This is a genomic window from Denitromonas halophila (genome assembly GCF_007625155.1).
Taxonomy (GTDB): domain Bacteria; phylum Pseudomonadota; class Gammaproteobacteria; order Burkholderiales; family Rhodocyclaceae; genus Nitrogeniibacter; species Nitrogeniibacter halophilus.
In genome coordinates, this window is sequence record NZ_VMNK01000001.1 from 112,972 (window position 1) to 169,212 (window position 56,241).

At 62.9% G+C, this 56,241-nt stretch carries 53 protein-coding genes and 1 pseudogene (1 of these 54 only partly in view); 36 read left to right on the forward strand and 18 right to left on the reverse strand.

Annotated features, from left to right (window positions below; translation table 11 throughout):
• On the forward strand, positions 1–1,198 hold the end of the coding sequence (locus FHP91_RS00525) for an efflux RND transporter permease subunit (protein ID WP_144307748.1). Its footprint begins 1,880 nt before the window's first position; the window shows 1,198 of its 3,078 coding nt (coding positions 1,881–3,078); its start codon lies off the left edge, out of view; it ends in the stop codon at positions 1,196–1,198.
• Positions 1,199–1,969: 771 nt separating this feature from the next.
• Here FHP91_RS00525 and FHP91_RS21215 read toward each other — a convergent pair.
• The 3 genes from FHP91_RS21215 to FHP91_RS00540 form a co-directional block, all read right to left on the reverse strand.
• Positions 1,970–2,662, reverse strand: a complete 693-nt coding sequence (locus FHP91_RS21215; RefSeq protein ID WP_222105066.1) for an HNH endonuclease — start codon at positions 2,660–2,662, stop codon at positions 1,970–1,972.
• A 424-nt stretch (positions 2,663–3,086) separates the two neighbouring features.
• Positions 3,087–3,908 (reverse strand): metallophosphoesterase family protein, encoded by an 822-nt coding sequence (locus FHP91_RS00535; RefSeq protein ID WP_186301397.1) that lies wholly within the window; start codon positions 3,906–3,908, stop codon positions 3,087–3,089.
• Entirely contained in the window at positions 3,905–4,822 is a 918-nt protein-coding gene (locus FHP91_RS00540; RefSeq protein WP_144307750.1) for a diacylglycerol/lipid kinase family protein, read from the reverse strand. Before FHP91_RS00540 ends, FHP91_RS00535 begins: the two co-directional genes overlap by 4 nt.
• A gap of 82 nt (positions 4,823–4,904) precedes the next feature.
• On the opposite strand from FHP91_RS00540, the gene FHP91_RS00545 reads away from it, so the two are divergent.
• Complete coding sequence (locus FHP91_RS00545) at positions 4,905–6,218, forward strand: hypothetical protein (RefSeq protein WP_246116177.1); 1,314 nt, start codon at positions 4,905–4,907, stop codon at positions 6,216–6,218.
• 7 nt (positions 6,219–6,225) lie between these two features.
• Here the strand turns inward: FHP91_RS00545 and FHP91_RS00550 are convergent, their stop codons facing one another.
• Both FHP91_RS00550 and miaA read right to left on the reverse strand, forming a co-directional pair.
• Positions 6,226–6,603, reverse strand: a complete 378-nt coding sequence (locus tag FHP91_RS00550; protein WP_144307751.1) for a hypothetical protein — start codon at positions 6,601–6,603, stop codon at positions 6,226–6,228.
• A 192-nt stretch (positions 6,604–6,795) separates the two neighbouring features.
• Complete coding sequence (gene miaA / locus FHP91_RS00555) at positions 6,796–7,749, reverse strand: tRNA (adenosine(37)-N6)-dimethylallyltransferase MiaA (RefSeq protein WP_144307752.1); 954 nt, start codon at positions 7,747–7,749, stop codon at positions 6,796–6,798.
• Between the two features lie 86 nt (positions 7,750–7,835).
• Here miaA and FHP91_RS00560 point away from each other — a divergent pair, with 86 nt between their 5' ends.
• Positions 7,836–8,726 carry a TraB/GumN family protein gene (locus FHP91_RS00560; RefSeq protein ID WP_144307753.1) on the forward strand — a complete coding sequence of 297 codons (891 nt, stop codon included), beginning with the start codon at positions 7,836–7,838 and terminating at the stop codon, positions 8,724–8,726.
• A gap of 370 nt (positions 8,727–9,096) precedes the next feature.
• On the opposite strand, the gene mutL is transcribed toward FHP91_RS00560, so the two are convergent.
• Positions 9,097–10,887, reverse strand: a complete 1,791-nt coding sequence (mutL, locus tag FHP91_RS00565) for a DNA mismatch repair endonuclease MutL (RefSeq protein ID WP_144307754.1) — start codon at positions 10,885–10,887, stop codon at positions 9,097–9,099.
• A 107-nt stretch (positions 10,888–10,994) separates the two neighbouring features.
• Between mutL and FHP91_RS00570 the strand changes: the two genes are divergently transcribed.
• From FHP91_RS00570 to FHP91_RS00610, 9 genes are all read left to right on the forward strand, one after another.
• Positions 10,995–11,645 carry a DedA family protein gene (locus FHP91_RS00570; protein ID WP_144307755.1) on the forward strand — a complete coding sequence of 217 codons (651 nt, stop codon included), beginning with the start codon at positions 10,995–10,997 and terminating at the stop codon, positions 11,643–11,645.
• 4 nt (positions 11,646–11,649) lie between these two features.
• The gene (locus FHP91_RS00575; protein WP_186301398.1) at positions 11,650–12,348 is read left to right on the forward strand and encodes a hypothetical protein; all 699 of its coding nucleotides are present in this window, start codon (positions 11,650–11,652) and stop codon (positions 12,346–12,348) included.
• 56 nt (positions 12,349–12,404) lie between these two features.
• Positions 12,405–13,046: a phosphoribosylglycinamide formyltransferase gene (purN, locus tag FHP91_RS00580; protein ID WP_144307756.1), complete on the forward strand. Its 642-nt coding sequence runs from the start codon at positions 12,405–12,407 to the stop codon at positions 13,044–13,046.
• Positions 13,046–13,816, forward strand: coding sequence for a DUF3108 domain-containing protein (locus FHP91_RS00585; protein ID WP_144307757.1), 771 nt, complete (start codon positions 13,046–13,048; stop codon positions 13,814–13,816). Before purN ends, FHP91_RS00585 begins: the two co-directional genes overlap by 1 nt.
• A complete protein-coding gene (locus FHP91_RS00590; RefSeq protein ID WP_144307758.1) occupies positions 13,813–15,015 on the forward strand; it encodes an RsmB/NOP family class I SAM-dependent RNA methyltransferase in 1,203 nt (400 codons plus the stop codon). Before FHP91_RS00585 ends, FHP91_RS00590 begins: the two co-directional genes overlap by 4 nt.
• Entirely contained in the window at positions 15,006–15,572 is a 567-nt protein-coding gene (locus FHP91_RS00595; protein WP_144307759.1) for a phospholipase D family nuclease, read from the forward strand. The genes FHP91_RS00590 and FHP91_RS00595 overlap by 10 nt, the downstream gene beginning before the upstream one ends.
• Positions 15,573–15,677: 105 nt before the next feature.
• Positions 15,678–16,850 (forward strand): DesA family fatty acid desaturase, encoded by a 1,173-nt coding sequence (locus FHP91_RS00600; protein ID WP_144307760.1) that lies wholly within the window; start codon positions 15,678–15,680, stop codon positions 16,848–16,850.
• Positions 16,851–16,914: 64 nt separating this feature from the next.
• Positions 16,915–17,502: an rRNA large subunit pseudouridine synthase E gene (locus FHP91_RS00605; protein WP_144307761.1), complete on the forward strand. Its 588-nt coding sequence runs from the start codon at positions 16,915–16,917 to the stop codon at positions 17,500–17,502.
• A gap of 124 nt (positions 17,503–17,626) precedes the next feature.
• A complete protein-coding gene (locus FHP91_RS00610; RefSeq protein WP_222105067.1) occupies positions 17,627–19,486 on the forward strand; it encodes a cation:proton antiporter in 1,860 nt (619 codons plus the stop codon).
• A gap of 6 nt (positions 19,487–19,492) precedes the next feature.
• Here the strand turns inward: FHP91_RS00610 and FHP91_RS00615 are convergent, their stop codons facing one another.
• Positions 19,493–20,107 (reverse strand): HNH endonuclease, encoded by a 615-nt coding sequence (locus FHP91_RS00615; protein WP_144307762.1) that lies wholly within the window; start codon positions 20,105–20,107, stop codon positions 19,493–19,495.
• Between the two features lie 82 nt (positions 20,108–20,189).
• Complete coding sequence (locus FHP91_RS00620; protein WP_144172609.1) at positions 20,190–20,747, reverse strand: NUDIX hydrolase; 558 nt, start codon at positions 20,745–20,747, stop codon at positions 20,190–20,192.
• A 199-nt stretch (positions 20,748–20,946) separates the two neighbouring features.
• On the opposite strand from FHP91_RS00620, the gene FHP91_RS00625 reads away from it, so the two are divergent.
• The 23 genes from FHP91_RS00625 to FHP91_RS00735 all read left to right on the forward strand — a co-directional run bounded on the left by FHP91_RS00625 (position 20,947) and on the right by FHP91_RS00735 (position 46,725).
• The gene (locus FHP91_RS00625) at positions 20,947–23,016 is read left to right on the forward strand and encodes a GGDEF domain-containing response regulator (protein ID WP_144307763.1); all 2,070 of its coding nucleotides are present in this window, start codon (positions 20,947–20,949) and stop codon (positions 23,014–23,016) included.
• Between the two features lie 12 nt (positions 23,017–23,028).
• Complete coding sequence (locus tag FHP91_RS00630) at positions 23,029–24,774, forward strand: putative bifunctional diguanylate cyclase/phosphodiesterase (protein ID WP_222105068.1); 1,746 nt, start codon at positions 23,029–23,031, stop codon at positions 24,772–24,774.
• A gap of 189 nt (positions 24,775–24,963) precedes the next feature.
• A complete protein-coding gene (gene flhD, locus FHP91_RS00635; RefSeq protein WP_144172614.1) occupies positions 24,964–25,281 on the forward strand; it encodes a flagellar transcriptional regulator FlhD in 318 nt (105 codons plus the stop codon).
• A gap of 15 nt (positions 25,282–25,296) precedes the next feature.
• Positions 25,297–25,848 carry a flagellar transcriptional regulator FlhC gene (gene flhC / locus FHP91_RS00640; RefSeq protein ID WP_144307764.1) on the forward strand — a complete coding sequence of 184 codons (552 nt, stop codon included), beginning with the start codon at positions 25,297–25,299 and terminating at the stop codon, positions 25,846–25,848.
• 196 nt (positions 25,849–26,044) lie between these two features.
• Positions 26,045–26,899: a flagellar motor stator protein MotA gene (motA, locus tag FHP91_RS00645; protein WP_144307765.1), complete on the forward strand. Its 855-nt coding sequence runs from the start codon at positions 26,045–26,047 to the stop codon at positions 26,897–26,899.
• 35 nt (positions 26,900–26,934) lie between these two features.
• The gene (motB, locus tag FHP91_RS00650) at positions 26,935–27,999 is read left to right on the forward strand and encodes a flagellar motor protein MotB (protein ID WP_144307766.1); all 1,065 of its coding nucleotides are present in this window, start codon (positions 26,935–26,937) and stop codon (positions 27,997–27,999) included.
• Positions 28,000–28,332: 333 nt separating this feature from the next.
• Entirely contained in the window at positions 28,333–29,277 is a 945-nt protein-coding gene (locus FHP91_RS00655; protein WP_186301399.1) for a methyl-accepting chemotaxis protein, read from the forward strand.
• 18 nt (positions 29,278–29,295) lie between these two features.
• Positions 29,296–29,670, forward strand: a complete 375-nt coding sequence (locus FHP91_RS00660; protein ID WP_246116178.1) for a response regulator — start codon at positions 29,296–29,298, stop codon at positions 29,668–29,670.
• A gap of 11 nt (positions 29,671–29,681) precedes the next feature.
• Positions 29,682–31,829 carry a chemotaxis protein CheW gene (locus FHP91_RS00665; RefSeq protein ID WP_144307769.1) on the forward strand — a complete coding sequence of 716 codons (2,148 nt, stop codon included), beginning with the start codon at positions 29,682–29,684 and terminating at the stop codon, positions 31,827–31,829.
• Between the two features lie 270 nt (positions 31,830–32,099).
• Positions 32,100–32,603 (forward strand): chemotaxis protein CheW, encoded by a 504-nt coding sequence (locus FHP91_RS00670; protein WP_144307770.1) that lies wholly within the window; start codon positions 32,100–32,102, stop codon positions 32,601–32,603.
• A 111-nt stretch (positions 32,604–32,714) separates the two neighbouring features.
• Positions 32,715–35,579 carry a methyl-accepting chemotaxis protein gene (locus FHP91_RS00675; protein ID WP_144307771.1) on the forward strand — a complete coding sequence of 955 codons (2,865 nt, stop codon included), beginning with the start codon at positions 32,715–32,717 and terminating at the stop codon, positions 35,577–35,579.
• A gap of 2 nt (positions 35,580–35,581) precedes the next feature.
• Positions 35,582–36,505 (forward strand): CheR family methyltransferase, encoded by a 924-nt coding sequence (locus tag FHP91_RS00680; RefSeq protein WP_144172660.1) that lies wholly within the window; start codon positions 35,582–35,584, stop codon positions 36,503–36,505.
• Complete coding sequence (gene cheD / locus FHP91_RS00685) at positions 36,483–37,127, forward strand: chemoreceptor glutamine deamidase CheD (RefSeq protein WP_144172669.1); 645 nt, start codon at positions 36,483–36,485, stop codon at positions 37,125–37,127. The genes FHP91_RS00680 and cheD overlap by 23 nt, the downstream gene beginning before the upstream one ends.
• Entirely contained in the window at positions 37,124–38,197 is a 1,074-nt protein-coding gene (locus FHP91_RS00690) for a protein-glutamate methylesterase/protein-glutamine glutaminase (protein ID WP_144307772.1), read from the forward strand. Before cheD ends, FHP91_RS00690 begins: the two co-directional genes overlap by 4 nt.
• A 28-nt stretch (positions 38,198–38,225) precedes the next feature.
• Positions 38,226–38,525, forward strand: a complete 300-nt coding sequence (locus FHP91_RS00695; protein ID WP_144172685.1) for an STAS domain-containing protein — start codon at positions 38,226–38,228, stop codon at positions 38,523–38,525.
• Positions 38,526–38,773: 248 nt separating this feature from the next.
• Positions 38,774–40,453 (forward strand): methyl-accepting chemotaxis protein, encoded by a 1,680-nt coding sequence (locus tag FHP91_RS00700; protein ID WP_144307773.1) that lies wholly within the window; start codon positions 38,774–38,776, stop codon positions 40,451–40,453.
• A gap of 91 nt (positions 40,454–40,544) precedes the next feature.
• Positions 40,545–41,513: a chemotaxis protein gene (locus tag FHP91_RS00705; RefSeq protein ID WP_144307774.1), complete on the forward strand. Its 969-nt coding sequence runs from the start codon at positions 40,545–40,547 to the stop codon at positions 41,511–41,513.
• Positions 41,514–41,528: 15 nt separating this feature from the next.
• Positions 41,529–42,506 carry a chemotaxis protein gene (locus FHP91_RS00710; RefSeq protein WP_144307775.1) on the forward strand — a complete coding sequence of 326 codons (978 nt, stop codon included), beginning with the start codon at positions 41,529–41,531 and terminating at the stop codon, positions 42,504–42,506.
• 36 nt (positions 42,507–42,542) lie between these two features.
• A complete protein-coding gene (gene cheY, locus FHP91_RS00715; protein ID WP_144172695.1) occupies positions 42,543–42,944 on the forward strand; it encodes a chemotaxis response regulator CheY in 402 nt (133 codons plus the stop codon).
• A 28-nt stretch (positions 42,945–42,972) separates the two neighbouring features.
• Positions 42,973–43,866: a protein phosphatase CheZ gene (gene cheZ / locus FHP91_RS00720; protein ID WP_144307776.1), complete on the forward strand. Its 894-nt coding sequence runs from the start codon at positions 42,973–42,975 to the stop codon at positions 43,864–43,866.
• Positions 43,867–43,930: 64 nt separating this feature from the next.
• Positions 43,931–45,814 carry a chemotaxis protein CheA gene (locus FHP91_RS00725; protein WP_186301400.1) on the forward strand — a complete coding sequence of 628 codons (1,884 nt, stop codon included), beginning with the start codon at positions 43,931–43,933 and terminating at the stop codon, positions 45,812–45,814.
• A gap of 136 nt (positions 45,815–45,950) precedes the next feature.
• Complete coding sequence (locus tag FHP91_RS00730; protein ID WP_144307777.1) at positions 45,951–46,292, forward strand: DUF3135 domain-containing protein; 342 nt, start codon at positions 45,951–45,953, stop codon at positions 46,290–46,292.
• Positions 46,293–46,368: 76 nt separating this feature from the next.
• Positions 46,369–46,725: a RidA family protein gene (locus FHP91_RS00735; protein WP_144307778.1), complete on the forward strand. Its 357-nt coding sequence runs from the start codon at positions 46,369–46,371 to the stop codon at positions 46,723–46,725.
• 45 nt (positions 46,726–46,770) lie between these two features.
• Here the strand turns inward: FHP91_RS00735 and tal are convergent, their stop codons facing one another.
• The 8 genes from tal to FHP91_RS00775 all read right to left on the reverse strand — a co-directional run bounded on the left by tal (position 46,771) and on the right by FHP91_RS00775 (position 54,827).
• Entirely contained in the window at positions 46,771–47,847 is a 1,077-nt protein-coding gene (tal, locus tag FHP91_RS00740; protein ID WP_144307779.1) for a transaldolase, read from the reverse strand.
• A 68-nt stretch (positions 47,848–47,915) separates the two neighbouring features.
• Positions 47,916–49,016, reverse strand: coding sequence for an FAD-dependent oxidoreductase (locus FHP91_RS00745; protein ID WP_144307780.1), 1,101 nt, complete (start codon positions 49,014–49,016; stop codon positions 47,916–47,918).
• Positions 49,013–49,747, reverse strand: coding sequence for a DUF3047 domain-containing protein (locus FHP91_RS00750; RefSeq protein WP_186301401.1), 735 nt, complete (start codon positions 49,745–49,747; stop codon positions 49,013–49,015). Before FHP91_RS00750 ends, FHP91_RS00745 begins: the two co-directional genes overlap by 4 nt.
• 65 nt (positions 49,748–49,812) lie before the next feature.
• Positions 49,813–50,454, reverse strand: a complete 642-nt coding sequence (locus FHP91_RS00755; protein WP_246116179.1) for a TIGR04282 family arsenosugar biosynthesis glycosyltransferase — start codon at positions 50,452–50,454, stop codon at positions 49,813–49,815.
• A complete protein-coding gene (locus tag FHP91_RS00760; protein WP_144307782.1) occupies positions 50,429–51,124 on the reverse strand; it encodes a TIGR04283 family arsenosugar biosynthesis glycosyltransferase in 696 nt (231 codons plus the stop codon). Before FHP91_RS00760 ends, FHP91_RS00755 begins: the two co-directional genes overlap by 26 nt.
• Positions 51,125–51,132: 8 nt before the next feature.
• Positions 51,133–51,867: a DUF1223 domain-containing protein gene (locus FHP91_RS00765; RefSeq protein WP_144307783.1), complete on the reverse strand. Its 735-nt coding sequence runs from the start codon at positions 51,865–51,867 to the stop codon at positions 51,133–51,135.
• Complete coding sequence (locus tag FHP91_RS00770) at positions 51,854–52,663, reverse strand: DUF547 domain-containing protein (RefSeq protein WP_144307784.1); 810 nt, start codon at positions 52,661–52,663, stop codon at positions 51,854–51,856. Before FHP91_RS00770 ends, FHP91_RS00765 begins: the two co-directional genes overlap by 14 nt.
• 13 nt (positions 52,664–52,676) lie before the next feature.
• Positions 52,677–54,827, reverse strand: a complete 2,151-nt coding sequence (locus FHP91_RS00775; RefSeq protein ID WP_144307785.1) for an FAD-dependent oxidoreductase — start codon at positions 54,825–54,827, stop codon at positions 52,677–52,679.
• Positions 54,828–55,289: 462 nt separating this feature from the next.
• On the opposite strand from FHP91_RS00775, the gene infA reads away from it, so the two are divergent.
• Positions 55,290–55,532, forward strand: a complete 243-nt coding sequence (gene infA / locus FHP91_RS00780; RefSeq protein WP_144172732.1) for a translation initiation factor IF-1 — start codon at positions 55,290–55,292, stop codon at positions 55,530–55,532.
• Between the two features lie 67 nt (positions 55,533–55,599).
• Here infA and FHP91_RS00785 read toward each other — a convergent pair.
• Both FHP91_RS00785 and FHP91_RS00790 read right to left on the reverse strand, forming a co-directional pair.
• Positions 55,600–56,088, reverse strand: a pseudogene (locus tag FHP91_RS00785) (HD-GYP domain-containing protein); the annotation flags it as partial.
• Positions 56,089–56,133: 45 nt separating this feature from the next.
• Complete coding sequence (locus FHP91_RS00790) at positions 56,134–56,232, reverse strand: helix-turn-helix domain-containing protein (protein WP_449240235.1); 99 nt, start codon at positions 56,230–56,232, stop codon at positions 56,134–56,136.
• Positions 56,233–56,241: the final 9 nt, after the last annotated feature.

The window sequence follows — 56,241 nt, forward strand, 5'->3', positions numbered from 1 at the left end:
TGCCCGCAGCCTCTTGCCCGGCTTCCTCAGTGTGCCGGGTATTCGCGCCTTTCCGGTGACGCCACCCTCGCTCGGCCAGAGCGCGCGTTCGCAGCCCATCAACCTGGTCATCGTCACCTCTGCCAGCTACACCGAGCTGGCCGACGTGGCCGACACCATGTTGCAGGAAATGGCCAAGAACCCGCGCTTCATCGCCGCCGACATCGACCTCAAACTCACCAAGCCCGAGGTCACCGTCAAGGTCGACCGCGACAAGGCGGCTGATCTGGGCGTGTCGGTCGAGCAGATCGGCCGTACGCTGGAGACCCTGCTCGGCGGTCGGCAAGTGACGCGCTTCAAGCGCGACGCCGAGCAATACGACGTCATCGTCCAGCTCGATGCCGCCGATCGCAGTGTGCCCAACGACATCAGCGACATCTATGTGCGCGGCAGCAGCGGCGAAATGATCCCGCTCGCCAGCCTCATTACCGTTGATGAAGCCGTCGCCCCGCGCGAGCTCAATCACTTCGCCCAGCGCCGTGCCGTCACCATCACCGCCAACCTCGCCAACGACTTCGCCCTCGGCGAAGCGCTCACCGAGCTCGAAGCCATCGCCGCGCGCGTGCTGCCTGCCGACTACGCCATCGACTACAACGGCCAGAGCCGCGAGTTCAAGATCAGCTCTGGCGGCCTGCTACTCACCTTCATTCTCGCCGTCGTGTTCATCTACCTCGTGCTCTCGGCCCAGTTCGAAAGCTTCCGCGACCCCTTCACCATCATGTTCACCGTTCCCCTGTCCATGACCGGCGCGCTCGCCGCGCTGTGGATGACGGGCGGCACGCTCAACGTCTACAGCCAGATTGGCCTGGTCACCCTCATCGGCCTCATCACCCGCCATGGCATCCTCATTGTCGAATTCGCCAACCAACTGCGCGAGCGGGGCGAAACGCTGATTTCTGCCATTACCGATGCCGCCGTGCTGCGCTTGCGGCCGATTCTCATGACTACCGGCGCGACGATTCTGGGCGCGATTCCGCTCGCGCTGGCGACCGGCGCCGGGGCCGAGAGTCGGCAGCAGATTGGGTGGGTGATCGTTGGCGGGCTCGCTTTTGGCACCGTGCTGACGCTGTTTGTGGTCCCGGTTGTCTATACGCTCATTGCGCCGAAGACTCGGGCGGCGGCCGGCGCGTCTGGCTCGGTTGTCGTGGCCGAATCGTAGGGTCGGTTTCAACCGGCCATCGGTTTTCGGTCGGGGTGTCGGCTTTTCGATGGGACGTTGGCCGGGTCTCGCCCCGGCGGGCGACATCCTTTCTTGTAGCGACAAGAAAGGACGCAAAGAAACGCCCCCGCTGTACCGCCGGCTCCGCCGGTTCCCTCACTACGCCCGCACCCGGCGGGTCATGTCGCAAACTCGCCCTGCGGGCTCAAACACGCGACACGACAATTCCCGCCGGTCACGGCCTCCGTTCGGCGGCACAGAAGGGGAAGGGCGCGCGGGCTCGGCTTCGCCATCGCCCGTGCGGAAAAACGCCACCCCGTAGGGTGGGTGGCTTGCCACCCACCATCGTGCCTCACAACTCAGGTCGCTTGATGGGCCGCGTCGTAGGGTGCAATAGGCGCAGCCGTATTGCACCGTTCAACCGTTGGATTGGTGCAATGCCCTTCGGTTATTGCACCCTACGCGCTGACGCCATGCCGGTTACCAAGGAATAGGGGCGGTTTCAACCGACCATCGGTTTCTCGGTTTGTCGTCGGCGTTTCGACGGGTCGTTGGCCGGGTCTCGCCCCGGCGGGCGACATCCTTTCTTGTAGCGACAAGAAAGGATGCAAAGAAACGCCCCCGCTGTACCGCCGGCTTCGCCATCGCCCACTTGGAAAAGCGCCACTCCGTAGGGTGGGCCGCGTCGTAGGGTGCAATAGGCGCAGCCGTATTGCACCAAGCAGCGGTTGAAATGGTGCAATGCCCTTCGGTTATTGCACCTTACGCGGGCTATTTGCCTCCCAAAATATTTTCAATGTCTTGCGTCCCTTTGCCTAGATTGCATTCCTCGCAAAGTGTAGCGAGAAAATCTAGCTTACTACTCCCGCCTTTTGCGACCGGCTTGATATGGTCGACGTGTAAAGACGTTTTTTCACCAGTACATCCACAAAAAACGCATCGAAATCCATCGCGAGATAGAACTTTCATTCGGAGTTTTGGCGGAACTCTTCGTTGTCTGTTAATTGATTTGTTTGCCAGTGTTCTAAATGTGAATATTTTTCTTTTGTAGCTTTGGATGTTGTTCCATAACGTCTCAGCGTCGGACTTGCTCTTCCCGAGCCTTTCGAAAAAAGCGATGAACTCGTCAAGTTCCGCTGGAGGAATCGGAATTCCAAGTCTGCTATCGTAACCTTTGGCTGCTATGTTGTAGTTTTCTTTAAATATAGAAAAGATGGAGCCAATGTTTCCGGTGATACGGCGCTTTACATATATTGCGTAATATTTTTCTTGGTGTTTTTCTGATGCAATAATTGCTGAACCGATGTCGGTTGAGGATATTTTTTGATCTGCTGAGTCAAACCAAGTGATGGTTTCGTTGATTGCTCTTTCAATGACGGGAATGTAGGTATTGATGATGTCTTCTTTCCAGATGTACTGGTGTTCTGCGTTTAGGTAAAGCTTTTTGAAAATTTCATAGTCCATTTTTGTTTACGGTCCATTTAGTGGTATCAGAATGGGATTCTGGGGTCTGCGTTTATAAAGCACTGACGACCGGTATGTGATTAGCTCGTAGCCGGCTCTAGAAGACTGGCACAAAATACAAATCGGGTGAAAAATTCCGCCCTCTGCCGCGCCAACCGGAGGACGTGCCGGGCGGAAAAAGGGGCTTCGCTGTTTGAGCCCGCAGGGCGAGTTTGCGAAGCACCCCGCCCGGTGCGTCCGGAGGGCGGGGACTCCGAAGGGGGGCGAAAGCGGGCCGTGCTTCTTTGCCTAGCTTTCTTGCACGAGCAAGAAAGTAGGTCGCCCGCCGGGGCGAGACCCGGCCAATCCAAGCCGCTCGAAGGCAGTCAAGAATCAGGCTGCCGACGAACAAACCGCAAGCCCCTCAGCGTGGGAAGCGCAAAAATCAAACCACCGCCTGCCACCCCGCCGGGCCAAGAACAAACCGGTGATTCCCCACCGGATAAAACAAACTCTCGGCCATATGCCGTCGCCAGACGACAAGATGCACATGCCCCGGCGTCACATCCAGCTGATGAAAAAACAGCCCCTCTGAAGAATGCCGCCCCGAGGTCGGCGACCCGACCCCGATGCCGATCGCGTTGCGCCCGGCATCGGAGGCCAGCAGCCGCACTTCGCTGCGATGCAGATGTCCCCAAAGCAGCAGGTCGGCACCGCCTTCGTCGATGAGCAGATTGCGCGCGATGTTGGCGCCGGCCATGCCGCCCTTGTTGCCGCGTTCGCGGGTGGCGAAGGGGTGGTGGGCGGCGGCGATGCGTAGTTGGCCGTCGCAGCCGCCGGCCAGCCACTGCGCGGCGTCACGGGCGGCGGCGCTGCGCACGCGACCGGAGCGCCAGGAGAGCGGGTTGGTGCTGTCGATGAGGGCGAGGCGCAGTTGCTGCCAGTCGACATGACTGGTGGTGGCGTCGCCGATGTGGCGGCGGTAGCGGCCGCGTGGGGTGAACAGGCGGTGCCAGGGGCGGAACAGCGGCATGTCGTGGTTGCCGGGGATAGCCAGCCAATCGCCGGGGAGCTGGTCGAAGAATTGCCGCGCGGCAATGAACTGGCTGTTGCGGGCGCGCTGGGTGAGGTCGCCGGTAATCAGTGTGAGCTGTGGCGACAGGCCGATGACGGCCTCGAGCAGCATTTGCGCTGCGCCGGGCGCTTGGGCGCCGAAATGCAGGTCGGAGAGGTGGACCAGCCGCAGGGCCGGCGAGGCGGGGGTCATGCGCTTGATTCTAGCGGATCGGGCCGGACGACTTGCAGCGCTTCGGTTTGATAGTGCACCTGCAGGGGCAGACGGCATTTGATGAGTTCGCCGTCAATCGACACGCGCAGGCGCCGCCGGCGTCGAAGGATGTCGACGGTGGTGTCTTGCAGGGCGGTGAGCTCGAAGGTGGGTGCGTCGGACAGCCGCCCGAACAGCGCCTTGAAGGCGGCGGCGAGCACATGGCGACGCCCCTGGTGGCGCATCAGCACCAGCCCGAGCGCGCGGCCGTCGCATTGCGTGGCGAATTCGGCATCGACGGTGGCCAGCGGCAGTGGGTTGGCGCCGAAGAATATGGCGTTGGCACGGCAGTGTTTTGTTTCGCCGTCGACGTCGAGACGCAGCTTGAGGATGGGGTAGCGGTTGAACAGCGTGGCGATGCCCGAGAGCACGGCGGTGACGCGGCTGCGCCCGAGCACCGCGGTGTGGCGTTCGCGCGCGGCGATGATGCGGGTGTACAGGCCGAAGGCGGCGTGGTTGAAGAACAGCAGGCCGTTGATGTCGCCGCAGGGGGTGGGGCGGGCGCTGCCGGTGATCGCCAGCCGGGCGGCGTCGGCCACGTCGAGCGGGATGCCGAGGTGGCGGGCGACGAGGTTGTAGGTGCCGGTGGGGATGATGGCCAGCGGTTTGCCGCGGGCGCGGGCGTGCTGGGCCACGGTGCGCACCGTGCCGTCGCCGCCGACCGCCACGACCAGATCGGCGACGGTGGCGGCGCGCTGGCAGACACGCTCGAGCCGGCTGGATTTGCGCGGCTGAAACCACAGCAGACGGCCCGCGTCGGTCGGCAGGGCGGCTTCGATGCGGGCGCGCAGGTCGTCGTCGTGGCCGTTGGCCGAGCGGGCATTCACAACGATAGCGATGGTGCGTTGGGTCATGCGGTAGCCGAATCGGTGCGCTCAGGAGACAATATCGTGCTTTGCGGCCGCCCGGCCGCGTGATTGCAGCATCATAAACCGCATGCCTCCCTTTGTTCGCAAGCACGCCGAGCGGTTCTCGGCCTGGCTGATCCTGTTGATGATGGTGTTTGCGCTGAGCACCGGTGCCCGATTGCCGGTGCCCGCGTGGCTTGCGGGGGTGTGCGCGTGGGCGGCGTGCGCGCTGTTGTGGCCGAGTCTGGATACGCGCCAGCGAGGCACGGCGGCGGTGCTGATTGGCATTGGTCTGATCGCCTTGGGCTGGGCCGGTTGGCACAGCGGTCATTGGCCGTGGCAGGGCGTGCTGACGCAGAACATGGCGCTGCTTGGCATGTTGGCGGCGGTGAGTTTTTTGCAGTTGATCGGGCTGGCAGGCGACGATCGGCCGTTGCCGCGTGGCCCCGGCGCCTTGTGGCGCACGCTGGGCGGGGTGCATGTGTTTGGCGCGGTGATCAATCTGTCGGCGGTGTTCATCATGGCCGATCGCATGAGTGGCGCCACCCAACCCTCGCTGACCCAGACCAAAGCGCTGACCCGCGCCTTTCTGTCGGCGGCGCTGTGGTCACCGTTTTTTGCCGCGACGGCGGTGGCGATCACCTATGCGCCCGGCGCCACGCTGGGCGAGATGGCACTGGCTGGGGTGCCGCTGGCGCTGGCGATCAACTACCTGGCCGGACGCGATCTGCTCAAGCATGCGCCCGAGGCGCAAGATTTTGTCGGCTACCCGATGCGCCCGTCGGCGCTGTGGGTGCCGGCGACGCTGGCGCTGATGGTGATCATTGGTCACTACTTCTGGCCGCACTGGACGACGCTGGCCATCGTGTCACTGTGCGCGCCCTTGATGGCGGTGGGCGTGGTGCTGACGCGCTCCGGCGTGGCGGCCGGTGCGACGGCGGTGGCGCGCCATGTGCATCTGCGCTTGCCGGCCATGCGTGGCGAGTTGACGCTGTTTCTGGCGGCCGCGGTGTTTGCGACCGGGCTGGACGCCTTGATCGCCACCCAGGGCGGCAGCCTGACACCGGCGCATTTCGGACCGATTCAGTCGGCGCTGGTGCTGGCGGGCATGATCGGGCTGTGCGTGATTGGTGTGCACGCGGTCATCTCGATCGCCATGGTGTCGGCCTGGCTGGCACCGATCTCGCCCGATCCGATGCTGCTGGCCGCGGTGTTCACCCAGTGCTGGGCGATTGGCCTGGCGGTGAGCCCGATGTCCGGCATCCACCTCGCGCTGCAGGGGCGCTACGGGGTGTCGGCGGGTGCGATGGCGCAGGGCAATGCCCGTTATTGTCTGCAGGCCTATGGCGCAGCCGTGCTGGTGCAGGCGGCGATTGCCGCGTGGCGCGGCGTGCCGTTCTGAGCGCGGCTTATTTGGCGGCGGTATCGGTGACCAGGGTTTGCGTGGAGCTGACGCAGTAGTGCTGGTCGGCGGCTGATTCGGTTTTGACGGTGGTGCAGTCGGCGAGGGCGGTAATCGGCGTGGCGGTCAAAATGCCATCGATGACCGCCAGTTCATAGGCATGGCGCGGCGCGGTCGAGGCGGCCGCGTGCGAGAAGCGCGCGAACTGCTGGCTGCCTTGCAGGCACTGGATCTGCTGCACATTGGCGCCGCCCGACTTGAGAATGGCGCCGATGGCGGTGGCGCGAGTCTCGCATTCGGCCTGATTGGCGGTGCTCACGAAGGCAGCCGAGAGCTGCCCGTCGGCCAGCAGGGTGAGAATGAGCATGATGTGTCCGAGTGCCATGGCGGGTGTCCTGTGAGGTGATTGGGCGGGATTGTCGCTGGTGGGGTAGCGGGGCGTCCAGTCGCGCAAGGCCGGATGAATCCGGTCCTACGGTTCAAGCCACTCCGACATCCATCGTAGGGCCGGATGTATCCGGCCATCGCCGTCCGCTCGCCATACAACGCAACGGTTTGCCAAGCGCATGCCGTGACATCAGCAAAGGGCGAGCAGGCGGCGGGCGGTGTCGACGGTCTTGCTGACAACGGTTTCGTCGTCGCAGGGGACCACGCTCAGCTCGCCCCAGTCTTCAACAAACTTGCGCTGCCAGGTCAGTTGCCGCTTGGCGAGTTGGCGGGTGGCGGCGATGCCCTTGTCGCGAAACGTGGTGGCGTCAGTCAGGCCGTCGAGGTGCTCCCAGGCCTGGCGGTAGCCGACGCAGCGCATGCTGGGCATCTCGAGTGTGAGTGCGTACTTGGCGCGCAGGGTGCGGACCTCATCGAGAAAGCCCGCGGCGAGCATGGCGTCGAAGCGCGCTTCGATGCGCTGGTGCAGCACGCTGCGGTCGGTGGGCGCCAGCGCAATGCCGACAAAGCGGTAGGGCGGGGCGGCCATCTCGCGGCGGGCGTAGCTCTCGGCCAGTGGCCGGCCAGTAAGACGCACGATTTCGAGGGCACGCTGGATGCGTTGGGCGTCGTTGGGGCTCAGGCTGGCGGCGGCGTCGGGGTCGAGCCGGGCCAGCGCGGCGTGCATGGCCGGCCAGCCGAACTGGCGGGCGTCGGCGTCGATGTGGGCGCGCAGCTCGGCGTCGGCCTGTGGCAGCTCGGACAAGCCTTCGCGTAGCGCCTTGAAGTAGAGCATGGTGCCGCCGGCGAGCACCGGCAGGCGGCTGCGGGCGGTGATCTGGGCCATCAGGCGCAGCGCGTCGTCGCGGAATTTTGCCGCCGAGTAGGCCTCTTCAGGCGACAGGATGTCGATCAGGTGGTGCGGGCACACCGCCTGCTCGGCGGCGCTGGGTTTGGCGCTGCCGATGTCCATGTCGCGGAACACCAGCGCGGAATCGACGCTGATGATCTCGATCGGCATATGTTCGGCCAGCGCCAGCGCGCTGGCGGTTTTGCCGCTGGCGGTGGGGCCGAGCAGGAGCAGGGCGGGGGGCAGCGTGTGCATGGGCGCCATTCTACCGGGGGTGGCGATGCGCAGTGGTGGTCGATTCGGGTAGGCTTGCGCTCCTTGTAACTGAGGATGATCAAACGATGAGGAATGGATTCCGGGCGCTCCAGCGAACGGTGCTGTGGCTGCTGTGCTGCGTTGGCGTGTCCGGCACGGCCATGGCGGCGCCCACATTGTGGGAGGTGCGCGATGCCGAGGGCGGTGTGCGCGCCTATCTGTTTGGCGCGATCCATCTGTGCCACGCGGCCTGTTATCCCTTGCCGGCGGCGGTGGAGGCGGCCTTTGCGCGTGCCGAGCGCACCGTGTTCGAGCTGGATGTGAGCGATCCGTCGCTGGCGCGAACGCTGGTCAAGGCGGGTCGCTTGCCCGAGGGGCAGACGCTCAAGACCTTGATGCCGCCCGAGCTCTATGCGCAATTGCACGACGCCTCAAAAACCGTCGGCCTGCCGGTGAGTCAGATGCAAAGCTTGCAGCCGTGGTTTGCGTCGACGCTGTTGATGGCGCTGGCGGCCAATCAAGCGGGGTTTACGACCGAGGCCGGCGTTGACGGCGTGTTGCAGTTGCGTGCGCGTGAATCGGGCAAACCGGTGCTGGCGCTGGAGACCGCAGCGCGCCAGATTGAAGCTTTGTCTGGCGGTGGCGAGCGCGCTCAGGAAGCGGCCTTGCGCCAGACCGTCGGCATGGTGACCCGTGGCGAGATTGGTGATTTTCTTTCTCGCATGGTCGCTGCCTGGCAGGATGGTGATGACGCGGAGCTTGAGGCCCTTATGTTTGAAGGTGCCGACCGTGACGCCGTCGCGCCGCTGTTTGCCGCCCTGATCGATGTACGTAACCGGGAAATGACCGACCGACTGGAGACGCTGATGGCCGAACCCGGCGTGCTCTTCGTGACGGTCGGCGGCGGTCATCTGGTTGGCGAGCAAGGCATTCCGGCCGCCTTGGCGGCGCGGGGGTGGCAGGTGGTTCGGCGATAGCGTGGTCGGTTTCGTAGGGCGGAAGAGCGAAGCGTCATCCGCCATCGGTGTCGCTTTGGGGCCTTGTTTGGCGGATGGCGCTGCGCTTATCCGCCCTACGGGGGCTACAAGGCGTATTTGATGATCATGAGCCCAATGACAGATGCGACAGAAGGAAGGAACGTGGCGTCGCGTGTGCGGATGATCAGGTGGTTTCGTCGGTTTTTCATACCGTCTTGTTGAATCGATCGAAAGAGGATCGAAAGAGGATCGATTCAACCACGATGCTCAGCATGTGAACAGTCACGATTGAAAACAACAAGTAGCTGACGATTTCTTTCATTTCGATCTGGTCGATTGGTTGGGTCTGGTTGAGAGCGTCTCGCGCGCCTCACTGACCCCGCAAGAAAAACCGATCCAGCTCGGCCATGGAGAACTGTGTCCAGGTCGGGCGGCCGTGGTTGCATTGGTCGGCGCGGTCGGTGGCTTCCATCTGGCGCAGCAGGGCGTTCATTTCGGGAATGGTGAGCGTGCGGTTGGCGCGCACGGCGCCGTGGCAGGCCATGGTGGCGAGCAGCTCGTTGCGCCGCGCGGTGATGACCTCGGTGGCGGGCATGTCTTCGAGCTCGGCGAGCACCGAGCGGGTCAGTTCGCCGACGTCGGCGCTCGATAGCAGCGCGGGTACGGTGCGCACCGACAGGGCGGTCGGGCCGGCGGCGGAGATTTCGAAGCCCATGCCGGCGAGCGCGTCGGCGCAGGCTTCGGCAGTGGCCATCTCGCGCGCCGACACCGACAGCACGGCGGGGATCAGCAGGCGCTGGATGGAGGGCGTGCCGTCGAGCACGGTCTTGAGGCGCTCATACAGAATGCGCTCGTGGGCGGCGTGCATGTCCACCAGCACCATGCCTTGCGCGTTCTGCGCGAGGATATACACCCCATGCAACTGGGCCAGCGCGAAGCCGAGTGGCGGGGCTTCGCCGGCCTGTTCGGGCGGCATGGCGGGGGCGTTGAAGCTGCCTTGGGCGCGTGGCTCTGTCGGGCGCGCGCTGCTGGCGAAGTCGTAGTAGTTGCGCGCGGCCGATTCCATGGCCAGCGGGCTCTGGGTTGGCGTGGCGGCGTAATGGCCGAAGGCGGCGGCTGGTGGCGCGCCGGTGGGTGTGACCGGCGCGGTCGGCACAAAGGCGTCACCACGAGCCTCAGCGGCGCCGGAGTGGCCGAGCGCGCGTTCGACCGCGTGGTACACAAACTGATGTACGGCGCGCGATTCGCGGAAGCGGATTTCGATCTTGGCCGGATGCACGTTGACATCGACGGTGCGCGGATCGATCTGCAAGAACAGCACATAGGCCGGATGCCGGCTGCCGTGCAGGATGTCGCGGTAGGCCTGGCGGATGGCGTGGGTGAGGAGCTTGTCGCGCACGAAGCGGCCATTCACAAAAAAGTACTGCGCGTCGCGGCTGGCGCGGGAGTAGGCGGGCAGGGAGGCAAAGCCGGTGAGCTGCAGCGGGCCGGCCTCGACGCTGACCGCGCGGGCGTGCTCGAGGAAGTCATCGCCCATCAGCAGGCCGACGCGGCGGGTCATGTCGCTGGCCGGCAGGCGGTGGCTGACCCGGCCGTTGTGGGTCAGCTGCATGGCGATGTCGGGCCGTGCCAGCGCCACGCGGCGGAAGGCTTCGTCGCAATGGGCGAATTCGGTGCCTTCGGTTTTGAGGAATTTTCGCCGCGCCGGGGTGTTGTAGTAGAGCTCCTGCACATCCACGACGGTGCCGTGGTTGAGCGGGGCGGGTTCGGGCGCGCGGCCGGGGCCTTCGACCCGCCAGGCGTGGCCGGCGCCGCGGGCGCGACTGGTGATGCTGGTGCGCGCGACCGACGCGATGGCGGCCAGCGCCTCGCCACGGAAGCCCATGGTGGCGACCGATTCGAGGTCTTCGAGCGAGGCGATCTTGCTGGTGGCATGGCGTTCGAGGGCGAGGGCGAGGTCGTCCTTGTCGATGCCGCAGCCGTCGTCGCTGATGCGGATGCGCCGCACGCCACCGGCTTCGAGCAGCACTTCGATGGCCTGAGAGTCGGCATCGACGGCGTTTTCGAGCACTTCCTTGAGCACCGAGGCGGGGCGTTCGACGACTTCGCCGGCGGCAATCTGGTTGATGAGCGGGTCGGAGAGGCGGTGAATCGCAGGCATGGGCAGGCAGTGAATCGTGTCAGAGGCAACGGTGCCGGTTGCAGGAGTCGAACCCGGAAGCGGCGGCTTCGGTATGATACGCGCTGCCCACTCTATTGCGCCGCGTCATGGAACTGATTGCCCAATTCATCGATATCGTTTTGCACCTGGACAAATATCTCGCCGTGGTGCTGGCCGACTATGGCAACTGGATCTACGCGATCCTGTTTCTGATCATTTTCTGCGAAACCGGCCTGGTGGTGACGCCCTTCCTGCCGGGCGACTCGCTGTTGTTCGTGGCTGGCGCGCTGGCGGCCACCGGCGGCATGGACATCACGATTCTGATCTCCACGCTGTTTGTGGCGGCAGTGCTGGGTGATAACACCAACTATTGGATCGGCCGCTCGGTCGGGCACCGGGTGTTCCGCTGGGAGCAGTCGCGCTTTTTCAACCGCGCGGCTTTCGACAAGACGCATTCGTATTTTGAGTCCCATGGCGGCAAGACCATCATCATTGCGCGCTTCTTGCCCATCTTCCGCACCTTCACGCCCTTCGTGGCCGGGGTGGCCAAGATGACCTACTCGCGCTTCCTGCCGCTGGATATCGCCGGCGGGGCGATCTGGATCGGGTCGCTGTGCCTGGCTGGGTACTGGTTCGGCAATATCCCGTTCATCAAGAACAATCTGAGCTTCGTCATCCTGGGCATCATCGCGATTTCGCTGGTGCCCATTGCGATTGGCTGGCTGCGCCATCGGCGCACGGCGAGCCAGGCGGGCTGAGCCGATGCGTGCGGTGATTCTGAGCCTGGTGTGCGCCGTCCTGGCGGGCTGCGCGGCACCGGGTTCCGGGCCCTCACCGCGAATGGATCGGGGCTTTACGCTGTCGGGGTTGGCCAAGTCGGATATCGACAAGGTCTCGGAAATTCATCACCACCATCTGTTTCAGTCGCTGCGGCGGCTGACACTCAAGCTCTACCGGCGCAATCCGGCCGAATGGCGCAAGCGGGGCCTGGCCAGCGCCGAGGCGGCGGTGGCCGATCTGTTTGACCGCGACCATCGCTGGCGGCTGGAGGCGCTTAATTACCGCCACGGCGCCGAGGCGATCCAGATTGCGCTCACGCCGGACTATCCGGGCGACCGTGTGCAGGCCTTTGTGACCGGCTTGGTGAGCATGGTGCAGAAGGCGCTCGGCGAGCGCGGCGAGTTCTATATGTTCGATAAGGTGGACCCGCAGCGGGTGTACAATGCGGCCCGAAATGTTGAAGTGGCCGCCTGGAAGCTGGGGCAGGCGCGCGACGCGCTCGGGCAGGTGTTGCTCTTGAGTAACGAAATGGAACCCGTGGCCAATTTGAGCTTCGAACGTGAGTTTGGCCGCCAGATCGGTTTGCTCGATGCGCTGGCCGATGTGCACGCCGAGCGCGACGGGCGCACCCTGACCCGTGTCATCCAGAACGCAGCGACCGCCGTTTTCCTTCCTTTGTAAAGTTCGCCGGCAACGGGGCGCAGCCCCGCGCGACATGGCCGGCCAGAGCGAGTCCCATGAAATCCATCGTCATCCTTATTTCGGGTCGTGGCAGCAATATGGAAGCCATTGTGCAGGCGGCCATTCCCGGTGCACGCATTGCCGCGGTCATCAGCAACCGGCCGAACGCCGGCGGGCTGGCCTTCGCTGCCGCGCAAGGCATTGCTACGGCCGTGGTCGACCACACCGCCTATGCTGAGCGCGCGGCGTTTGATGCCGCGCTGGCCGAGGCGATCGACAGCCACGCGCCCGATCTGGTGGTGCTGGCGGGTTTCATGCGGGTACTGACCCCCGGTTTCGTGCGTCAGTACGAAGGCCGGCTGATCAACATCCACCCCTCGCTGCTGCCTTCATTTACCGGCCTGCATACGCATCAGCGCGCGCTGGAGGCGGGCGTGCGGGTGCACGGCACGACGGTCCATTTTGTGACGGCCGAGCTCGATTGCGGGCCGATCATCATCCAGGCCGTGGTGCCGGTGATGGCCGGGGACGACGAGGCGACGCTGAGTGCACGGGTGCTGGCGCAGGAGCACCGTATCTTTCCGCAGGCGGTGCGCTGGATTGTCGAGGACCGGGTGAGCATCGATGGCAATGTGGCCCGGGTGGCTGGCGTGCGCGAACCCGGCGTGCTGATCAGCCCGCCGCCGGAGAACGTGTGATGTGCCCCGGCGCGCGGTGGTTGGTGCTGTGTGGCCTGGTGCTGAGCGTGTTGGCGGGGGCGGCGCAGGCTAATCCGGCGATGTCCGAAGCGAGCGAAGACGCCGCGCCATGGCCGACCCAGGGGCGCATCATCTACCGTATCTATCATGGTGACAGCGGCATTCAGATCGGCCGCGCGACGCATACCTGGTGGCACGACGATGGCCGCTACTGGATGGAGTCGCTGGTCGAGACCACCGGCCTGGCAGCACTGCTCAAAGACTTCCGTTACCAGCAGCGCAGCGAAGGCGCCGTGACGGCGCAGGGCTTGCGCCCCGAGCGATTCAGCGTCGACCAGCGTGGCAAGCCGCATCAGGAAGCCCGCTTTGACTGGGTCGGCGCGCAGGTGCGCATCAATCGGGGGGACAGCAAACGTCAGGCACCGATCGTGGCCGGCGACCAGGACATTCTCAGCATCGCACACCAGTTGGCCCAGCCGGGCGCGCCAAAAGCGCCGGTGGCGCTGACCGTGGTGAGCAACAAATCTGCCGCCGTGGCCAAGGTGCGCGATCTGGGCGACGCGACGGTGCGTTTGCCGCTCGGTCAGATGCCGACGCGGCATTTTTCGGTGCACTCCGACGACGGCAAAGTCAAGATCGACATCTGGCTGGCCGCCGGTCAGCACTGGCTGCCGGTACGTATCCGGATCGAGAACCGCAAGGGCGAGATTCTCGATCAGCAAGCCGAGCATCTGGTGCTCGGCGAACCCGCACAAGGGAATCCATCATGAGCGCGCCATTGCCCGCTGTGCTGCATCAACACACCGCCCGTTTGCTCGACCAGTTGCTGCAGTTTGCGCACCCGGCCGACGCGACAGTGCAACAGTATTTCCGAAAGAATACGGCCCTCGGCAGCCGTGATCGCGCCCGTGTGGCCGACGCGGTGTTTGGCTGTTTGCGTCATTTGCGTCGGGTGCGTCACGCCGCGGGCGAGGGGGCAAGTGCCGATGCCTTGGTGGCGGCGTGGACCGGCGGCGCCTGGGCGGCGATCGATCCGGCCACGCTGAGCCCCGCCGAGCGTGCCGACTTGCCCGACTGGCTGATGGAACGCTGGCCGTGGCCGGCGGGCGAGGTGGCGTCGGCGGTGGCCGAGGCGTTCAACCAACCCGCGCCGCTCGACTTGCGGGTGAATATCGTCAAAGCCAAACGCGACGCCGTGCAGGCCGCGCTTGCCGCCGCCGGGATCGAAACCGTGGCCGGCCGTTGGGCGCCGCACGCGCTTCGGGTGGTCGGCAAGCCGGCCTTGCAGCGTCATCCGCTGATGGTGGACGGCAGCATCGAAGTGCAGGACGAAGGTAGCCAGTTGCTCGGCCAGTTGCTCGGCGCGCGACGCGGTGAGCAGATCGTCGATTTTTGCGCCGGTGCCGGGGGCAAGAGTCTGCAGATTGGTGCGCAGATGCGCAACACCGGTCGGGTGCACGCCTTTGACGTGTCGGCCGGGCGTTTGTCTGAGCTGGCGCAGCGGGCGAAAAGGGCGGCACTGGGCAACGTGCAGCCGATGGCGATTCGCGACGAAAACGATGTGCGACTGAGCCGGCTCGCCGGCAAGGTTGACCGGGTCCTGGTCGATGCCCCGTGCTCGGGCCTGGGCACGTTGCGGCGCAATCCCGACCTGAAGTGGCGTCAGGGGCCGGAACAGCTGGCCGAAAAAGCCGTCTTGCAGGGCGCGATCCTCACCGCCGCCGCGCGATTGGTGAAGCCGGGCGGCGTGCTGGTGTATGCCACCTGCAGCATGATGGCCGAGGAAAACATGGGGGTGGTCGACGCTTTTCTCTCCGAGCATCCGGACTTCACCATCGAGCCGGCCCTGGCGGCGCTGGCCAAGCAGGGGGTTGAGCTGCCCGACAATGGACGATCCACGCTCCTGCTTGACCCCTTCCATCACGACACCGACGGCTTTTTTGCGGCACGAATGGTGCGATGCGCCTGAGGCTTCGCGCCGCCTTGCTGTGCCTGCTCTGGCCGTTGGCGGCGTCCGCCGCGCTCGGGCCGGTGCACGCCGATGGGCGTATCGAGGTGTTGTTCGCACCGCATGACCCGGTCGAGGCACGGCTGATTGCCCTGATCGGGCAGGCGCGCCGTAGCGTACGGGTGCAAAGCTATATCTTTACCCGCAAGCCGGTGGCCGAGGCGCTGGTGGCTGCGCGGGGTCGGGGTGTGGATGTTCAGGTGCTGGCCGATGCCCGCATGAACCAGCGCGGCAAGAATGCCTTGCCGCTGCTGCTCGCCGCCGGCGTGCCGGTGGCGCTGGAGACGGCGTACAGCGCGGCGCACAACAAGGTGATCCTGATCGACGCGGATGAGACGCAGTCGGTGGTGATTACCGGCTCGTACAACTTCACCTGGTCCGCCGGGCGCAAGAATGCTGAGAATGTGATGGTCGTCTATGGGCATCGCGAGGTGGCGCTGGCCTATCGAGATAATTGGCGGCGCCACTGGCAGGCCGCCACGCCCGTCGGACGCTTGCCCGTCAAGTTGGTCGATTGATCGCACGGGGAGGCGTGGCGGCGTGTTTTTTTGCGCTGGCGCGGGCGCGATCGGGCTTCACGTATAATCGGCAGCTTACCGCCTGATGAAAGGACGCGCGCTCGCATGATTTTCGGTTTGATTGATTTGCCCTGGTGGGGTTATGTGGTGGTCGCGCTCGGCCTGACGCATGTGACGATCGCTTCCGTCACCATTTTCCTGCATCGCCATCAGGCGCATCGCGCGCTGGAGTTGCACGCGATTCCGAGCCATTTCTTCCGCTTCTGGCTGTGGTTGACCACGGGTATGGTGACCAAGGAGTGGGCAGCCATCCACCGCAAGCATCACGCCAAATGCGAAACCGTGGACGATCCCCACAGCCCGCAGACCCGCGGCTTGAAGAAAGTGCTTTGGGAGGGCGCCGAGCTCTACCAGATCGAGGCAAAGAACCAGGAAACGCTCGATCGCTACGGGCACGGCACGCCGGACGACTGGCTCGAGCGCAACATCTACACGCGCAACACGGTTGGCATCAGCCTGATGCTGGTGATCAATCTGGTGCTGTTTGGCGCCCTGGGTCTGACCATCTGGGCGGTGCAGATGATCTGGATCCCGTTTTTTGCGGCGGGTGTCATCAATGGCATTGGCCACTTTTGGGGCTATCGAAATTTCAATTGCGCCGACGCCTCACGCAATCTGGTGCCCTGGGGCATCCTGATTGGCGGCGAGGAGCTGCATAACAACCATCACACCTTTGCCACGTCGGCCAAGCTGTCGGCGCGCTGGTACGAGTTCGATATTGGCTGGATGTATATCCGCCTGCTTCAGTTGGTCGGGCTGGCCAATCCAAAAAAGGTGATTCCGTTGCCCAGGTTCGGCGAGGCGCGTGTGGTGCCCGACGGCGAGATGCTGCGCGTGATCATCACGCACCGCTACGACGTGATGACGCGCTATCTGCAGACGCTGCGTCAGACCTACCAGGACGAGATCGAGACGCTGCGCCAGAAGCATGCGGGCACTTTCCAGTTGCGTACGGGCGAACTGGTTCGACTGCTGCAAAAAGAATCGGACACCTTGCCCGCCGAGCAGGAGGCGCAGCGTGTTGCGGCCCTGGCGCATAGCGAGCGGCTGGCCTTGCTGGAGCGGATGCGCACCGAATTGGCGAGCTTGTGGGCGCGCTCGTCCACCTCGTCAGATCAGCTGCTCGTGCAATTGCGCGACTGGATCGAGCGCGCCGAGCAAAGCGGGATCGCGCAGCTGCAGGAGTTTTCCCATCGGCTGCGGTGTTACGCGGCTTGATCGTATCGTGTGACATGAAGCGCCCCGGCAAGCGCGCCGGGTGGCGCGCTTGAGGAACGGCAGCGTGTCGCGCATCCTGCTGTTCAACAAGCCCTTTGATGTGTTGTGCCAGTTTTCGCCCGAAGGGGCGCGGATGACACTCAAAGACTTTATCGATGTGCCGGACGTCTATCCCGCCGGACGGCTCGATGCCGACAGCGAAGGTCTGCTGGTATTGACCGACAACGGTGGCATACAACACCGGATCGCCGATCCGCGGCACAAGGCGCCGAAAACCTATCTCGCGCAAGTCGAAGGCATCCCCGACGAGGCGGCACTGGCGGCCTTGCAAACCGGCGTCAATCTGGGCGATTTTCGTACCGCGCCGGCACAAGCGCGAATCGTTGATACGCCTGCGTGGCTGTGGCCGCGGACGCCACCGATTCGCGAGCGTAAGGCGATACCGACCTGCTGGATTGAACTGGTGCTGCGCGAAGGCAAGAATCGTCAGGTGCGGCGAATGACGGCCAAGGTCGGTTTCCCGACGTTGCGTCTGATCCGCACATGCATTGGCGACTGGTCGCTGGCCGATCTGGCGCCTGGCGCCTGGCGTGATGTGGCGGTACCCAAAGCGCTGACCGGCGCGTCGTCATCGTCGCGCGGCAGACGATAAGCATCGAAGCGGTTATGCTTTGCGCCGAATTATCGCTGTGCCCTTACACCTGAGTGCGGGTGGGCAAACGAAACGTCGATTTCGTACCCAAGCGGCCTGAACCCCATGTTTTGACGGAGTCTGTGTGACAGATACAACCATTGCGACCATTGCTGCCATCGGTGTTGTCGGCGGCGCTTGCCAATGGCTGGCCTGGCGGATGCGTCTGCCGGCGATCTTGTTTTTGCTGATTGCCGGCATTGTTGCCGGACCGATCGGCGGATGGCTCGACCCCGACGCCTTACTGGGTGATTTGCTGTTCCCCTTCGTTTCGCTGGCGGTGTCGGTGATCCTGTTCGAAGGCAGCCTGACGCTCAAGTTCTCTGAAATTCGCGGCATCGAGAAAGTGGTGCGCCGTTTTGTGACCACCGGCGCGCTGGTGACCTGGGTGATCGTCACCCTGGCCACGCAATGGATTACCGGTATCTCCTGGGGCCTGGCCACCTTGTTTGGTGCGGTGATGGTGGTGACCGGGCCGACCGTGATCGTCCCCATGCTGCGCACGGTGCGTCCGACCATGCACATTGCCAACGTGCTGCGCTGGGAAGGCATCGTGATCGACCCGATCGGTGCGCTGCTTGCAGTGCTGGTATATGAGTTTCTGGTGTCATCGGGCACCGCCGGGGGCGCGGTGGGCGCCACGCTGATCGTGTTCCTGAAGCTGATTTCGGTCGGATCGCTGACCGGTATCGGGGTGGGCTATCTGGTCGGTGAGGCCTTGCGCCGCGACTGGTTGCCGCACTACATGTTCAACGTGGCCACGCTGGCGGCGGTGATGGGGGCGTTTGCGCTGTCGAACGCGCTGTCGCATGAATCTGGCCTGCTGGCGGTGACGGTGATGGGGATCTACCTCGCCAACCGCAAGGGGGTGCCGGTGGAGGAGATTCTCTCCTTCAAGGAAAGCCTGAGCCTGCTGCTCATCACCGCCTTGTTCATCCTGCTCGCCGCGCGACTCGATCTGAGTTTGCTGCTGGGGCTGGGCTGGGGTGCGGTGCAGATCTTCCTGGTGGTGCAGTTTGTGGCGCGGCCGGTGAATGTGCTGGTGTCGACGCGCGGCTCCAGTCTGAGCTGGCGCGAGCGTGGTTTGCTGGCCTGGATTGCCCCACGCGGTATTGTCGCGGCCGCGGTGATCGCGCTGTTCTCGCTTCAGCTTGAGCAAAAAGGCTATGCCGAGGCCGTGTTGCTGGTGCCACTGACCTTCGTCATCATCATCGGCACGGTGGTGTTGCAGAGCCTGACCGCCGGCCCGCTGGCGCGACTGCTGAACGTCGCCGAACCCGGCTCGGGCGGCTTCCTGATCGTGGGCGCAAACCCGCTGGCGCGGGCCATTGCCAAGGCCTTGACTCAGAACGATGTGTCGGTGCGGCTGACCGACATGCTGTGGGACAACGTGAGCCGCGCCCGCATGGCCGGCCTGCAGACTTACTATGGCAACCCGCTGTCCGAGCACGCCGAGGTGTACCTCAACACGGCGGGTCTGGGCCGGGTGTTGGCGATGACCGCTGACGAGCACTTGAATGAACTGGCGTGTACGCGCTTCAAGGGCGACTTCGGTCCGAAGCGGGTGTTTGCGCTGCGTGTCGGTGCGCGTGAAAAAGGGCGCAAGGCCGTGTCGCTGGCCGGTCTGGACGCTTTTGGCGAGGGCAACAATTTTGTTGAGTTGTCACGCCGCCTGGCGCGTGGGGCGGAAATACGCCAGACCAACATCAGCGAGGCATTCAGCTTCGAGCAGTTCAGCAACAACTATGGCGAGCGCGCGGTGCCGCTGTTTGCGATCGACCCGAAGGGCCGCGTGGAGGTTTTCGCGACCGAAGCCGAGGTTCAGCCGAAGCCTGGCTGGATGGTGCTGGCGCTGGTAGATGCCGACCCCGACGAATACAAGCGACCGGCCAAGGCTGAAAAATCAGACAGCAAGGCCGAAAAGACCGAGGCCAAGACGCAGTGATCCGCCTCAGGAGGCTCTGACGCGGCTTTGCTTCGGTACATGCTGGACCAGAAAGTCCATCTGGTCTGCCAGGATGTGGCGATTCGACAAAATCAGGTATTCGGCCTTGTTGGGCACGTAGGGCGTGTACAGCAAGGTCATGCCCGCGCGCTCGGGGCGCCGGTTGTCCTTGCGCTGATTGCAGCCGCGACAGGCAGTGACCACGTTCATCCATACATCTTTTCCGCCGCGCGAGACGGGTTCGATATGGTCGCGGGTCAGCAGCGCGCCGGGCAGGGTGCTGCCGCAGTAGGCGCAGGTGTGGCGGTCGCGGTGGAAGAGCTCTCGATTCACCAGCGGCGGCACCTGCCGGAAGCTGGCTGGCCGCAGTGCCTGTCCCTTGATGGCGATGATGCTCTGGCTGCTGATCGATGAGCGCTCACCGGTGATCCGGCTCGTACCACCCCAGATATGGAAGGCCTGTGCGCCGATTGACCACGCCACCATGTTGCGGGCGTGATAGGTGCACGCCGCCTGCCAACTGACCCAGCGATGCGGGTGCCCATGCATGTCCAGTGTCAGAATCCACGGACGGGCTGCGGGTCGAATGACCTGCGTGTGGGTTGCTTGGACGGCATGCATGGTTCGATCGCGCTCCCGGGGTGAGATGTTGCAATCTGACAAGGCAGTGTGACACCTCTATGTTTGAGGCGCCAGATGCGGCTTAGGTTCCTTCTTTGGTGTGGCTGTGCAGCAGGCTCAGATCCTGTGCATGCGTGCCGTACTGCCCATTGCGGCGATCTTCAAAAAAGCGCTCCAGGGCAAAGCGGACGGAGCGAAAGGCCAAGGTATCCCACGGTATGTCGGACTCGGCAAACAGCGCCACTTCCAGAGACTCGATTCCCGCAGCGAATTCAAGATCAAGCATCTGGGCCCTGTAAAACAGATGAACCTGGCTGATTTCGGGAATGTTTACGAGCGCGAACAGGGGGCCCACGGTGATGCGCGCGCAGGCCTCTTCGAGTGTTTCTCGGGCGGCAGCTTCGGCGGTGGTTTCGCGGTTTTCCATGAAGCCGGCGGGGAGTGTCCATTTTCCGAGCCGCGGCTCGATCGCGCGGCGGCACAACAGGATTTTCTCTTCCCACACCGGGATGGCACCGACCACCATCTTGGGGTTGAGATAGTGGATTTCGCCGCAGTCGACGCAGACATGGCGCGGGAGCGAATCGCCCGCCGGCACCTGCAGGCTGACACTGGCGCCACAGGCTGAACAGAACTTCATGAAGGCTCTCCGATTCGCCCGCGCGAGGGCAGGGCGCGAGCTGACTCATTCTAGCAGGCGATGCAATGGCGACGCGCGCTGAGGACCATGGCGTATGACAGCGGTCCTAAAGTCCCTGTCTGGCGTGTCGTAAGGAAACGGGAGTCCCGCGGTGAGCGCCGGTGCATGCGGGTGTGCTGTTATCCGGAAAAAACAAAAAATGGGTTCAAACATCGATATCCGAACCTTTGAGCAGATCAAGGCCTCGGGTGATCTGCCTTCCCCAAAAGGTGCTGCGCTGGCCATCATCCGTTTGACCCGGAAGGATGATCTGTCGCTGGCCGAGCTTGCGCGCGTCATCAAGACCGATCCGGCGTTTGTGGGCCGTTTGATCAAGGCGGCCAACGGTGCCGCGTTTGGATCGCGGCGCAATGTCGCCTCGGTCCAGGATGCCTTGGTGGTGTTGGGCTTGTCCTCGGTGCGCAACATGGCGCTTGGCTTCTCGCTGTTGTCGAGTTATCGCAATGGGGGGTGTCGCGGTTTTGACTACGACGGCTTCTGGTCCGGTGCCTTGATCATGGCAATCACCATGCAGGCGGTGGCACAACGGATTCGTACCGCGCCCGCCGATGAGATGTTCTGTCTTGGTCTGTTGTCGCGAATTGGTGAGCTGGCGTTGGCAACGATCTACCCCGGACCGTATGGCGAAGTGCTGACGCTCCTGAAGACGGCAGAGGCGTCGGATCTCGCCGTGTGCGAACGCGCCGCATTTGCCATGGATCACCGCGAACTCACGGCGGCCATGTTGGCCGACTGGGGGTTGCCGTCCTTGTTCGTCGACACCGCAGCGCTGTTTGAAGTGCCGGACAGCGCCCAATTTCCGCCTGATAGCCGGCAGCGACAGATTCTCGATGCCTTGTGCCTGGCCGATGCGCTGCGCATCACCTGCTTGTCCGATCCCTCGTTACGCGCCGAGCAGGGCGCGACGCTCTATCCGATGGGCGAGCGCCTCGGCATGGATGTCGAGAGCGTCAATGCCTTGTGCGATGGCGTGGTTGCCGCCTGGCTCGAATGGGGGCGGGTACTGCAACTCGAAACGCAGGACATCCCCGCGATGTCCAGTTTGACCCGCGCCGCCGTTGCTGCATCGCCCGTCTCGGCCGAGCTGAAGGCGGCTGTGACAAAGGGCGCTGACGCGGGCGACACGCCGGGCGTTGTCGGCTCGGCGATGCGCGTGCTGATTGTGGATGATGACGCCGCCGTCCGGACACTGTTGCGTGGCATGCTCGAGCGCGCCGGTCATTCGGTGTTTGACGCCGATTGTGGTCGTCAGGGCATGGAGCTGGCGCTGGAGGTACAGCCTCATATGATGCTGGTGGATGCCGTGATGCCCGATATGAGCGGCCTGGCTCTGACCCGGGCGCTACGCCAGACCCGGATCGGCCGTAGTATCTATATTCTGATACTGACCGCCAGCGGCGAAGACGAAAGCCTGATCGAAGCCTTTGACAGCGGCGTGGACGACTTCGTGGCCAAGCCCGTGCGTCCGCGCATGCTGGCCGCGCGCTTGCGTGCCGGCCATCGGGTCATCCATCTGCAGCAGGAAGTGGAACGCGACCGTGAGGAGATTCGTCGTTTTGCAGCCGAACTGGCGGTGAAGAACCGGCGCCTTCAGGAAGCGGCGCTGACCGATCCGCTCACCGGTTTCCCCAATCGGCGCTATGCCATTGAGCGTATGCAACAGGCCTGGGCAAGCTCGGGGCGCAGTGGCCGGCCGTTGTGCGCGATGGTCATCGATATCGACGCATTCAAGCAGATCAATGACAGCCACGGCCATGATGTGGGCGATCAGGTGCTGCGGCAGATCTCCGCTGCGATCAAGCAGGCGGTGCGCGCGCAGGACATGGTGGCACGCACCGGGGGTGATGAATTCCTGGTGCTCTGTCCCGAAACGGACCTGTCGGCGGCCTTGCTGTGCGCTGAGCGGGTACGGCGCGCTGTGCGTGTAGCCCGTGTGAATGCAGGGGGTCTGGCGCTGGACTTGTCGATCAGTGTCGGTGTGGCCGAGCGCGACGCCGACATGCCGGACCCGGATGCGCTGATCAAGCGGGCCGACCAGGGCGCCTACCGGGCGAAGGCGGATGGCCGTAACCGGGTGGCGACAATTCAGCGAGCTGCGGGCGGGGCAAACGGTGCACCCGGCGCAGCCGCGGATGAACACGAAACATCCAGGTCTCAAGTTCGCGCGAAGCCCGCCGTGAACCCGATAGTGATAGACGAAAGCGCCTAGGTCGAAATCAACATGCAACCCAAGGACGCCATGATCATGTCGGACCGACCCATACGGGTTTTGGTTGTTGACGACGTTGAAGATGATGCCTACTTGCTGCAGGCCGAACTGGGGCAGCGCGGGGTCAGCATCGAGTACCACCGTGTCGATAGCGAAATCGACATGGCGGCTGAACTCGCCAGCGACGCGTGGGATCTGGTCATTTCCGATCACAACATGCCCGGCTTCGACGCCCTGGCGGCGCTCGAAGTGCTCAAGCGCAGTGGGCGCGACATTCCCTTCATCATCCATTCGGCGCACATCAGTCACCAGTTGGCGGTGTCGGCGATGTACGACGGCGTGCACGACTTCATTCCGAAAGGGCAGTACGAGCGCATGGTGCCCGTCATTGAGCGCGAGCTGCGCGGCGCGCAGGCGCGGCGGGCCGTGCGACAGGCCGATGACCGCATCCAGCAGCTGTCCTATTACGACAAGCTCAGCGCGCTGCCGAACCAGAATCTTTTTTGCGACAAGGTGACCGAGTGGCTGAACACCAGTCAGCGCCAGGGGCGCACAGCGCGCGGCGCCTTGTTTGTGATCGACATCGATCGCTTCCTTCGGGTGAACGCGAGCTTTGGCTACGAAGCCGGCAACGCGGTGCTCAAGGAGGTCAGTCAGCGGCTGACCGAAGTGCTGCAGTCCGATGTGTTGCTGGCGCGCCTTGGCGGGGATGAATTCGGCGTGTTCGTGCCGGGGATCGGCGAGCGGCAAAGCGCAGAGGTGTTTGCCCGCTGGATCTCCAAGGTGTTTGATTCGCCGTTCATGAAAGACGGCATCGAATTGTTTCTGACGCCCAGCACGGGCGTGGCCTTGATTCCCACCGACGGCACGCAAGTCTACGAATTGCTGATGAGTGCTGAGACCGCCAGTGCGCATGCCAAGAAGCGGGGCGGCAACGGGTTTTTGTTCTACGACCGGACCATGAATGCGGCCTCGACCGAGCGCGTGGCGCTGGAGTCGGACTTGCGTCACGCGGTCGAGCGCAGTGAATTGTTTCTCGAATTTCAACCTGTCATTGATGCCCAGTCGGGCACGATCGTCAGCGCCGAAGCGCTGGTGCGCTGGAATCATCCGCGCCTGGGGCGTGTCCCACCTGACCGCTTTATTACGCTGGCCGACGAGACCGGCCTGATTGTCGATATTGGCGCCTGGGTGCTCAATGAGGCTTGCCGTTGTTGCCGCGGTTGGCATGTGGCCGGATTTTCAGACATGAAAGTGTCGGTCAACGTATCGGCCGTACAGTTTGGCCAGCCGCGTCTGCTCGAAGCGGTGCGCGATGCGCTGAGCCACTCCAATCTGCCGCCCAAGGCCTTGATGCTGGAGATTACTGAGTCCTCGCTGATGCAGGACGCCGAGTCGACCGCAGGCATGCTGCGCGCACTGCGTAATATGGGGGTGCGTATTTCGGTGGATGACTTTGGCACCGGGTATTCGTCGCTGTCTTACCTCAAGCGCTTCCCGCTCGACGTGATCAAGATCGACAAGTCTTTCGTGCGCGACCTGTGCGTGGATGAAGAAGACGCCGCGATTGTTCGCGCCATCATCGCGCTGGCGCACAGCATGCGCCGCTCGACCATTGCCGAGGGTGTTGAAACCGCAGAGCAAGTCGAGCTTCTCAAACGCGAGAACTGCGAGTTTTTCCAGGGCTATTACTTCGGAAGGCCGATGAATATCGAGCGTATTCTGGAGCGACTGGAAGCACAAAAGGTTCAGGCCTAGCATCGCGGCTGCCAGACCGGGCAGCACCTCTTTGCGGAAGTATTTCAGGATGTGTCAGAAAAAACCTGACACGTCCTCGCGCCGTTTATCTGACTTCAACTTACCTTTCGGCCCGATACCGCCAGCATCTGCCACCGAGCACAATGGTCCCCACAGTGCCTAAGCACGACCATGGGCAGGAGACATCAGATGAAAAGCGCCGACTTGCAAGACGAAATCCGGGAACTCAATCTCGCCTACCTCATGCTCGCCCAGCAACTGGTGCGGGAAGATCGGGAGATTGCCATGTTCCGCCTCGGCATCGGCGCCGATGTGGCCGATCTCATCAATGGGCTGACGACGGCACAGATTGTGCGCCTGTCCAGCCAGCAAATGATGTTGTGCCGCGTGCGCTTTGACGACAGCGCCTTGCTGGGCATGCTTACCGGCGAAGGCCGTGACGCGGCGACGGCCTCCTTGCACGCCGCCATCATTGCGGCTGGCAAGCCGGTGGAAACCCTGGCCTGATCTCGGGAGAGCCTCATGCGCAATAAGAGTGTTCTAGCCGAAGCCGAAGACATCCAGCGCGCGGTCGAGATGATCCGCCTCGGTGCGCGCATGCAAATGCTTGAATCCGAAACCAGGCTCAGCCGGGAGCGCCTGCTCAAGCTTTACAAGGAAGTGCGTGGCGTCTCGCCCCCCAAGGGCATGCTGCCGTTTTCGACGGACTGGTTCATCACCTGGCAGCCGAACGTACATTCCTCGCTGTTCATGTCTTTTTACCGTTTCATGAAAGACACCGCAGGCTTGTCGGACCTTGATGCCATCGTCAAGGCTTTCCGCCTGTACCTCGATCACATCGATGCAGAAGATATGGAAGAAGTGCTGAGCCTCACCCGCGCGTGGACGCTGGTGCGCTTCTTCGACGCTGATTTGTTGCAACAGGCCACGTGTACATGCTGCGGCGGTAACTACGTCGCACATGCCTACGATCCCACGCACGAGTATGTGTGTGGCCTGTGCAACATGCCCTCCCGAGCCGGAAAGGGTCGCCGCTCACGGAGGATTGCGACTGATCGCAATGCACTGGTCTGACCTCCTCCTTGCTGCGCAAGGGGTTACAAGCCGCCGGAAATACCCGGCGGTTTTTTTTTGCCAAGCCCCGCAGCACATGGATTTGCCGGCGTTCGGGTGCTCAAGTTTCTCTTGGCAGCGCCGTTAGCAGGCTTGTGCAAGGCGATCCGATGCGGATCGCACGCATCACAGATCAGACAACACAAGGGTTGCTTCGATGTTTCTTATCATCGGATATGTCATCGTGCTCGCCGCATCGCTCGGCACCTATGCTATTCACGGCAGCCTTGCGGCGCTGTGGGTGCCGACCGAGTACGTCGCCATCGTGGGTTTGATGATCGGTGGCTTCGTGGCCAGCAATAGCATCAAGGCCATCAAGTCCACCATGGCTGCACTGCCCTCGGTGCTCAAAGGCTCTTCGTACAACAAGGCCTACTACATGGACGTGCTCGCGCTCATGTATGAGTTGCTGTCCAAGGTGCGCAAGGAAGGCCTGATGTCGATTGAAGGCGATATCGAAAACGCCGACGCCAGCCCGATCTTTTCCAAGTACCCCGCGTTCATGTCTGATCACCACGCGGTCGAATTTCTCACTGACTATTTGCGCATGATGGTCGGTGGCAACCTAAATGCCTTCGAAATTGAAAACCTGATGGACATGGAGATTGAAACCCATCATCAGGAGGCACACGGCCCGGCGCACGTCATGTCGAAGGTCGCGGACGCCGTACCAGCCTTCGGTATCGTGGTGGCGGTGATGGGCGTGGTGAACGTGATGGGCTCGGTCGGCCAGCCACCGGCAGTGCTCGGCAAGATGATTGGTGGGGCGCTGGTGGGTACCTTTCTCGGTATCCTGGTGTCTTACGGTTTTGTGGCCCCGATCGCCGGTCAGCTTGAGCAAAAGGTGGAAGAGGGCAGCAAGATCTACCAATGCATGAAAGTGGTTCTGCTCGCCAGCATGAACGGCTATGCACCGCAGGTGGCCATCGAATTTGGCCGCAAGGTGTTGTTCTCCTCTGACCGTCCTTCTTTCATTGAACTGGAAGAAGACGTGAAGAGCCGCAAGGGCTAAGCGGCTTTGCGTTGTGCTCTTGAGACATCGATCGCATGAGTGACGATACCCAACAACCTATTGTCGTCAAAAAGATCAAGAAGGGCGGCGGCGGCGCTCACGGTGGTGCGTGGAAGATCGCCTATGCCGACTTCGTGACGGCCATGATGGCTTTCTTTCTGCTGATGTGGCTGCTCGGCTCGACCTCCGATGGCGACAAGGAGGGCATTGCTGAATTCTTTCAGAACCCGCTCAAAGTTGGCATGAGTGGTGGTACCGGCTCGGGTGACAGTTCCAGCATACTGATGGGCGGCGGCGAAGATCTGACGCGTTCGCTGGGGCAGGTCAAGCGCGGCGACGTAGAAGGCAACAAAACCGTCAATCTGGATGCCGCAATTGATCCGTCGGTAGACGCAAAGGGGCATGACGCCGCGCGGTTCGAGAAAGAAGAGCGTGCCGCGTTGGTTGACCTCAAAGGGCAGATCGAGGCCTTGATCGAAGCGACGTCGGCGCTCCGGGAGATGAAAGATCAATTGGTGATGGACATCACTGAGGAGGGGTTGCGCATCCAGATTGTGGATGAGCAGAATCGGCCGATGTTCACAGGTGGCAGCGATACGCTGCAGCCCTATACCAAAGGGCTGTTGCACGCGATCGGTAAAGCGCTCAACCAGGTCCAGAACCGGATCAGCCTGTCGGGTCACACGGACGCCAGTCAGTACGCGGGCGGCAGTCGCGGTTTCTCCAACTGGGAGCTGTCGGCCAACCGCGCTAACGCCTCACGCCGCGAACTGGTGGTGGGGGGGTTGGAAGACGACAAGGTGATCCGGGTGGTCGGTCTGGCCGATACCATTCCGTTCAAGGCCGACGATCCCTATGATCCGACCAACCGGCGCATCAGCATCATTGTGCTCAACCGCAAGGCCGAGGCCGCGGTTCGCGGCACGCCGGAGCAACTTCAGGTCAGCAACGGCTCGGACGAGACGCAGATTGCCGATGGCCTGACACAGCGGGCGCCGGTGCCGGCCCTTGCCCCCGCGCTACCACCTCCGCGCATTGCGCCACGAGAGCTGCCAAACGGTGACCGTCGGCCGCGTATCGTGATGCCAACCCAGCGATAGGGCCATCCCCGAGCTTGCTTCCGGCGAGCGCGTTTTCACCTCGCTTGCCACCGCCTGTCGACCCCGACACTCGCTAAAGTCAGCCGCCGTCATGACGTTATGGACATGACGGCTTGCTTAATTTCTGCGGGATTCCGAATGTCTCATTGCTCGGTTCGCCTTCTTGTTGTGGGATGTGTCTGGACACTGGTGGTGGGTGTTGTGTTCACTGCCGTGCCCGAGTTTTCGGGGCGGTTGTGGACCTGCCTCTCGGTCGTGGCCGGGGGCTGGGCTGGCCTATTGGCCCTCCGCGCACGGGGGGCGAAAGGCGAGGGGGACGCCGCCGCGGCACCCATGGCGCACTTCGAATCGGAGCTGGCCTCATGCATGAGCGCCTTTGAGGCGCAGTTCCAGGCCATTGAGGTGGAGTCCACCCAGATGCTTGGCGTGCTTGCCGACGCGGTCGATCAACTGTCCGACGGCTTCGAGGCCTTGCATGCCTCGGTGAGCCACCCGGCAACCGCCGTGGCAATGGAAGCCAACACCAGCCGATCGACCCTGCAGCGTGTCGTGCTGGCGCTCGATCAGGTGCTGGAGACGGAGGTGGCGCACAGTCATGCCAGCCAGACGCTGGCGGTGCTGACCGAAGCGCTGACGGCCCGTACCCAGCAGGCAAACACGCTGCTCAATGAGATCAACGCGATCGCCCGGCAGAGTGGGCTGTTGGCCCTGAATGCCTCGATCGAAGGCGCGCGTGCAGGCGAGGGCGGGCGCAAATTTGTGGTGGTCGCAGACGAGGTCGCCGCCTTGTCGCAGCGAACGGAGGATTTCAGTGCGCAGATCGCGGTTTTGCTGAGTGCGATGCAAGGGCTGCTGGGGGATGCGTGTACCGCGATCGATGTGGCAAAGGCACAGAACACGCTCGGTGTGCGGGATGTGAAAGTGCAGGCCGAGCAGTTGCTCGCGGCGTCCCACGACAGTGCGGATGTCGGCACGATGTCACCTGTGTCGGTGCTTGATGGCGACACCGCAAAATTGGTTCAGGCCCTGCAGTTTCAGGACATCGTTGCGCAGATTGTTGGGCATGTGATGGCGCGGGTCGGTGGCATACGTGAGGCCCTGGCCGAATTGGGCGGCGTCGCCCACGATGCGGCGCTGGCGCGCGATGCCGGCGCGGTGAGCGCGGTGTGTGAGCGTGCCGAGCGCATTGGTCAGCGGCTGCGGGCATTGGCCGTGCATACCGAAAACCCGCCGGTGGGGCGGGGTGCCACGCCCGGCGGCAGTATTGAGCTGTTTTGAATACGGCGAACGTACAGGATGGATAGCGTGAGCAAGAACATACTCGCCATTGATGATTCGGCCTCGATCCGGCAGATGGTGAATTTCACCTTGAAAAGCGCCGGCTATCACGTGGTGGACGCGGTCGATGGGCGCGACGGTCTCGAGCGGGCAAAAAGCCAGCAGTTCGACCTTGTGCTGACGGACCAGAACATGCCGCGCATGGATGGTCTGGCATTGATTCGCGCCTTGCGCGAGATGCCCGCCTATCAGCGCACCCCGATTCTCATGCTGACTACCGAGTCCTCCGATGAAATGAAGTTGCAAGGCCGTGCGGCCGGTGCCACCGGCTGGATGGTGAAGCCTTTCGATCCGCTCAAGCTGATCGAAGTGGTGCGCAAGGTCATCGGTTAAGGGAGCCCATTGTGTCCATCGACATGAGCCAGTTCTATCAGGTGTTTTTTGACGAGGCCGCGGAGCATCTCGGCCAGATCGAAAACCTGCTGGTGTCGATCGACCTGCGCCACCCGGACGAGGAAGAGCTCAACGCCGTGTTTCGTGCCGCGCACTCGATCAAGGGTTCCGCCGCGACCTTCGGTTTCAGTGACATGGCGGACATCACGCATGTGATGGAGAGCCTGCTCGACGAGGTCCGCAAGGGCACCCGGGCGCTCAGTGCCGATATGGTTGATGCCTGCCTGGCGGCGCGCGATATCCTCACGGCCCAACTCGCCGGTCATCGCGGTGAGGGCGGGGCCGACCCAGCGCACACGAGCGCCATCGTCACGCGACTGGAGCAACTGCTCAAGGCCGGCAACTCGCCCGCACCGGTGGTCGAACCGTCGCCGGCCGCCGCGACACCCGCGCCCCCCGTTGCCGCGCCACCCGCGCTATCCAGCGCCTTGACGGCCGGTGTGTTCGATGTGCGCTTTGTGCCGGAACCGCATGTGGCATCTCAGCCCGAATTGCTCGACAACATGCTCGATGAGCTGGGTCGGCTGGGCGGCGTCGAGATCGTGTCGCGCCCCGCAGTGGATTCGGATGATCCGCAGTGGTGCTTGAAAATTACCTCGATGATGCCGGCCGATATGTTGCGTGATGTGCTCGACTTCATGGCCGAGCCGGGCTCCGTTGACATCTCGCCGGTCGGTGGCGAGCCGCCGGCAGGTGAGGAGACGGCGTATGGCTTTTTTGACCCCTTGCCCGATGTGCTGCCGCAGGCTGCGGCGGGGGGGGAGGAAGCGGCGCGTGTCGAATGTGTCGCCGTGGAAGACGAAGTTTACGGATTTTTCACGGAGCCAAGTCCGGCGGTCGAGTCCCGGCCGGTCGAGGCAGAGGTTTCACCGGAGAGCGTCGCTGTGGCCGAGGCCGTCGTGCCGGCCAAAGGCGGCGGTGACACCTCGATTCGCGTCGGGGTCGAAAAGGTTGATCAGATGATCAATCTGGTCGGCGAGCTGGTGATTACTCAGGCCATGTTGGTGGCGTCGGCGCAGGGCATTGATCCGGTGCTTTACGAGCGGCTGCTGGCCGGCATTGATCAGTTGCAACGCAACACACGCGACCTGCAGGAAACCGTGATGTCGGTGCGCATGCTGCCGATTTCGATGGTGTTCTCACGCTTTCCGCGCGTGGTGCGCGATTTGTCGCGCAAGCTCGACAAACGGGTGGAGCTCAAGCTGCTGGGTGAGCACACCGAACTGGATAAAGGCTTGGTCGAACGCCTGGCCGATCCGCTGACGCATCTGGTGCGCAATAGCCTCGATCACGGTATTGAGACACCGGAAAAACGTCGCGCGGCGGGCAAGCCGGAGACCGGCATCATCACAGTGTCGGCCTCGCATCAGAGCGGTAATATCGTCATCGAGGTCGGCGACGACGGGGCCGGTCTGGACCGGGCGCGGATTCTCGCCAAGGCGCGTGAAAAGGGTTTGTCAGCCCCGGACAGCCTGAGCGATGCCGACGTCTGGATGCTGATCTTCGAAGCCGGTTTTTCCACTGCCGACGTGGTCACCGAAGTGTCGGGGCGGGGGGTGGGGATGGATGTTGTCCGCCGCAATATTTCCGCCATGGGTGGGCGGGTGGATGTGCAGTCGATCCTCAGTGTGGGCACACGCTTTACCGTGCGCCTGCCCCTCACGCTCGCCATTCTGGACGGGATGTCGGTGCGGGTCGGTGGTGAAACCTACATTCTCCCGCTGGGTCATGTGGCGGAGTCCCTGCAGCCAACGGCCGACATGATCCACAGCATCTCAGGTGTGCCCCGCCTGATCCGCCTGCGTGGGCGCTACGTGCCGGTGATCGAGCTGCATCGCGAATTCGGTGTAGCCGATGGCTGCGCTGACTGGACCCGCGGGATCATGGTGGTCATCGACGTGGATGGCTCGCAGGCGGCATTGTTTGTCGATGAATTGCTCGGGCAGCATCAAGTGGTCATCAAGAGCCTTGAAGCCAACTTCCGGCGAATCAAGGGGTTTTCCGGCGCCACCATCCTTGGCGACGGTCGTGTTGCGATGATTCTCGATCTCCCCGCGCTGGCCAGCCGTGCGCGGCGTCTTCAGTCTGTGGCTGCCTGATGCTGTCTCCTCTCAGGTAGCGTGATTTGCGGCCCGATATCGGGCCGTTCTTTTTTCCGCTCGGCGCCCGACCCTTCAGAAGCCCCGCCAACCTGCCGTTGTTCGGGGTGAGCATTTGAACCTAGAAACCGTAGTTGACCGCTTGTGCCCATGAACAAGGTATTGAACATGCAAACCTATTCGGCTTCGAGGCCGATCACCCGATGTGTGATAGCGCTACGCGCCCGAGTGCGCGTCCAACTACGGTTTCTAGGTTGAAAGGGTTTTGCAATGCAATATGTCGCCACGACCCACCGCGATTCTGCGGAAGACGACGGACTAGCCCAAGAGTTCCTGACCTTCATTCTGGGTGACGAGGAGTACGCCATCGACATCCTGAAAGTGCAGGAAATCCGAGGCTACGATCCGGTGACGTCGATTGCCAATGCGCCGGCATTCATCAAGGGCGTGATCAATCTGCGGGGCACGATCGTGCCGATCGTCGATCTGCGCATCAAGTTTGGTGTGGGAAAGATCGAGTACACCGCGTTTACGGTGGTGATCATTCTCAACATCGGCCCACGTGTGGTCGGTGTGGTTGTGGATAGCGTGTCGGATGTGCTGACGCTGTTGCCGCGGGATATCCATCCGGCGTCGGACATTTCGGTCGGGATTGGTGCCGGTTTTCTCAAGGGCCTGGGCACCGCAGGGGATCGCATGCTGATCTTGCTCGATATCGATTGCATGATGCGCTCGCCCGAGATGGCCTTGATCGACACCGACGATGTGGCGTGATCGCAGGGTCGTCGCGCGGCGTTCAAGTCGCTCTGGCGCAGGCCGTAAATAGCTTCACAACAGAAACACGCCGATGGGCGACCAATGGTCGCGTATTGGAAGGACACAGCCATGAAAACCAACCTGCCGGTAACGGACCGTGAGATCGAGGTCGGCGACGAGCAAATGCTCGTCTCAATGACCGATCTCAAGGGGCGGATCACCTACGCGAGCCAGGATTTCTGCGATATCAGTGGCTATACCCAGGCCGAACTGGTTGGCAAGTCTCACAACGTGATTCGTCATCCGGACATGCCGCCCGAGGCTTTCGAGGACTTGTGGCAGCATCTCAAGCAGGGGCGCGCCTGGTCGGGTTACGTCAAGAACCGGTGCAAGAATGGTGACTATTACTGGGTGCAGGCCAATATCGCGCCGGTTCGTCAAGGCGCCGACGTGGTGGGATACCTGTCGCTGCGTAGTCGAGCTGATCAGCAGGCGATTGCCAGGATCGGCGCTCAATACCAGATGTTTCGAGAGAACCGCGCCAAGCGGCTGACGATCTGTGGCGGCCGCGTGGTGCCTGAGCGTATCGCGAAGTGGCGCAGTCGGTTTGGTGGCATCACCATTCGTCAGCGGCTCACGGCATTGTTGTTGACGGTGTTTGCGGTCATCGTATTTGGCACCGTGTTGGGCGTGGGCGGCATGCGCTCGGCTGAGAGCGGCATGGCCTCCATTTACAAGCTGCGTATGGTGCCGACGGCGCAACTGGTGGATATCAACGACCAGTTGGCCAATATTGGTGTGTTGATGCGCCTGGCGACAGCGCGCGATGGGTCGACGGATCAACGAGTCCCCTCGAACGAGAGCATTGCTCAGATCGAAAAGGACATGCGTCTGATCGATGAGCAACTGAAGCTGCGTGGTACGGAGGTGTTGCCCGCGCGCGAGCGCGCGTTGGTTGATGAGTTTACCGATGCGCGCGATGCGCTGTTCAACGATGGTATTCGACCGGGCGTGGCCATGTTGCGCGAAGGGCGCCTTGATGCGTTCAATTCCCACTATCTGACCACCTTCTTGCCGGTCTACGATCAGGCCAACAAACTCGTTGGTGAGTTGATCAAGGTTCATCAGAGTCTGGCCAAGGAGGATTATGCCGAGGTGCTGTCGCTCGCAAGCCAGTTGCAATGGGTGGGTATTGCTGGCGGGGCGCTGGCGCTGGCGTTGATTACGTTTCTCGGCCTGACGACACTGCGCGCTGTGAGGCAACCGCTCGACACTGCCAATGCGGCGCTTCGTAGAATCGCGGGCGGCGACTTTTCGTCGGCGCTGACGGTTCATCAGCGCGATGAGCTGGGCGAGGTGCTCAACAGCTTGCAATGCATGCAGGTCAAGCTGGGTTTTGATCTGAACGACGCGATCCGTGCCGGCGAGGCGTCGCGGCGCATCAAGATTGGTCTCGACAACGTGGCGACCAATGTGATGATTGCTGACCGGGATCTGAACATCATCTATCTGAATCGGGCGATTGTTCAAATGTTTGCCGACGCCGAGAGTGATATTCGCAAGGATTTGCCGAACTTCACCGCCAGCGAACTGGTGGGGCAGAACATCGACGTTTTCCATACGGATCCGGCATATCAGCGCAAGTTGCTTGAACGGCTCACCAAGACCCATCGCGCCACCATCCATATGGGCGGACGAACCTTCAACCTGACCGTCACGCCGGCGCTGGATGATGATGGCGATCGGTTGGGGACGGCCATCGAGTGGGTTGATCGCACGGTTGAAGTGGCCGTTGAGAACGAGTTGGCCGCGCTGGTCAAGGCGGCTGCGAATGGCGACCTGAGCCAGCGGGTGCCGGAGGAGGGCAAAAGCGGGTTCTTCCGTCAGCTGTCGGGCGACCTGAATGCCCTGATGGATACCATTCATGCCGGATTGAGCGATGTCGCCGATGTGCTTAACAGTGTCGCCAATGGCGATCTGACCCGCAGCATCACGGCCCAGTATGGCGGCACCTTTGGGCAGCTGAAGGAAGACACCAACGCGACAGTGGCGCGCTTGCGCGAGGTGGTGGGGCAGATCAAGGAAAGTGCCGAGATGGTCAACAGCACGGCCGAGGAGATCGCGGCGGGTAATGCCGATCTGTCGAGCCGGACCGAAGAGCAGGCCAGCACGCTGGAAGAGACCGCGAGCTCGATGGAAGAGCTGAACGCGACCGTCCAGCAGAACGCGGCGAGCGCGCGTCAGGCGAATGAGCTGGCCGTCGCGGCCAATACCGAAGCCGAGGCGGGCGGCGAAAAGATGACGCAAGTGGTGGCGATGATGCAGACCGTCCAGTGCTCGGCACGCAAGATCAGCGACATCATCGGCGTGATCGACACCATCGCCTTCCAGACCAACATCCTGGCGCTCAACGCGGCAGTCGAGGCCGCACGGGCAGGCGAACAGGGCCGCGGATTTGCCGTGGTGGCCTCGGAGGTGCGGGGTCTGGCGCAGCGCAGCGCGCAGGCCGCCAAGGAGATCAAGTCGCTGATCGCCGATTCGGCCAGAACCATTGAAGACGGCTCGCAGCTGGTGAATGACACCGGTGAGACGATGACGACCGTGGTCGGGAACTTCAAACGGCTCACCGCACTGGTGACCGATATCGCCAATGCCAGCCGAGAGCAGAGCTCGGGTATCGAGCAAGTGACCGGGGCCGTCAGCCAGATGGATGAAGTGACTCAGCACAATGCGGCGCTGGTTGAGCAGGCGGCAGCCGCCGCGGCGAGCCTGGAGGATCAGGCGCGTGCCTTGGTGGACGTGGTTCAGCAGTTTCAGCTTGGCACTGAGGCCGTTGAGAATGCGCCCGCTTCGGTGACAAAGGGCAGCTCCCGCAAGTCCAAGGTGGCGACCTTGCCCACGCGCAGCGCACGACGCACGCATGTGGCTGCGCCCTTGCCCAAGGTCAAGCGTGCGCGGGGCAGTGTGCTCGAAGACGAGTGGGAGGAGTTTTGAGCATGGCTGAAGAGTTCAAGCGGCCACTGACCGCCCAGACCGTGGGCGGCGCGGCAGGCCGAAACGCTGGGCTGTCGCCGGTCCAGGTGGCTTCACCGCTACGCGAGTTTCAATTCACGACTGCGGATTTCGACAAAATCCGGAAGCTGATTCATCAGCGCGCCGGCATTTCCTTGTCGAGCGCCAAGCAGGACATGGTGTACAGCCGCTTGTCGCGCCGCTTGCGGGCGTGCGGCGACAAAACCTTTGCCGACTATCTGGGGCGACTCGAGCGGGACAAGGCGGAGGCGGAAACCTTCATCAACTCCTTGACCACCAACCTCACGTCGTTTTTTCGTGAGGCGCACCATTTCGATATTCTGGCTGAATGCCTCAAGAAGATGGGTGACCGGCAGCCGATCAAGATCTGGTGCACTGCGGCGTCCACCGGCGAAGAGCCTTATACGCTGGCGATGACAGCCTGCGAGGCCTTCAACACACTGACGCCCCCGGTGCAGATTCTGGCCAGTGACATCGATACCAATGTGCTGGCCCATGGTCGGGCGGGAGTCTATCGCGCCGACCGAATCGAGCGGATGGACCCGGCGCGGGTGCGGCGGTTTTTTCTCAAGGGCGTTGGCACTCAGACGGACCAGGTGCGGGTTCGCCCGGAGTTGCAGCGCTTGATCAATTTCAGGCAGGTGAATCTGCTGGATGCGCGTTACACGGTGTCGGGTCCGCTGGACTTCATCTTCTGCCGCAACGTGATGATCTATTTCGACAAGCCGACGCAATACGGCATATTGCAGCGCTTTTCGCCGCTACTGAAGCCTGAGGGCTTGTTGTTTGCCGGGCATTCCGAGAGCTTTCTTCATGCGGCAGACCTGTTCCGGTCCCGTGGTCGAACGGTGTACGAGCGCAGCGATGCTCCCCGCAGCAAGCCCTGAAGTCTCAGAGCATCTGGCGACTCAGCGCTATTTTGATCGGGCGTTTGATCGTGCGGCGGTGAAGGTGTTGCCGGGCGAGTATTACGTCAGCGCCACTGACGAGGTGATCGTCACCGTACTGGGCTCTTGTGTCGCGGCGTGTATTCGCGATGTGCGCCTTGGCGTGGGCGGCTTGAATCATTTCATGCTGCCCAGTGGTGGCGCCGGATCCCAGGTGTCGTCGGCCTCGGCGCGCTACGGCGTGTTTGCCATGGAGGTGCTGGTCAATCACCTGTTCAAGCTCGGCGCACGTCGCGAGCATCTCGAAGCCAAGGTGTTTGGCGGGGGCAAAGTGGTGGCGTCCTTGTCGCGCAGCGAGGTGGGCGCGCGTAATGCCGCGTTTGTGCGGCACTATCTCGCCACCGAGGAGATTGCTTTGGTGGCCGAAGATCTGATGGACGATCACGCGCGCAAGGTGGTGTTTTTTCCGGCCACCGGGCGAGTGCTGGTGAAGCGGGTCGGCGGCGCGTCGCACAGCGCCGAACTCCAGCGTGAGCAGCGCTATCAGCGTCGCTTGCAGTCCGCGCCCATCGCTGGCGAGGTGGAGTTGTTTGATACCGATCTGACAGGGGCGCGACGATGACCATCAAAGTGCTGATCTGTGACGACTCGGCTGCAACGCGCCTGATGCTTCGTCGGGTGATTGACGCGCAACCGGACATGACTGTCGTCGGTGTGGCGGCCGACGCATTGATTGCGCGGGAGATGATCAAAACGCTCAATCCCGACGTGCTGACGCTGGATGTCGAAATGCCGCGTATGGATGGTCTGGAGTTTCTCGAGCGGCTGATGCGGCTGCGACCGATGCCGGTGGTGATGGTTTCGGCCTTTACCGGCAAGAATTCCGATACATCAATCATGGCGCTGGAGCTGGGCGCCGTCGAGGTGCTCGGCAAGCCTGATGCCCGAAGCCCCTCGGCGCTGGCGGCCTATTCTGACGAAATCTGCGACAAGATTCGCGCGGCCCAGGCAGCGCATGTGCGGCGCCATGTGCCGGAGCGTGCGACGCAGCCGATTGAGCATGCGGCGGGATCGCTCAGTGCGCGTACGGCTCAGGGGCGCATCGTCTGCATCGGCGCATCGACGGGCGGGACGGAGGCAATCCGCGAGGTATTGATCCGGCTGCCCAAGCATTGCCCGCCAGTGCTGATCGTGCAACACATGCCGGAGATGTTCACCGGGGCCTTCGCCAAACGCCTGGACAGCCTCAGTCAGATCCATGTCAAAGAGGCTGAAGATGGCGAACGCATTGAGCCCGGTTGCGCCTATCTGGCGCCCGGGCATTCACATCTGCTGCTCAAGCGGCGCGGACTGGCCTATCATTGCGAGCTTTCGCGCGCCGATCCGGTCAATCGGCATCGGCCCTCGGTGGATGTCTTGTTTCACTCGGCGGCGGAACAGGCCGGCAAGGCCGCGCTGGGTGTTTTGCTGACCGGCATGGGCAAGGATGGCGCGCAGGGCTTGCTGGCCATGCATCGCGCCGGGGCATGGACCATTGGCCAGGACCAGGCCAGCTGTGTGGTTTATGGCATGCCGCGAGAGGCTGCGACGATTGGGGCGGTGTCGGAGGTGGCGCCGCTCACGGATGTGGCACAACGCATCATGAGCCGGCTGACCGGTACTGCGCTTGCCACTGCGAAACAGGTCGGGTGAGCTGGATAGAACAGGATAGGGGATCAATATGGACGTGACGGTTAACCAGAGTGAGGCGGGCGCAGTGATCAAGCTCGTCGGGCGATTCGATTTCAACGCGCACCGTGAGTTTCGCGATAGCGTTGATCGCGCCCTCGGGCAAAAAGGCGACGTCAATGTCGATCTCGGCGAAGTGTCTTACCTCGACAGTTCCGCGCTGGGCATGCTGCTCATGCTGCGAGACAAGGTGAAGACCGACGGCCATGTGGTGAAACTTGTCAATGCCCGCGGCAGTGTTCGTCAGGTGCTCGATATCGCCAATTTTGGCAAGCTGTTTGCCATCAGCTAGGTAGCCGTCGCGCGTTCATTCGCGCAGGATTACCGCTAAAGACATAGAAAGCCGCTGCTGGCCCGATGGGGCCAGCAGCGGCTTTTGTTCTTCAATTCCTGTCATTGCGGGGCAATCGTTCGTCGCCTCGCAAGAAAACGCCGCTAAAGATTGCGTCCCCCGACCCGTAATCCGCCTTACAGCAGCAAGGTACGGTTTGCATACAAACAGAAAGTATCCCGATCAAAATCGGGCGGAGGAAAAGGATCATGAGGACGTTTCTCGGATTGGGTCTTGTCGGGCTGATTGTTGCGGCCGCGGGTGTCGCGATATCACTGGCCGCAGGTGCGCCCATGGGCGCAACACTGATTGCGGGGCACGGCGTGCTTGGTCTGGCCTTGGCGGGCATCCTGGCCGGTTTGCTCAAAGCGCGCTTTCTGGCGCCGCTCGATGCGCTGCAAGCGGCGTTTGCGCGGATGTACCGCGATGGTGACCTGTCTCAGCGGGTGCAACTTGGCGGTGGTCCGGTGGGCGCTTGTGCCGAACGCTTTAACGAGCTCATTGGCAGTTTTCAGGGCATTGTCGGCAAGGTGATCTTTGATGCCGATTGCGTGGCAGAAGCAGCGGACAAATTGTCGGCCCATGCCGGGAAGGTGGCGGAAGGTTCTCGCACTCAGCGCATTGAGTCTGAAAGCATGGTGCATTCCATCGAAGAGATGACCGCCGGCGTCAATGCTGTCGCGGAGCACGCCGGTCAGACCGCGCAGAACGCGCAGCAGGCGCGCGAATTGTCGCTCGAAGGCGGGCGCATCGTGTCCGAGGCATCCAACGAGATCGAGCGGATCGCCAAGTCGGTTGAGCAATCGGCACAGGTGATTGCGGCCCTGGGCGAGCGTTCGGAAGCGATCAGCGGCATCGTCAAGGTGATCCGTGAGATTGCCGATCAGACCAATCTGCTGGCGCTGAACGCGGCCATCGAAGCGGCACGCGCCGGTGAGCAGGGCCGAGGCTTTGCGGTGGTGGCCGACGAGGTGCGCAAGCTGGCCGAGCGGACATCGACGGCAACAACCGAAATCAGCGCCATGATCGAAGCGATTCAGGTCGAGACGCGCACCGCCATCGGATCCATCAAGGCCGGTAGCGACCAGGCGCGGTCGGGCGCCGAGCTGGCCCGCCAGGCGGCCGATTCGCTCGACAAGATCAACCGGGGTGCGACCGAGACCATGGAGAAGATTGATGCCATCGCGGTCGCGATCAGCCAGCAGAGCCGGGTCGCGGACGGTGTGGTCTCCAACGTGCGCGAAATCATGGTCATGGTGGAGCGAAACACCGAGGGCGCTTCGGCGACCTTGGGCGAAGCGCAACGGCTTGAAAGTCTGGCCGTCAATCTGCATGACATCAGCAAGGTATTCCGGCTGGGGGCGACGGGTGAGGCTGCCATGAAGGTTCATGCGCAAATGCCAGACCTGGCCAAAGCCGCGGCGGCAAAAGTGGCTGCGGCGTTTGAGCAGGCGGTGAACAACAAGCGGATCACGGCCGAGGCGCTGTTTGATCGCAAGTACGACCCGATCCCGAATACCAAGCCGCAGAAATTCAGTTCGCGCTATGACAAGTTGGCGGACGAGATTTTGCCGGCGATCCAGGAACCGGTGCTCAAGGATCACCCAGAGGTCGCGTACGCGATCAGCACCGACAACAAAGCCTATGTGCCGACACACAACAAGGTGTTCTCGCAGCCGCTGACGGGAAACTACGAGAAGGACTTCGTCGGCAACCGGACCAAGCGTGTGTTTGACGACCCAGTGGGGCGCCAGTGCGGCGCGCATGAGCTTGAGTTCTTGATCCAGACCTATCGCCGCGACACCGGTGAAATCTTCCATGACGTGTCGGCGCCGGTGTACGTGAATGGAAAGCACTGGGGCGGATTCCGGGTCGGATATCGTGCCTAAAGGTCTATCGGCAACGTGCCGTTAGTAGTAGCAGAAATTGCCAAGAGGATGCTTGGCCACTGAGTTGGTAATGCATCAACGGAGAAACAAGATGTCGGATTTGCTCAAGAATATCGATGCGCGTACCCGCCTGGCAGGTACCAATAAATTGGAGATCCTGCTGTTCTCGCTCGGCAAGGATTCGCGCACCGGCCGTCGCGAGACTTTCGGCATCAATGTTTTCAAGGTGCGCGAAGTCATGCGCACGCCGAATGTTACGGCGGCCCCTGAAATGCCGGCCTCGGTCGAAGGGATGGTCAGTCTGCGCGGCACCCTGGTGCCTGTCGTTGATCTGGCCAAGTACGCCGGAATTGGCCTGGAGTCGCAGCGCGAAATCATGATCGTGACCGAATACAACGGCCACACCCAGGGTTTTCTGGTCGAAGCGGTCGACACCATCCTGCGTCTGGACTGGTCGCAGATGCGGGTGCCACCGCAGATGCTGGCGGCCAAGCTGGGCGGGCTGGTGACGGCGGTGACCGAACTTCCCAATGGCGAACTGGTGATGATGCTCGACGTGGAAAAGGTGCTCTCGGAGACCACCGGCTACGACGATGACCACTTGTTCAAAGGGATCGAGCCGATTGGCAATCCAGAGGCGACGGTGCTGTATGCCGATGATTCGTCCGTGGCACGCAACCAGATTGCCCGCACGCTGGAAGTGTTGGGCGTGAAGGGGATTGTCGCGGTGAATGGACGCATGGCTTGGGACGAGCTGCAGAAGATTGCGCTCGTGGCCGATAGCACCGGCTGCAAGGTCAAGGATCTGCTGGGTGTGGTGCTGACCGATATCGAGATGCCGGAAATGGATGGCTACATCCTGACCAAGAAGATCAAGACCGACCCCCGCTTTGAAGGCGTGCCTGTGTTGATGCATTCCTCCCTGTCCGGGATGTCGAATCAGCAACTTGGACTGTCGGTCGGGGTCGATGAATACGTCCCCAAGTTCGAACCCCAGCGCCTGTCGTCGACGTTGCGACGCTTGCTGAACAAAGGCGAATCGGACGCTGCGGCGGCCTGAGCGAGGATCACGCACATGAGCAAAGTGCAAGCAAAAACCAAGAGCGATGCCTACGCGGCGGCAGAGAAAAACCTGCTCGACGCCGTGGATGCACGCACCACCCTGGCCGGCTCCAACCGGATGGAGATTCTGCTTTTCTCCCTCGGGACGGGCGAGACCTTCGGCATCAACGTGTTCAAGGTGCGCGAGGTGTCCAAGGCGCCTTTCGTCACCAAGGCGCCGAACATGCCCAAGGGCGTCGAAGGTCTCATCTCGTTACGCGGCAATGTCATCCCGGTGTTGGCGCTGGCCAAGGTGCTTGAGCTGACCCAGCCGGGCGATCCGCTCGGTGGCTCGATGATGGTGACCGAGTACAGCAAGCGCACGCTCGGTTTCCTGGTCGACGAAGTCGATCGCATCATCCGCGTGGATTGGGACAAGGTGCGCACGCCCGAGAACGTGTCGAGTGGGGTGAATAGTTTCATTACCGCGATCACCGAATTGCCCGATGGCACGCTGGTGTCGATTCTCGATGTCGAAACCATCCTGGCCAATACTTTCGGCGAAGCGATCATTGGCAATATCGAGCCGCTTAATGCCGAACACGATGTGAATATTTTCTTTGTTGATGACTCCGCGGTCGCACGCAAGAAGATCGCTGAAGTCCTTGATAAACTCGATGTCAAGCACAAGCACGCCCAGAACGGACTCGAAGCCTGGACCCGTCTTGAAGGCATGGCCAAGCATGCGCATGCCTGTGGCCGGCCGCTGATCGACGAAGTGGATCTGATCCTGGTCGATGCTGAAATGCCCGAAATGGACGGCTATGTGCTGACGCGCAACATCAAGGCCGATATTCGCTTTGAAGGCATTCCCGTGGTGATGCATTCATCGCTGTCGTCCGAGGCCAACCGGGCCATGGGCAAACGCGTGGGTGTTGACGCCTACGTCGCAAAATTTGATGCAGACAATCTCGCGGACACACTGCGTCCGCTGCTGATGCGCAACCGCTAAGCCGTATCAGGCACAAGCAATACTCCGGAGAAAATGATGGCGGATCCCAACATGAAGTTCCTCGTTGTCGATGATTTTTCGACCATGCGCCGAATCGTGCGCAACCTCCTCAAAGAGCTCGGCTACACCAATGTGGACGAAGCTGAAGACGGCGTTGCCGCGCTTCAGAAGCTTTCCAGCGGCGGTTTTGAGTTTGTGGTCACCGACTGGAACATGCCCAATATGGACGGGCTGACCCTGCTGCAGACCATTCGCCAGACGCCGCAATTCAAGGATTTGCCGGTGCTGATGATTACCGCCGAAGCCAAGAAGGAAAACATTATCGCCGCGGCCCAGGCCGGCGCCAGCGGCTATATCGTCAAGCCCTTCACGGCTGCCACGATGGCTGAGAAACTCGAGAAGATCTTCGAGCGTATGGGGAAAAAGGCGGCCGCTTGAGCGCCGTTGGACAACAGGAGGCTCAAGCATGTCTAAGAAATTGAAGTTCGATGAAACCGGTGACTCCGACGATCTGCAGGCGCTGTTCGACAGCATTGCCGCGGTTCCGGAAAAACCGAAGCTCGAAGTGATCTCTCAAGCGGTGGTGGACGACGGCAGCGATTCAGATGACCTGCAGGCCTTGTTCGATGCGGTGGCGGAGGACTTTGCCGCCGCCCCGGAGGCCGCGCCTGAGTCGGAACCGGAGCCCCAGCTTCAGACAGCGCCAGCACCTGCTGCCGCGCCAATGTCGGGTGTGCCAGATGACGATCACAGCTGCGAAGTGGTTTACAAGCGTCTCGGCCAGATGACCCGAAAGGTGCATGACTCATTGCGTGAGCTGGGCTACGACCAGCACTTGCAATCGGCGGCCGAGGCCATGCCGGATGCCCGTGAGCGCTTGAACTACATTGCGCAAATGACCGAGCAGGCGGCTAGCAAGGTGCTCAACGCCACTGATATCGCCAAGCCGATGCAAGACCGGATCGAAAGCGGCGCGATCGGCCTCAAGACGCAGTGGGACAAGCTCTTTGCCAATCAGCTGTCGCCCGATGAATTCAAAGCCCTGGCCGCACAGACGCGGGACTTCCTCGGCAAGACGGTCGATGACAGTCGTGCCACCAATGCGCAACTGACCGAAATCATGATGGCCCAGGACTTCCAGGACCTGACCGGTCAGGTCATCAAAAAAGTCGTCGCGATGGCGCAGCAGCTAGAAAAACAGTTGCTCGACGTACTCATCGAAACGGCACCCAATGACAAAAAACCCGTCCGCAAAGAAGACGGCCTCATGAACGGCCCGGTGATCAGCGCCGAAGGCCGTGATGATGTGGTGTCCAGCCAGGAGCAGGTCGACGATCTGCTCGAGAGTCTGGGATTCTGACGATACGGCGTGACCGGTGCCAGTGGCCCGGTCACGTATCAGCAACACAGTGGAGTGAGCCAAAATGAGCGATTTCGGTGGAATGGAAGACCTGCTGCAGGACTTTCTCCTCGAGGCCGGGGATCTGTTGTCCGATGTCGACAACAAACTGGTTGACCTGGAGCGGGCACCCGATGATCGCGGCATGCTCAACGAGATTTTCCGCGGCTTTCACACCATCAAGGGCGGCGCCGGCTTTCTGAACGCCACCGAGCTGGTGACCTTGTGCCATTTGACGGAAAACCTGTTCGACAAGCTGCGAAACGGTGAGCTGCGCGTGACGGCTGAATCGATGGACGTCATCCTCTCGGCCACCGGTGCAGTGCGTGACATGTTTGGCTCGCTGGAAAGCGCCACCCAGCCGCGCGCTGCGGACCCCACCCTGATCGATAGCCTTAAGCGCGCGATTGCCGGCGAACTTGGCAAAGACGAGGCGCCTGTCGCGGCGCCGGCCGCCGCACCCGCACCCGCATCGGCATCGGCAGGCGCCGAGCCCGATTGGGCTGAGCTGCACCAGGCCGTGACGGGCGTGCCCGCCGTTGCCGCCGTCAGCGCGCCGGTTGAAGTCAAGCCAGTCGTGGCGGAAAAACCTGAAGAGATCATCAAGGCGGCGATTGGGCGTCGCGCCGCGGACAAGCCGGGCTACTCCGGCCCCACCGGTCGCCGCGACAGTGAAAAACAGCGCGACAATTCGATCCGTGTCGATACCACGCGTCTGGATCAGGTGCTCAACCTGTCCGGCGAGATCGGGCTGACCAAAAACCGGCTCAACGCATTGCGTAGCCAGATTCTGAACGGGGACGACGACCCGGAAACCATGCACGCGCTGGATGTGGCGGTGAGTCAGCTTGACCTGCTGGTGTCCGATCTGCAGAACGCGGTCATGAAGACGCGCATGCAGCCGATCGGCCGACTGTTCCAGAAGTATCCTCGCATCGCCCGCGATCTGGCCCGCAACCTGGGTAAGGATGTGGAGTTGGTGCTGGCCGGCGAAGACACCGAAATCGACAAGACCATGATCGAAGATCTGTCCGATCCGATCATTCACTTGATCCGCAATGCGGTCGATCACGGTGTTGAAGGCAAGGCCGAGCGTCTGGCCAATGGCAAGGGTGAAAAATCCATCCTGCGTCTCGAAGCGCGTCAGGAGGGCGACCACATCATCATCCTCGTCGCCGACGACGGCCGCGGTATGAACGCCGAAAATCTGCGCGCCTCGGCGGTGTCCAAAGGCCTCATCACCGACGAAGAAGCCAACACCATGGACGAGCGCCAGAGCTACAACCTGGTGTTCCTGCCCGGCTTCTCGACCGCCGGTGTGGTCTCCGACGTCTCCGGCCGTGGCGTTGGCATGGACGTGGTGCGCACCAACATCCAGAAGCTCAATGGCCAGATCGACATCAAATCGGTCGCCGGGCAGGGCACCAGCTTCGTCATCAGCCTGCCGCTGACGCTGGCTATCCTGCCGGTCTTGCTGGTGCGCCTTGGCGATCAGCCGCTGGCGGTGCCCTTGTCGATGGTGCGCGAGATTCTGCCGATCACGCCTGATGAGGTGCAGGAGGTCGGCGGTCGCGCCACCATGGTGGTGCGCGGTGAAGTCCTGCCGATCGTGCCGCTGGCCAATCTGCTCGGCTGGCCGCAGGACACCCAGCCAGAGTACGGTGTGCTCATGCAGACCGCAGAGCAGAGCTTCATTCTTGCCATCGACAGCTTCGCCGGACGTGAAGACGCGGTGATCAAATCGCTCGACGACTTCCGCCCCAAAGGCGTGGCGGGTGTCACCACGCTGTCGAATGGCCAGATCGTGTTGATTCTCGACATGAAAGAGCTGCTCGGCGTTGGCGAACGCCACGGTGTGTCGCGTGCAGTGCTGATTCAGCACTCGAAAAAGAAGCTGCTCGCCGCCTGATCTGTACCCGCTTCAAGACCAACCCAAGCGTGCTTTGGCCGCTTGGGTTTTTCTTTTCGTGACATCCTCGCCTTGCCGCGAGGAGAGTCCCGCCGTAGGATCGGACGCATGCACGAGCCGATGGAGGCGGGTGAGCGTGGCAGATTTCGATTTCGACGCCTGGAGCAATCTGGCCAGACGCAGCCCGGCGGCGTACTTTCGCGCGCGTGAGCGGGCGATCGACCGCATGATTGCATCGCATCCCCCCGCGGAAGCTGATCGCCTGCGCGAATTTCAGGCGCAGATCGACAGTGTCCGCGCCCTCGCGGGCTCACCGATCAAGGCCACTCGCGAGCTGGTCGGTATGATCGAAGATCGTCTCGAGGCCCTGCGCTCACGCGTGCGGGCCCTCCACCGGAACACCGACGAGCTCGAGGCGCTGCGCCAGCGCTTGCTGTTGCCGCCACCTGAGGATTCCGGCACGGATCGCAGCAACTAAATTCGCTTCACCTCGCCAGCGATGCGCGTGTTTGTCGCGATACGTGGGTGAGCGCATCTCAACCCAAGGAGTCACGATGTCTGAAATCGAACGGATGCACACCGGTCCGCGCATGTCCAAGATTGTCCGCCATGGCGACCTGGTCTACTTGTGCGGGCAGACCGCAGGCGGAATTGATGAACCGGGTGATGTGACGGCCCAGACGACCGAGATGCTGTCGCGGGTGGATCATTTGCTGATTGAAGCGGGCAGTGATCGCGGGCGTATCTTGTCGGCGCTGATCCATGTTGCCGACATGGCCGATTTTGCGGCGATGAACGCGGTGTGGGAGGCGTGGTTGCCTGAGGGGGCAGCGCCGGCGCGGACCACTGTGGAAGCGCGTCTGGCTTCGCCCGCGCTGCGGGTTGAAATTACGATCGTCGCGGCCGTTTGAGCGGTTGAAAACCGGGCCAGCGGTGCAACGCCGCTGGCCGTTTAATCACGCTGTCGCGGCGAGCAGTTCCGCGAAGGCGGTTTCGAACTGGGCCAGGCCGGCCGTTTGTAGTTCTTCACCGATGGCGGTCATGTCCAGCCCGCGTCGTGCCAAGCCAGAGAACTGCGCTTGTGCGCCGACCACGTTGCTGTCCACCGTGCGTTCAACCCGACCATGATCCAGCAGGGCGGCCAGGGTGGCGTCGGGCAGGGTGTTGACGGTGTCGGGGCCGATCAGCGGTTCGACATACAGCAGATCGCTGTAGGCGGCGTTCTTGGTGCCGGTGCTGGCCCACAGCAGGTATTGCGGGCGGGCGCCCTGGGCGCGCAGCGCGGCGAATTCGTCACTGTCGAAGCGGTTGCAGTAGGCCTGATAGGCCAGCCGGGCCATGGCCACGGCGGTGCCGCCGCGCAGCTCACGGGCGCTGTCATCCAGGGCGTCCAGACGACTATCGACCAGGGTATCGACCCGGCTGAGGAACAGGCTGGCGACCGAGAACACGCCGGTCACCGGCTTGCCGGCGGCGGCGCGTGTGTTGAGGCCGCGTACATAGGCGGCGGCGACGGCGTCGGTCTGGGCGAGCGAGAAGAGCAGGGTGACGTTGATGCTGATGCCGTCGGCGATCAGGCGCTCGATGGCGCGTACGCCGGCGGGTGTAGCGGGCACCTTGATCAGCACATTGTCGCGGGCGACGGCGGCGTGCAGGCGGTGTGCAGCGGCCACGGTGCCGTCTTCGTCATGGGCCAGCGCGGGCGAGACTTCGAGGCTGACATAGCCGGCCTCGCCCTTTGCGTCGGACCAGGTGGCGTGCAGCAGGTCGCAGGCGGCCTGAACGTCGGGGATCACCAGTTGCTCGTAGCGCGCTTCGGCCGTGATGGGCTCGGCCTTGAGGCGGGCCAGATCGTCTTCGTAATAGCGTCCGCCGGCGATGGCTTTCTGGAAAATGGCGGGGTTGGTGGTGACCCCGGCAACGCCGTTTTCTTGCACGAAGCGGGCGAGGTGACCATCACGAATGAGACTGCGGGACAGGTTGTCGAGCCAGATCTGCTGGCCGAGTTTGCGAACTTCGAGAAGACGATTCATGGGGAAAACGAGTCGAATAATTGTTAGCGGTCCATTGTGCCCGCAAACGCCGTCAATCGAAAGTCACCTCACATGCCGTGCTGGCTGAAACGGGCCATGAAGGCGCGGTCGATGCGGTCTTTCCAGCGCCACACCCAGGCGCCTTCGATCGACAATGGCCCCCACGCAGCGAGGGCGCGCCGGTCGCCGGTGCTGATCAGATACAGCGCGCGGCGCTGCGCTTGCCACGGCAGGAGCGCTTCGCCAGCGATGGCGCGGCGCAGATTCTCGGCCAGCGGCGGCCCGGCGCGCACAGCGAAGACGCCGGATTTCGGGCGTGGGTCGGCATAGGCCGCCACGTCACCGGCGGCGAAGACGACGGGGTGCGACACCGATTGCAGCGTCGGGCCAACGCGAATGAAGCCGCTCGCGTCGGTGGCGAGGCCGGACTGCGCCGGCCAGTCGGGCGCGGCGGCGCCGGTGACCTGTAGCACGTGGCTGGCACAGACGTGTTGGCCATCGTCCAGCCAGACGCCGTCGGTGTCGATGCTTTGCGCACGGTGACGGCCGACCCAGCCGATGTGGCGCGCCTCGAGCAGGCGGCGCGCCTGGCGCTGCAATCGGCCGGGAAGCCCGTCGAGTGGCAAGGCGGTGCTGCCAATCAGCGTCAGTGCCAGTGTGGGCAGGCGTGCACGCAGGGCGAGGGCGAGTTCGAAGCCGGCCGCGCCGCTGCCGATGATGGCCGCCGAGCAGGCCGGGTCGGCACTGGCGGCGGCGATCAGCGCGTCGATTCGGGTGACGAAATCTTCGATCGGCCGCACCGGGATGCCGTGATCGGTGCTGCCGGCGATGCGTGCGCTGGCGGTGGTCGGGCCGGTGTCGATGGACAGCCAGGTGAAGGGGATCTCGCTGCCGTCGTCGCACCGCACACGGCGGGCATCGAGGTCCAGCCCGACGCCGCGGGCCTGCTTGAAACGCACCCCGGCGCGCTCGGCCAGCGGCGCGAGCGCAATGGCGGTGTCGGCCAGCGTGTAGTGGCCGGCGATCCAGCCGGGCAGCATGCCGGAGTAGATCTGCCGCGGGTAGGGCGAGATGAGCGTGACCTCGGTATCTGGCAGGCGCGCGTGGGCCAGCGCGTCGAGCACATACACATGGGCGTGACCGCCGCCGAGCAGGACGAGGCGCTTCACTGAGCGATCGGAACCAGTTGCAGATCGCCGAAGCGGGCTTCGACCGTGGCGCCGGTGTTGTCGGTGTCGGCGCCGAGCGCGATGCCGGTGACGGCCGGGGCGGGCTCACCGAAGGCGGCCTGGAAGTCGGCGGCCAGATCGCGCGACTCGGCAATCCACTGGCCGGCTTTGGCGTCGCCGCGCTGGAGGACGATCATGCGCACCCGGTCGGTGTAGGGGTTGGGCGCGATGGCGCCGATGGCATCGGCCGTGCCCCACACGTAGCACAGCGCGGCGGTGGGCAGGTCGGCGCCGTAGAGCGTGCGTGCCATGTCGATCTTGACCCGGTCGGTGAAGGGCAGGCGTGATTTGTCGTAGTCGAAAAAGACATACACGCGGGCCGCGTAGTCATCGGTGGCCTTGTTGGCCATGGCCGACTTTGGCACGGCCTCGGAGACTTTCCAGCGCCATTGCAGCCGTGTGTTGGCCGCGACGGCGTCGGGCAAGGTGTAGACGAGGCTGGAGGCGGCGGACTTTGAGTAGGCGCGCAGCACGCTGCCGCTCGGTTCTTGAACAATCGAGAAGTGGGTGCCGGGCAGATCCTTGTTGATTTGGGTGTGCACCCAACTGGCGGGAGGCTTACCCGTGGGCGTGTCGGTGAACGGCGTGGGCTGGGTGGTGAGCGCGGTGGCGCTCAGTGGCGCGATGAGCGCCACGCTGAGGCACAGGCGCGGGGCGATGCGAGGCGACATGAATCGGGGCTCCGGCGGGCGGATTCGAATGCATTGTGACTGACAGGGCGCGTGCGTGTTCCCGCTCATCGCGCGGCGAGCAGGGCGCTGCGTCGCAGGCGGGCGAGGTCTTGCGGGCGATCGACATCCCAGACGGTGGCGGGTTCCGACCAATGCAAACCGCCTTCGCGCAGGCGGTCGCGGGTTTGTGCCATGACGGCGCCACTGCCCCAGTCGATGTCGCGGAACACGTCCGGCTGTGGCTGGCGCAGACCGACCAGCGCATAGCCGCCGTCTTCAGCGGGCAGGAAGACCGCGTCGTCGCCGTGCCGCAAGGCATTGGCGCAATCTTGCAGCATAGTCGCGTCAAGCATCGGGCAGTCGGTGCCGATCAGCAGCGTCGGCGCCGTAGCGGTGAGTGTGCTGAGCGCGTGATGCATGCGTTCGCCGAGATGTTCGCCGTGCTGCACGTGCAGAGGAACGCCAGTGGTGACTGCCAGCGCGCGGAAAAAGCGGTGTGCGATGTCGGGCGCGCACCACAGGCTGACCGGGCCGAGTCGGGCGGTGTGCGCAGTGGCGACGGCGTGGCGGACGAGTTGCCGGTGCAGGCGTGCCGCGCCGGCGGCGCCGAGGGCGGGGATGAGTCGCGTCTTGGCCGTGCCGGCGACGGGCGCCTTGGCGAAGATGGCGATGTGCGCCGGCTCAGGACTGGCGGGGCGCATAGCCATAGCGTTTGGCGAGATCGTCGGGATGGGCGCCGAGGGCGTAAGCGGCGCGCAGCCACCACATCAGCACAATGGTGCGGAACACGCCGTGCGTCTCCCAGCGGCGACCCGCCGTAGTGACGCGCTGGTGCAGGCAGGCGGGGCGGCCGAGTGCTTTCATGCGGCGCGAAAAGGCGATGTCTTCCATCAGCGGCTGATCGGCGAAGCCGCCAATCTGGTTGAATGCCTTTCGGGTGACGAAGATGGCTTGATCGCCGGTGGCGATGCCGGTGAGGCGGGAGCGCCAATTCATCATGGTCGCGACGATTTTGAGCATCGGATGCGGACCGTCGATGACGACGTCAAAGCGTCCCCACGGCTGTGTGTCGAGCGCGGCGTGAATGGCGGCGATGGCCTGCGCGGGCAGACGCGTGTCGGCGTGCAAAAACAGCAGCCGGTCGGCCTGCGCGACGGCCGCGCCAGCGTTCATCTGGCTGGCCCGGCCGCGCGGTGCGCCGATGCACTGGTCGCACACGGGGGTGGCGAGGCCTGTCGTGCCATCGGTACTGCCGCCATCGACCACGATCAACTCGATGCCCTCGGCCCGCAAGGTCTGCAGCGGCGCGAGCACCTCGGTGATGCCGGCGGCTTCGTTGAGTACGGGGAGGATGATCGACAGTGTGGGAGTGGGCATGGCGACAGTCAGCTGCGGCAGTCGGGCAAGGCGAGCGCTTGCAGCACGTCGCCGCTACGCACATCTTCGACAAATGCAACCACGCCGCCGGCTTTTTCTGGCGGCAGGAAGTGTATATCGGCGTTCAGCGGGGCCTTGGTCGGCACGGGTCGCGTCTCCCAGTCACGGACCACAAAGCTGTGGTTCAGGGTTTCGCCTCTATTTTCGCCGGCTTTGACCTCACTTTGATGACCGTTTTCATACCGTGCGACAACGAGTTGCGTCTGACGATCGCGTGGCGCCGTAGCTCGGACAGTGACGGTGGCGCCAGTGGGCGCGTTGACGGCAGTGAGCTGGATCTGCGCTCTGGCCGCCTCGCGCGGGACATTGGCCAGTGGGTCGTTTCCGCGCCAGGCGCGGCTGTCGCGACCGTTGATCATGATCTGCGGGGTGTAGACCGTGCGTCCGCCGCTGAGAGCGACCTTGTTGCGCTGGCGCTGGCCGTTGCGCGGCTCGGCGAAGCGGTCTTTCCAGCCGATGTAGTCCCAGTAGTCGACGTGGTAGGCGATGGCTACGGTGTCGGCCGATTGTTTGAGCGTGCCCAGCCAGCGGTCGGCCGGCGGGCAGGAGCTGCAGCCTTCGGAGGTGTAGAGCTCGACCAGCGGGGTTTGCAGGGGGCCGCTGCTGGCGGTGCATTCGGCGGCCGCGGCGCCACCGGCGCACAGCGCGGCGGCGAGGGCGAGGAGCGGTTTAGCGGGCATCATTGAGCCTCCAGTCGTAGTCGAGGTGCTCGATTTTCGGCGCGCTGCTGCGCAGTTTTTTCGCGGCTTCCGGCGTGTCGGCGAGCGCCTCGGCGTAGTGGGCGAAGGTGGCCTTGAGGGAGCTGAAGCCTTTGTGGCCACGGGTGAAGTCGTCGGCGTACCAGTCGAAGATCTTTGAGACGTAAAGCGTGTTGCTGGCGGCGTCGAAGCGGTTGCGGCTGCGGTCGGACAGGAAGCGGCGCATGCCGTCTTCGAGCTGGTCGTCGAGCCGCTCGGCCACGAAGGCTTCGTTGCGCAGCATCGGGCAGCCGATCGAGGCGCATACCACCGCAGTGTGGATGCGCGGGTCGTCGAAGACGCCGGCGGCGCGGATACGGCCGTGTTCGATGCCGTCCAGGCTCTCTTCCTGGCCGAGCAGGGTAAAGAATGTCTGCTTCCAGGGTGAGGAGAACAGGCTGCCCAGATCCTTGATCGAGCTGAGGTCCGGGTAGCGGGTGAGGATCAGATCGACCGTGAAGGCGTTGTAGGCGTTGATCAGGAAGGCGAGTTGCTGCGGCTTCTGCCAGCTGGCGTAGTCGGCGGGCGTGACGGCCGATACGGCGTCGAGGTAGGCCTTGAGCAGGGCGCGATCTTTCTTCAGCACGGCGTAGCGCACCGCCGACGCGTTGCCGGCAGCATTGACCACGACGTGTTGCTTGAGCAGCGTGCTCCAGGCGGCATGGCTGTGATCAAAGGCCTGCGCGGCGGCGCTGAGCAGGGTGAGGCTGGCGGCCAGCAGGAGGGACTTGAGGCGTGTCATCGTCTTACCTCCTTTACGCGCGGCGCCAGGCGTGAAAGCGGCCGACCCATTCGAGCAGTTTCTGCGGGGCATGGGCGCGCTTCCATTCGCCAGCCACATATTTGTTGGCTTCGGCCATGGTCGGGTAGATGTGGATGGTGCCCAGGATCTTGTTGAGGCCGATACCTTGCTTCATGGCCAGCACGTATTCGGCGATCAGGTCGCCGGCGTGTTCGCCCACGATGGTGACGCCGAGGATGCGGTCTTTGCCCGGCACGGTGAGCACTTTCACAAAGCCGTGGGCTTCCGAGTCGGCGATCGCGCGGTCGAGATCGTCGATGCCGAACTTGGTGACTTCGTAGGCAATGCCTTCGGCCGTGGCGTCGGCTTCGTTCAGCCCGACGCGGGCGACTTCGGGCTCGACAAAGGTCGCCCAGGGGATCACCGAGTAGTCAGCCTTGAAGGTCTTGAACGGGTCGAACAGCGCATTGACCGCGGCGTACCAGGCCTGATGCGCGGCGGTGTGGGTGAATTGGAAGGGGCCGGCGACATCGCCTGCGGCGTAGATGTTGGGGTAAATCGTTTGCAGCAACTCGTTGGTGTCCACCGTCTTGCCGGTGGGGATACCCATTTCCTCCAGCCCGAAACCCGTGAGATTCGCTGCACGGCCGACGGCGACCAGCACGGTGTCGAAAGGGATGCGCACATCCTTGCCTTCGTGCTCGGCGATCAGCACTTTCTCGCCGTCTTCGATCACGAACTGCTTGGCTTTCGTGCCGACACGTACGTCGATGCCTTCGGCGATGAAGCGTTCCATCACCAGTTGTGAGACGTCTTCGTCTTCCCGCGCCATGATGCGCGGAAGCATCTCGACTTGCGTCACCTGGCTGCCGAGGCGGGCGAAGGCTTGTGTCAGCTCGCTGCCGATCGGGCCGCCGCCGAGCACCAGCAGGCGGCGCGGTTGTTCGCGCAGATCCCACAGATTGTCGGAGGTCAGGTAGTCCATGTCTTCGATACCGGGGATCGGCGGCACAAAGGGTCGCGCGCCGGTGGCGATGATGATGGCGCGGGTGCAGAGGGTCTCGATGCGGCCATCGTTGTGGGTCACTTCGACCGTCCAGGGCGAGGTGATTTTGGCAGAGCCTTCGACCACGTCGACGCCCAGGCCGGTGTAGCGCTCGACCGAGTCGTGCGGTTCGATGGCCTTGACGACTGACTGCACGCGTTCCATCACCTTGGCGAAGTCCATTTGCGCTTCGGCCGAGTCGATGCCGAACTCCCGGGCGCGCTCGACGTGCGACAGAAACTTGGCCGAGCGGATCAGCGCCTTGGACGGCACGCAGCCGGTGTTCAGGCAGTCGCCGCCGAGCTTGTGGCGCTCGATCAGGGTGACTTTCGACTTCACCGCCGCGGCGATATAAGCGCTCACCAGGCCGGCCGAGCCGCCACCGATCACGACAAGGTTGCGATCAAACGTGGCTGGCTTCTTGTCAGCCCATTGCGCGTAAACCTTTTTGGCCTGCACCGCGGCGACAATTTTCTTGGCGATGAGCGGGAAGATGCCCAGCAGCACGAAGGAGCCAAGCAGCCCCGGCGACAGAATGCCGGAGAGCGAATCAATCTGCCCCAGCTGGGTGCCGGCATTCACATACACGATGGTGCCGGCGAGCATGCCGATCTGGCTCACCCAGTAGAAGGTGGCGGTGCGGATCGGGGTCAGACCCATCACCAGATTGATGACGAAAAACGGGAAGGCTGGCACCAGGCGCAGCGTGAAGAGGTAGAAACCGCCATCTTTATTTATGCCCGCGTTGAGCGCCTTGAGGCGATCGCCAAAGCGGCTTTGCACCCAGTCGCGCAGCAAAAAACGCGAGGCAAGAAAGGCCAGCGTCGCGCCGATGGAGGAGGCGAATGAAACGATGACCAGGCCGGTCAGCAGCCCGAAGATCGCGCCAGCGGCCAGGGTGAGTACGGCGGCGCCGGGAAAGGACAGCGCGGTCACGGTCACATACACGGCAAAGAAAATGCCAGCGGTCGCCCACGGGTTGGTGGTGCGATAGGTTTCGATGGCCGCTTGCTGGCTCTTGAAGAAATCGAGATTGAAAAAGCGCCCCAGATCGAAGATGAAATAGCTGGTGATCAGGGCCAGCAGGACGATGACGAGTCCGAGTTTTTTCTTGTTCATGGCCTCACGGCACTCCCTGAGTTGATTGCCGCATGGCGAGATGGCACGCCAGCGAGCTTGTGATGGTTCAGACCGTTCAGGGGGCGAAAACCTGACAGTGAATTGTCGCGCTATGGCAGGAGATTTTTGTGCGAGGCACAAAAATCGAGTAGAATGAAGCCCTTATCTCGGTCGCGAAACCGCCAGCGGGTGGCCGCATCGAATCAGCATGGCGCAACAAGCGCCGTCTTACTCGCCATTCTGGCAGGCCTTCGAGGCGCCGGGGTGGTCGGAACGTCGGGCGTGGTCCCGTCAATTGCGTCCGGTCGTTGTCTGTCCGGGCAGCCCGTCGGCACCGGGCAACAATTGCCTGCCGCCAGCTAAAGAATTGAAACCGGCGCGCTCGCCAGTCGTGAGGGGCGTGTTTTTGACTGCCGCACCGATGGCATCGCCGGACCCACAACAGATTAGGAGAGTGTATTTATGGCAAAAGAAGAAATGATCCAGTTCGAAGGTGTAGTGCAGGAAGTGCTTCGCGATGCCCGGTTTCTGGTCAAGCTCGACAACGGCATGGACGTGGCAGCCTACGCTTCGGGCAAGATGCGCAAGTTTCGCATCCGGATCCTGGCCGGTGATCGGGTGACGCTCGAAATGTCGCCCTACGACCTGTCCAAAGCGCGCATCAGCTTCCGTCACAAGGAAGTTCAGCAGCGCCGCCCGCACTGAGCGCTGGCGACATCATGAAAAAACCCGGTCTAACCGGGTTTTTTTACGTCCAGCGTGGGTGACGAAGCTAGGTGTCAATGACGCCGCTGGCCCACGCGCTGCGCGCTGCGCCGTTCAGAAAGCGCTGAATGAGTGCGTTGTCAGCGGCGGGAGCAATATCCTCGGCCGAGGCGACGCCGCCGGTCTGGCGCGCTTCGAGTTGCCCCTTTGGACCGGTGGTGAGGCGGTACTCACCACTGCATTGCGGGCAGAACAGGATGCCGCCGGTGCCTTGTTCGCGGCGCGCCACCAGGGTGGGGCCGCACATCATGCAGTCGAGCAGCGGAATGCCTTCGTCGGTGTGGCCGACGATATGTTCCAGGGCGCCGGTGTCGACCAGGCTGAGAAAATGCTCGCCGAAACGAGCGTCGAACTGGCTGCCGAGATTTTCGCGGATGTGGGTCAGCGCGGTGTCGATCGGCATACCTTTGCGATAGGGGCGGGCGCTGGTCATGGCATCGAAAGCGTCGCAGATACCGATGATCCGTGCATCGCGCGGGATGTCGTCCGCAGCGAGCCCGGCCGGGTAGGGGTCGTCTCAGAAAACGGAAAATAAAGCACGCTAAGCGTGCGTGGAGGCTGGCACCCAGCGGTACAGCGTCGGAATGGACACGCCGAGGTTCTTGGCCACGTCCTTGGGCGGCACCCCGCTGGCCAGCAGCTTCTTGGC

Excerpts from the sequence above, each read along its gene's own strand:
- FHP91_RS00625 (WP_144307763.1), top strand. The coding sequence starts at position 20,947 with ATGGGTTCAAACATCGATATCCGAACCTTTGAGCAGATCAAGGCCTCG.
- miaA (WP_144307752.1), bottom strand. The coding sequence starts at position 7,749 with ATGCACACGCTGCCCCCCGCCCTGCTCCTGCTCGGCCCCACCGCCAGC.
- flhC (WP_144307764.1), top strand. The coding sequence starts at position 25,297 with ATGCGCAATAAGAGTGTTCTAGCCGAAGCCGAAGACATCCAGCGCGCG.
- FHP91_RS00705 (WP_144307774.1), top strand. The coding sequence starts at position 40,545 with ATGTCGGATTTGCTCAAGAATATCGATGCGCGTACCCGCCTGGCAGGT.
- FHP91_RS00630 (WP_222105068.1), top strand. The coding sequence starts at position 23,029 with ATGCAACCCAAGGACGCCATGATCATGTCGGACCGACCCATACGGGTT.
- FHP91_RS00755 (WP_246116179.1), bottom strand. The coding sequence starts at position 50,454 with ATGGCTATGCGCCCCGCCAGTCCTGAGCCGGCGCACATCGCCATCTTC.
- FHP91_RS00750 (WP_186301401.1), bottom strand. The coding sequence starts at position 49,747 with ATGTCGCCTCGCATCGCCCCGCGCCTGTGCCTCAGCGTGGCGCTCATC.
- purN (WP_144307756.1), top strand. The coding sequence starts at position 12,405 with ATGAAATCCATCGTCATCCTTATTTCGGGTCGTGGCAGCAATATGGAA.
- FHP91_RS00655 (WP_186301399.1), top strand. The coding sequence starts at position 28,333 with ATGGCGCACTTCGAATCGGAGCTGGCCTCATGCATGAGCGCCTTTGAG.
- cheD (WP_144172669.1), top strand. The coding sequence starts at position 36,483 with ATGCTCCCCGCAGCAAGCCCTGAAGTCTCAGAGCATCTGGCGACTCAG.
- flhD (WP_144172614.1), top strand. The coding sequence starts at position 24,964 with ATGAAAAGCGCCGACTTGCAAGACGAAATCCGGGAACTCAATCTCGCC.
- FHP91_RS00670 (WP_144307770.1), top strand. The coding sequence starts at position 32,100 with ATGCAATATGTCGCCACGACCCACCGCGATTCTGCGGAAGACGACGGA.
- FHP91_RS00760 (WP_144307782.1), bottom strand. The coding sequence starts at position 51,124 with ATGCCCACTCCCACACTGTCGATCATCCTCCCCGTACTCAACGAAGCC.
- FHP91_RS00595 (WP_144307759.1), top strand. The coding sequence starts at position 15,006 with ATGCGCCTGAGGCTTCGCGCCGCCTTGCTGTGCCTGCTCTGGCCGTTG.
- FHP91_RS00540 (WP_144307750.1), bottom strand. The coding sequence starts at position 4,822 with ATGACCCAACGCACCATCGCTATCGTTGTGAATGCCCGCTCGGCCAAC.
- FHP91_RS00770 (WP_144307784.1), bottom strand. The coding sequence starts at position 52,663 with ATGACACGCCTCAAGTCCCTCCTGCTGGCCGCCAGCCTCACCCTGCTC.
- FHP91_RS00570 (WP_144307755.1), top strand. The coding sequence starts at position 10,995 with ATGGAACTGATTGCCCAATTCATCGATATCGTTTTGCACCTGGACAAA.
- FHP91_RS00560 (WP_144307753.1), top strand. The coding sequence starts at position 7,836 with ATGAGGAATGGATTCCGGGCGCTCCAGCGAACGGTGCTGTGGCTGCTG.
- FHP91_RS00545 (WP_246116177.1), top strand. The coding sequence starts at position 4,905 with ATGCCTCCCTTTGTTCGCAAGCACGCCGAGCGGTTCTCGGCCTGGCTG.
- FHP91_RS00575 (WP_186301398.1), top strand. The coding sequence starts at position 11,650 with ATGCGTGCGGTGATTCTGAGCCTGGTGTGCGCCGTCCTGGCGGGCTGC.
- infA (WP_144172732.1), top strand. The coding sequence starts at position 55,290 with ATGGCAAAAGAAGAAATGATCCAGTTCGAAGGTGTAGTGCAGGAAGTG.
- FHP91_RS00600 (WP_144307760.1), top strand. The coding sequence starts at position 15,678 with ATGATTTTCGGTTTGATTGATTTGCCCTGGTGGGGTTATGTGGTGGTC.
- FHP91_RS00725 (WP_186301400.1), top strand. The coding sequence starts at position 43,931 with ATGAGCGATTTCGGTGGAATGGAAGACCTGCTGCAGGACTTTCTCCTC.
- FHP91_RS00615 (WP_144307762.1), bottom strand. The coding sequence starts at position 20,107 with ATGCATGCCGTCCAAGCAACCCACACGCAGGTCATTCGACCCGCAGCC.
- FHP91_RS00775 (WP_144307785.1), bottom strand. The coding sequence starts at position 54,827 with ATGAACAAGAAAAAACTCGGACTCGTCATCGTCCTGCTGGCCCTGATC.
- FHP91_RS00690 (WP_144307772.1), top strand. The coding sequence starts at position 37,124 with ATGACCATCAAAGTGCTGATCTGTGACGACTCGGCTGCAACGCGCCTG.
- tal (WP_144307779.1), bottom strand. The coding sequence starts at position 47,847 with ATGAATCGTCTTCTCGAAGTTCGCAAACTCGGCCAGCAGATCTGGCTC.
- FHP91_RS00710 (WP_144307775.1), top strand. The coding sequence starts at position 41,529 with ATGAGCAAAGTGCAAGCAAAAACCAAGAGCGATGCCTACGCGGCGGCA.
- FHP91_RS00700 (WP_144307773.1), top strand. The coding sequence starts at position 38,774 with ATGAGGACGTTTCTCGGATTGGGTCTTGTCGGGCTGATTGTTGCGGCC.
- FHP91_RS00620 (WP_144172609.1), bottom strand. The coding sequence starts at position 20,747 with ATGAAGTTCTGTTCAGCCTGTGGCGCCAGTGTCAGCCTGCAGGTGCCG.
- FHP91_RS00675 (WP_144307771.1), top strand. The coding sequence starts at position 32,715 with ATGAAAACCAACCTGCCGGTAACGGACCGTGAGATCGAGGTCGGCGAC.
- FHP91_RS00680 (WP_144172660.1), top strand. The coding sequence starts at position 35,582 with ATGGCTGAAGAGTTCAAGCGGCCACTGACCGCCCAGACCGTGGGCGGC.
- FHP91_RS00585 (WP_144307757.1), top strand. The coding sequence starts at position 13,046 with ATGTGCCCCGGCGCGCGGTGGTTGGTGCTGTGTGGCCTGGTGCTGAGC.
- FHP91_RS00695 (WP_144172685.1), top strand. The coding sequence starts at position 38,226 with ATGGACGTGACGGTTAACCAGAGTGAGGCGGGCGCAGTGATCAAGCTC.
- cheY (WP_144172695.1), top strand. The coding sequence starts at position 42,543 with ATGGCGGATCCCAACATGAAGTTCCTCGTTGTCGATGATTTTTCGACC.
- FHP91_RS00550 (WP_144307751.1), bottom strand. The coding sequence starts at position 6,603 with ATGGCACTCGGACACATCATGCTCATTCTCACCCTGCTGGCCGACGGG.
- motA (WP_144307765.1), top strand. The coding sequence starts at position 26,045 with ATGTTTCTTATCATCGGATATGTCATCGTGCTCGCCGCATCGCTCGGC.
- FHP91_RS00535 (WP_186301397.1), bottom strand. The coding sequence starts at position 3,908 with ATGACCCCCGCCTCGCCGGCCCTGCGGCTGGTCCACCTCTCCGACCTG.
- FHP91_RS21215 (WP_222105066.1), bottom strand. The coding sequence starts at position 2,662 with ATGGACTATGAAATTTTCAAAAAGCTTTACCTAAACGCAGAACACCAG.
- FHP91_RS00735 (WP_144307778.1), top strand. The coding sequence starts at position 46,369 with ATGTCTGAAATCGAACGGATGCACACCGGTCCGCGCATGTCCAAGATT.
- FHP91_RS00660 (WP_246116178.1), top strand. The coding sequence starts at position 29,296 with ATGGATAGCGTGAGCAAGAACATACTCGCCATTGATGATTCGGCCTCG.
- motB (WP_144307766.1), top strand. The coding sequence starts at position 26,935 with ATGAGTGACGATACCCAACAACCTATTGTCGTCAAAAAGATCAAGAAG.
- mutL (WP_144307754.1), bottom strand. The coding sequence starts at position 10,887 with ATGCCTGCGATTCACCGCCTCTCCGACCCGCTCATCAACCAGATTGCC.
- cheZ (WP_144307776.1), top strand. The coding sequence starts at position 42,973 with ATGTCTAAGAAATTGAAGTTCGATGAAACCGGTGACTCCGACGATCTG.
- FHP91_RS00765 (WP_144307783.1), bottom strand. The coding sequence starts at position 51,867 with ATGATGCCCGCTAAACCGCTCCTCGCCCTCGCCGCCGCGCTGTGCGCC.
- FHP91_RS00590 (WP_144307758.1), top strand. The coding sequence starts at position 13,813 with ATGAGCGCGCCATTGCCCGCTGTGCTGCATCAACACACCGCCCGTTTG.